Genomic DNA, 57671 nt, shown 5'->3' with positions numbered 1-57671 from the left:
CTTCAGGAACGACGGCTAGAGTAGGTGGCGGTGGCGGTGCACTTAGATTTATGATTTCTATATCTTCATCGATATAATCATCAAGATCAAGAGCCTCTACAATGACATCCTCTTTTTTATAGGATTTATACTCTAATATCAAATAGGTTGATAATAACATTAGGTTTAAACCAATAGCAAAATACAGACTACTATTTCTACTCACATTGACCTCTGGGTTTTTCTTGACTTCCATAACTTTGAGCTTTTTTATTAACTCTAAGTTACTCTGTAACAGACTAAAAAAAAATGACAATTATCATATTGGGCACCTCTAATGACAATATATTAAAGATCATTTAACTGGTTATCACTGCCATCTTCACTAATCGTCCAAAAGAAACCGATAAAGAAGAATTGATCTGCTGCTGGTTTTAAAGAGCGTCTTGCGAAATCACCATTGATATCTGGTGTATTTGCATATTGATATCCGTTGATATTTTTAAACCCTAAAGCATTGTTTACAGAAAGGTATAGAATCTTTTGTGGTGAGATTAAATATGCCCAATTAAGGCTAACACTATTAAAACTCTTTGTCATATCTCCTAAGAAATTCTCAGTATTTGGATTTGTAAACGGTCGTCCAGAGGCATACGTATAACTAAAACCTACTTGACTTTTCCAATCTTCAATCCAGTACTTAGCCACAGCAGAGAAGTTATGCGTGTTCGCAAAGTTAGGCTGTGCTTTAGTAGGGAAATTGCGGTAATCACGTTCTGTATCTAAATACGAATAGCTCAACCAATAATCTACATTTTTGATGCTCTTATTATCTCTCCAAAAAATGTCTAAACCTTGTGCAAAACCAGATCCAGAATTATCATAATTACTTTCAAAACTTTCAAAAGCGGTATCAAATTTCACTAAGTTATCATACTCTTTTCTGTAGAGTTCTGCACGAAATAAGCGTCCGTCGTTTACAAATTGATAGTTCATAATGTAGTGCTTTGTGCTTTGTGATTTTACATCTTGTTCAAACTTCAAAGCACTACTATTTGCATTTTGGTAGAAACTTCCGTAAGCCATTGATAACTGTCCATTTTTAGATGTTTTATAAGCAAATGATACTCTTGGCGCCACTTGAAACTCATCAGACAGCTCATATCTATCTACTCTTACTCCTACTTTTGCCGCGAATTTTTTACTAAATATGATATCTGACTCGACAAAAAGTGCAGAGTTATTACTATTAAAGCCATAGCTTACGGGTGAGACGATTTCCGAAGAAAAATGCTCATCAAACTTAGTTGTAAAATGCTCTACTCCAAAATACAATTTAAACCTGCTGTTGAATCGTTTTTTAAATTTCAATTTTACATGAGCAGAATTTTCAGTATCACTAATATCATTATCAATAAATGAGAAATCTGTCTTAGCAATAGTATAACTCAATCCTGTGTTTATGGACCAACCTTTACCCAAAATACCTTGATATGAGGTGTTCCCATAAAAGTTTCTATTATTGAGTTTGAATCTCACACCGTCGGGAGTATTAATATCTTCTTGTATTACATCGAAACTAGCCGTGTCAAAAGCTGCGTAGAACTTTAGGATTCCGTTATTAAACCTCTGCCGAAAGACCGCTTCACCTTGAGCACCTTGATAGGGTTTTTTCCACTCGTTACGATCTGGAAACAAGGCAACATAAGGTCCTAAATTAGTGTAAGACGCTTTAACACTCACTGATGTTTTATCCCATTTCTCGGTACGACCAAGACTAGCTCCAACGGTCATAATCCCAATTTCAGTTTTTTCTTGATCTGGCTCATCAACGGTATTTAATAATAGTACGCTAGAGAGTGCATTACCATACTCTGCAGAGTAACCACCTGTTGAAAATGTAATCCCATTGAACAGAAAAGGCGAGTAACGACCGCGTGTTGGAATATTATTTGGAACCGGAGAATAGGGAGTAAACACACGAATACCATCAATAAAAATTTGAGTTTCATCGGCATCTCCTCCTCTCACAAACAGTCTACCATCCTCTGCCACAGTAGATGTTCCAGGCAATGTTTGTAAGGCTCCAACAAAATCACCTAATGCACTTGCTGTTGTTACGACATCTAATGGTTTTAAAACCGAAACTTTGCTATTATCACTAGCCTCAAAAGTTCCTGCCGAAATGATAACGGCATCCAAATACTCCATATCCTCTTGCAATACAATTTTAACATCTTTAAAGGTTGACACATCTCTTATCATGGTCTTTGTTTCGTATGATAAAAACGAAATGATTAAGCGTTGTGTTCCCGTTTCTTGCGTAGTAAACTTAAAGTTTCCGTTCTCGTCTGTTGTAGCTCCGTCATAAGTGCCATCTAGGTAGACATTGGCTCCAAAAACGGCTAGATTTTTGGTGTCTATCACTTTTCCTTTAATAATGGTTTGTGCATATGTCATTGATGAGATGAAGATTGCGATAAGAGTGATTAATTTACTCATGGTTGATTATTTTAACTATTCGTTTCTTGTACTGAACTATTTTCAGTGTTAATTGATAGGTCAAAAATGAATAACAATCGCAACTAATAAAATTCTATATGACTCAATTGTCAAAAATCAATACCGAATTGCATATTTTTGAGAAATTCAATAATGTATGCTTACATTTTCAGAAAAAAAATTCAGCATTATTTACGGCTTCATTGTCCTTGCAGAATTAATTACAGAGTCTTCAGAAGATTTCGCATCCTTTCATTATGGTTTTAAACCCGCAATCGTAATATCCTTGTTAATTTTCTTTTGGATGCATAGTAAAACGCTCAATAAAAACTTGAGATTAATTACAACCGCTGCTTTATTATTTTCACTAGTTGGAGATGTCCTTCTCATGTTTGTAGAGTCTTCACCAACATACTTCTTATTTGGTTTGGTTGCTTTTCTAATAGCACATGTGATGTATGTCATCGCATTCTTAAAGCATAGAAACAAAACCTTAAATCCATTTGGTTTTATGATGCTTTTAATACTGTATGCTTTGGGCTTGTTTTATCTATTAAATGAAGGTTTACATGAGATGTTTATACCTGTAATAATTTATATGCTCGTTATTTTAAGCATGTCAACATCTGCTTTTTTGCGACAAGGAAATGCGCCAAGACTGAGTTATATATTGGTACTCTTGGGCGCCTTATTTTTCATGATTTCTGATAGTATATTGGCACTAAATAAATTTCATGAGCCACTAGCCTATTCAAATATAAGTATCATATTTACTTATGCTTTAGCTCAATATTTAATCATTATAGGACTTTTGAAATTAGCCAAAGCCTCAGGTTAAACCTGACTTCCTACAGACAAGGATGGGCAGAACCTCTTTTTGTGGCTACTGTGCGTCGTTAAAGTTTATAAAAGCTGTCGTGTAGAGCTTAAACGGAGTTTAGAAAAAAGCCTGCTCCAAGGAAAGCTCAAAACATCTACTTCTTATAAGGCCTAATAATAAGTCGTGCCGCTTTATCAAAATTAATATAGTTATACGTCCAATTAAAGAACACAATAACGCGGTTTCGAAAACCTACAAGTGATATTAAATGAATAAACATCCAAATAAACCAAGCAAAGAATCCTCCAAATTTATAGTGTTTTAAATCTACCACAGCTTTATTACGACCAATTGTTGCCATAGAGCCTTTATCGTTATAGACAAAAGGTTTTGGTGATTGCTTGTTAATAATTCGCATTATATTTTTTGCAAGAAGTTTACCTTGCTGAATTGCAGGCTGAGCGACTTGTGGGTGGCCATTAGGGTAATCTAATGTGCTCATAGAAGCGATATCGCCTAAAGCAAAAATAGTATCGTAGCCCTCAATTTGATTAAAGCGATTCACTACATATCGATTTGCTTTTTCTAACATGGACTCCGCTTTAAGTCCATGCACCAAAGAACCTGTGACTCCTGCCGCCCAAATTAAAGTTTCAGTCTGTAATTTTAAATCAGAATTAGTGGTTACCAGTTTTCCATCATAATCTTTCACAAACACATTCGTGTGCACACGAACACCTAACCTTTTTAGAAACCCCTCTGATTTCTTTGAAGCAGTAGCACTCATTGACGGCAGCACTCTATCTGTTCCTTCTAATAAATGAATTTGCATAATACTACTATCTAAGTCACGATAATCTCTTGGGAGAATATGATTTTTAAGTTCGGCTATTGCTCCTGCCAGTTCGACTCCTGTTGGACCTCCTCCAACAATAACAAAATTCAAATAGGCTTGGCGGTCTTTTATAGAGCTCGTAACAGCTGCTTTTTCAAAATTTTGGAGAATCAAACTTCTAATATTGAGCGCCTGAGGTATGCTTTTCATTGGCATGCTATTAGCTTCGATTGTTTTATTACCAAAATAATTAGTTTTAGTTCCAGTAGCGATAACTAAATAATCATATGTAAGCGTTCCAATACTTGTATTAATTTCATTTTTTTTTGCATTCACATTTTCTACTTCAGCAAGTCTAAAAAATGTATTGCTATTTTTTTTAATGATTTTTCTCAGCGGATATGCAATAGAGTCGGGTTCTAATCCTGAACTAGATACTTGGTATAATAATGGCTGAAACGTATGATAGTTATGCTTGTCCAAAAGAACGACCTGCACCTCTTTTTTCGCTAATGACTTTACTAAATTTACGCCGGCGAAACCACCACCTATTATTACAATTCTGGGGAACTTTGATTCAGGAATATTCATATAAAAAAGCGACTTAATAGGTCATGTCCAAAGATACAATTTATGCCAGTTAAAATCTTATTTTTGATTTAATGTTGAATGAAATGTAACATTTTAAATTTTAATACTACTTATAAGTAACTAACTAATCAAATTTGAATAAAGAACTCGAACATAGTTTTGTAGAATTACTTGAGAAACATCAGAACATTGTGCATAAAGTATGTAGATTATATACCAATAATCAAGATGCTCACAATGATTTGTTTCAAGAGATAACGATACAGTTATGGAAAGCATATCCAAAATTTCGAGGCGATGCGAAGTTTAGTACTTGGATGTATCGGGTAGGATTAAATACCGCAATTACACTATATCGAAAATCAAAGCGTACCATCAAAACGCAAGAGTTTGAAACTGTATCTTTTAAAATAAAATCTGTAGAATATGACGATACCGAAGAGCAGCAACTAAAATTATTATACGAAGCAGTACACCAATTAAATGATATTGAAAAAGCATTAGTACTATTGTATTTAGAAGATAAAAATTATAAAGAAATAAGTGAAACCCTAGGTATTAGCGAAGTTAATGCTCGTGTAAAAATGAATAGGGTGAAGAAAAAATTAAGAACAATATTAAATCCGTGATATTATGGATGAGTTAGACTTATTAAAAAAAGATTGGCAAGCCAACACAACGCAAGTTAATCAACAACTACTGGGTAAGGATATCTACCCCATGCTGCATAAAAAATCGTCATCGATTGTAAAAACGCTATTTTATATAAGCATCGCAGAGCTTCTATTTTGGCTTGTTGCTAATATTTATCCTTTGTTTGCTTCAGAAGATTACCGTGAAGAATTGGTTGCCATGTTTGGCAATGTTACTTTACTAATTGGGATCACCATCTTTAGCATTCTTGTCATACTTGTCTTTGTATATCTACTTTTTAAATCCTACAAGTCTATTTCTGTTACAGATAGTGCAAAAAAACTAATGGAAAATATTCTGAAGACTAGAAAAGTAATAAAGTATTATGTGATTTACAATCTCGTTATGGGGTTTTTATCACTATCAATTGGTTTATATTACACTATTAATTACAATCCAGAAGTAACTGAACAATTTGCTCAATATTCTAGTAAGCAAATGTTTATTGTAACTGTTGTCATGATGCTATTTATTGCTTTTTTCTTACTCGTATTTTGGTTGTTCTATCGTCTTATCTATGGCATTTTATTGAAACGACTTAACAGTAATTACGAGGAGCTTAAGAAGTTGGAAGTGTAATAATGAAACAGATAAAACTCCATATTGAAGATCACGAAAGCTGTTACAAAGTAAATTGTCTAGGTATAAAGAAAGCAGGTTCTAAAGACGAGCTAATACTAAGCTAAAATGGAAATTCTAGCGCGTATTTCATATGTCCCTATTGGTTGGCTTTATTTAAGGATAAGATATCGCAACAAAAAAACCATATTATACTTCAAGGAGAATACGAGAATAGTTGTTATGTTGCTGGCGCAAGGTTAATCTTGAAAACCTTTGAGATATTTCTTTTTTCTGCATTATTAATATTCTTGCTGGTAGTCATTGGACGTTCACTATATAATGCTTTTGCTTAAAACAATAAGACAATTACCAATCGCGTAACTCTCGATTAAGTCGCTCCTTTTCTTCTAGTTCATCTTGTGGAATCACCTTCAAAAATGACGGATGTTGCTCAATAGCATATTCAATTTTTTCTACAATAGAATCGATGGATTCATTGTCGTAATCAATCTCTAGAGGCTCTTTGATTTCAAAAGATTGATAGACATTTTTCTTCTTAACACGCAATCCTTTTTTATCAAATGACCGTCTAAACCCGTCTATTACAATAGGAACAACTATTGGTTTGTACTTCTTTATAATATGAGCTGTACCTTTACGAATAGGCTTAAAAGGCGTCGTAGTTCCTTGCGGAAATGTTATAACCCAACCGTCATCTAAAGCCTTTCCAATGCTAGAAATATCACTCATTTTAACCTGACGATTTACATTTTGACCTTCAGCTCGCCATGTACGCTCGATACTAATAGAACCAACATAAGCTAAAATCTTTGGTAATAAGCCAGATTTCATGGTTTCTTTAGCGGCAACGTAATAAATATTTAGTTTGGGATTCCAAAGATAACCTATATTTTTTATCGAATCTCCACGATCACTTAGACTCGCATTAAATACATGAAACATTGAAATTACATCTGCAAAATAGGTCTGGTGATTTGATATAAAAAGAACATTGTTATCGGGTAGATTTTTAATGATTTCAGAGCCCTCTATTTGAAGCTCATTAAACCCTCTAAACCTGCGGTGCGTAAGAGCTCCTAAAATTCTAATCAACCATTTCTTTACAAAAAGTATGTGCCCAAAAGGGTTTCTTTTAAATAATCCCATTAATTATTTTTGATTAGTAATCCAATTGAAATCATGCATTCATTCGTTTCAATTAGTTAAAAATTACTATTTAAATTTAATTTTCACTGCAAATAAAAATTACTAAAAATTTCAAAAGCAAAATTACAAAAAACTATATTTTATAGTACCATTTTTAACAAGTCTTTTAATTCACTCAGCATCATAGCTGTTGCTCCCCAAACGATATGACCGTTGAGTGTAAATGCAGGAACTTCTAATTCTTTATTCATTGAGGTCATCACATTTACGTCGCTCCTATTATCATCTAAAAAATGAGACAAAGAGACTTCTATCAAATCTTCAACCTCTTCATCTTGCTTTATAAACTGTGGTGTTTGTTGTGTTATTGCTATGTAAGGAGACACTGTGAAATTGCTTGGCGGAATGTACAGCTTAGTCAGCGCCTTCAGTACTTTCATATCTGTAATTGGCACACCAACCTCCTCATAAGTTTCACGTAACGCAGTATATTCTAAATCTGGATCGTCGTCTTCATATTTTCCTCCTGGAAAACCTACTTGAGAAGAATGTACGCCTTTATACGTCTTTCTTAAAATAAGTATAAGATATGTTTCTCCTGCGTCATTTGGATAAAATAATGCCATAACTCCTGCTTTTCTGGCATATTTCATCTTCTCCCTATTCTCATCTATAAGGTCTCTTCTAAAAGGTGGTGACATTTTAAATTGAGAGTCTTCTCCTGGAAGATTTAGATTTTTTATTTTTGAAGCAGATTTTATGAACGTTTCAAAATTCATTCCCTTATGAGGTTTTTTATAATGACAGTATTGTGTTTGGTGATTTTCAATTGTGAAGATAAACAATCTCAAAAGAAAACACCTACCCAAGCAATAGATTCTACGCAGATAAAAAAGGAATCTAAAGCATTAAAAACAGATACAATCCCTGAGGATAATCAAAAAGAATTCCTATTGAATAAGGACAATGCGATGGAATTCTTTTTAGAATATGACAAAAGACATAAAGAGAATAAAGTTCGCATTGTGACTGATTATGGCAACATAGACATCCTGCTGTTTAACGAAACAAAGTTTCACCGTTCTAACTTTATTTACCTAGCAAAAAAAGGCTATTTTAATGATACTCAATTTTACAGAGTGATAGAAAATTACATCATTCAAGGTGGTAGTACAGATAATAGAGAGGTGATGCGCAAGCGACGCTATATTGGCAAATACTTATTACCAACAGATACAAAACGTGGTTTTCATCATGATCGAGGTGTCATTTCTATGCCTAGTAGTGATATTGAAAATCCGTATAAACTGGCGTCACCCTATGAGTTTTTTATCATGCTAAGAGATGTGCATGAGCTGGATGGTGATTATACCATCTTCGGAAAAGTAACTAGCGGTTTAGATGTCGCTGATAAAATTGCAAATGTAGATACAGACGATTCAGACTGGCCTCTTAAAAATGTATACATACGACGTGTTGAGATTTTGGATTGATTTTTATCGCAAAGGTGCAGAGACACAAAGCTTACTCATATGGCGTACTTGTTTCTTATTTCGTACAATCAAATGATTTTTTTCTTCGGAAACACTTAATATCTTACTGTTTTCCTAAAAACCCTCCTCTTCAGCTTCGCTGAATTGTCCTCCCTTCAACCGAAGGAAGTAGCCAGATTTTGCTTATAATTTGACTTTGTCTTCTTTAAAAAGTCAAAAATAGCGATTGAGCCAGCTCCTCCCTTCTTTTGGAAGGGAGGACAGATTTACCGCAGATAAATCAGGAGGGTTTGATATCCAACAGTAAGAAACCCAAAAGCAAACACCTGATACCTGATAACTGATACCTAATACCTGATATTTGATATTTGATATTTGATATTTGATATTTGATAAATTAAGAATTCCAAAACAGCCCAGTTCATCATTTTTAACTACCTTGAAACTCACTAATGCAATACAAAAATATAATGATCTCAAAACCCCTAAAAGCTGCATTTATATTCAGTATCGTTCTGTTTTCTACGTGTAAGGACGATAAAAATTTCGAAGAAAAAATAGTTATGAACGATACCGATAATGTATTACTCCAAAAATGGAAAGGCCCATATCAAGGACTTCCTGCATTTGACAAAATGACTATTGCAGATGTTAAAGACGCTGTGGAAACGGGAATGGAACTCGGTCTTAAAGACATTGAAACCATTTTAAACAACGCAGAAGCAGCTACCTTTGAGAATACAATCGTGCCTTTAGAGGCTTCTGCAAATACACTTAATCATGTGTTTACCTATTACGGTATCTTAAGTAGCAATATGTCATCTCCAGAGTTTAGAAATATTCAAGGTGAATTGGCACCTAAATTATCAGACTACAACTCTAAAATATCCCAAAACGAAAAATTATTTCAACGTGTCCAAGCTGTTTATAATGCGTCTCAAAACAATCCTTTACCAGCAGATCAGCAACGTGTAGTTGATTTAACATACAAAGGATTTGAAATGAATGGCGCTAATCTAAACGCTGAACAAAAAACACGCTATGCAGCTATCAACAAAGAATTATCTTCTTTATACACTGATTTTTCTAACAACGTATTACACGACGAAGAAAACTACGTCACGTATTTGAATAAAAATCAGTTAGGTGGATTGTCTGAATCTTTTATTAAATCTGCGGCAAAAATAGCAATAGACAAAGGAGAAGATGGTACATATGCGATTACGAATTCGCGATCATCAATGGATCCTTTCTTAACCTATTCAACAGAAAGAAAACTGAGAAAAATCGTTTGGACCAACTACTACTCACGAGGTGATAATGCAGATGATTACGACAACAATGCCATTATTACAGCCATTTTAAAACTGCGTAAAGAACGCGTTGGCCTAATGGGTTATGACAACTATGCACAGTGGAGACTCCAAGATCGTATGGCTAAAACACCAGAGCGTGCCATGGATTTAATGATGGCTGTTTGGCCAGCTGCTATTGCTCGTGTGAACGAAGAAGTTGCAGATATGCAAACGGTTGCCAATACTAGTGGAGATAGGCTCAAAATTAAGCCCTGGGATTATCGTTATTATGCTGAAAAAGTACGTCAGAAAAAATATGATTTGGATAGCGACGAAGTGAAGCAATATTTACAATTAGATAAATTAACCGATGCTATGTTTTATGTGGCTGGTCGTCTGTTTAATTATAAATTCACACCAGTCGAAGAAGGGAAAGTACCTGTATTTCATGAAGATGTTACTGTTTGGGAAGTCACAGATAAAGATTCTGGAAAACATATTGGTCTTTGGTATTTAGACCCTTACGCTCGCGAAGGTAAGCGGTCTGGTGCTTGGGCAACAACGTATAGAAGTTACACGTCTTACAAAGGCGAAACTAATGTCTTAGCTTCTAACAATTCTAATTTTGTAAAGCCAGCTCCTGGAGAATCTGTTTTAGTATCCTGGGATGATGCGACAACATTTTTTCATGAATTTGGTCATGCACTACATTTCTTTTCTAGTAACGTGAAGTATCCAACTTTAAATAGTGGAGTAAGAGATTATACAGAGTTCCAATCACAATTATTAGAACGTTGGTTATCTACAGATGAAGTGATTAATCAGTTTTTAGTGCATCATGAAACTGGTGAGCCAATTCCGGCATCATTAGTAGAGAAAATCAAAAAAGCGTCAACATTTAATCAAGGTTTTGAGACTACAGAATATCTAGCATCTGCATTAATGGATATGAAATTACATTTAGCCGATCCAACAAATATCGATATTGACAAATTTGAACGTGAAACGTTAGCTGAATTAAACATGCCAAACGAATTACCAATGCGTCATAGAACACCACAATTTGGTCATGTGTTTTCTGGTGAAGGCTATGCTACTGCATATTACGGTTACATGTGGGCAGATGTCTTAACAAGTGATGCTTCCGAAGCGTTTAAAGAAGCTCCAGGTGGTTTTTACGACAAGGCGGTAGCAGATAAACTTGTGAAGTATTTATTTGCACCTAGAAACTCTATGGATCCTGCGGAAGCCTATCGCCTATTTAGAGGTCGTGATGCTCAGATTGAAGCGTTGATGATAGATCGCGGATTTCCTGTTCCTGTAAAATAAGTGTTCTGTGTTCTGTGCTCTGTGTTCTGTGCTCTGTGCTCTGTGCTCTATGCTCTATTAATTTAAAAAAACATGAGCATTATAATCACCCTTCTAATCCTGTCTTTTTTTTACTTATTAATTGTAAATCAGAGTACATTTCCGAAGTAAATAAAAAGGAAATAAGTACTCAATTTGATGCTATTCTTACCTTAGACTAACACTATGCAGAAGTGCCCACTCAAAGACTCATAAAAGCTCACGGGTTTGAAAAAGTATGGGCGGTTTTCGAAAGTAAAAGAGATCGTATTGGGTTGATTAATCAAGATAAAATTAAACAGCTTTACAAAAAATATAGCTATTTAGAATATAAAGAAGTTGGAACACGCAGGTCTTCAAATTTTTACATCTCAATTCAACATACTGATAATGATGTTGCGTTTCAATAAGAAATGCTTGTATATCGCGTGAATGTCAATTTCAACAAACGGCAACGTTTTAGAGCACAAGTGACTTATAACGATTAGGCACAAGCGGTTCTAAAAAAGGGTTTAATAGATTTATCCCAAAGAAAACAACTAAGACTTGAATTTAATCTACTCCCTTATAAAAAGGACTATAACGGTATGACTAAAAATCATTTTAAAATGGACAGAGAAGGCTTTATAAAAAGCGGGATTAATGAACCAAAACTATATGAGTAAAATTCATTTAGAATTGACTTTAGGTCTTTTTCTTTTACTAATTTAGCTGTAACTATCACAAAATAGGCGTTATAAATAAAACACAAGAATTCACTATTGATTTGGATAGACGCTAACATTAAGATCAAAATAAAATGTCATGATGCAAAAATACTTATTTCTTATACTAATTTGTTTTAGTTTAATTCCTGTACATGCTCAGTTGAGTGAACTTCAATCCCAAAAAATTGATAGTTTATTTAAATCATGGAATGATGCAAATCATCCTGGTGGCGCTATTGGGATTATGCAAAATGGGAAAATAATCTACTCAAAAGCATTTGGACTGGCGAGTATAGAATATCAAGTCCCTAACACAACCAAAACTATATTTAATACAGGTTCAGTCTCTAAGCAATTTACAGCTATGGGAATTGTATTACTCCATGAGAGAGGATTATTGTCAGTTGATGACGACATACGTAAATACCTACCCGATATGCCAGATTTTGGACACGTCATTACCATACGCCATATGCTGCATCACACAAGTGGTATGCGTAGTTTACACGCCATGCTTGGTTTGGCTGGTTGGCGAGATGATGACTCTAGAACAAATGAAGATTTATATCGATTTATGCTCAAACAGAAGGAATTAAATTTTATTCCAGGAGATGAATTTTTGTATTGCAATACAGGGTATATGCTCATGGTGAATATTATAGAAAGTGTCACTAAAGAAAAATTCCCCCAATGGATGATCTCTAATATTTTTAAACCTTTAGGAATGGTAAACACCTATGTCGAAGATAGGTATGACCGCATTGTTCCAAATAATGCCACTTCTTATTATGGTGCAAATAATGATTTTTTTAGAGCGGTAGAATATTGGGGATATGTTGGTTCTGGAAATGTACACTCCACTACAGGAGATCTATTGACTTGGCTACAGAACTTCAATACGCCTTCCACTAGTTGGAGTTCGGCTTTTGAAATGCTACAGACGACAGACCCACTTAACGATGGCAGCGAAAATGCGTATGCCTTTGGCGTTAGCACTGACGAGGTAAGAGGTCATAAAAGGATTCAACATGGAGGCGCTATTGGAGGTTTTAGGGCCTATTCAAGTACCTATCCCGAGGAGCAACTATGCATTGCTGTATTAACTAATTACTCCTCAACAAATCCATCAAGTATAGAGCGAAATATTGCTCATATTATTCTTAAAACCAAACCCAATGTAACTACCGAAATCACAAAACCAAAGATTCCAAATAATGATATTTCATATACGCTAGAGCAACTTACTGGCAAATATGAAATCCAATCGGGTGTTATTCTCAATATTAGTATTAAAAATGACTCATTACATGTGTTACAAGAATGGAATAAGTCTGAATACAATATGTACAACACGAATAATAACACCTATCAAATGCCAAAAGTCGATGCTATTCAATTGGTGTTTTCAGAATTAAAAGACAACGAAACTCAAGTACTCTCAATCTATCAAAACGGGAGTAAAACCGAGGCTAAAAGATATACTTTGGCAAATTTGGCTCGTATTAATATAGACGATTATATAGGGCGTTTTTATAGCCCAGAACTTGAAAGTACATTAGACATCATTCTAAAAGAAGATACATTAATCGGCCATCATGGAAGACATGGAGATTTCCCATTAGAAATTTTAGGTAAAGATGCCTTAAACATTGTGAATTTTGGATCAATAGATGTTGTTCGTGATACTAAAAATATAATTACAGGTATTAGAATATCTAATGGTAGAGCGAGAAACGTTTGGTTTTTAAAACAGAAGTAAAGCTAATTCAAGTTCATCATGAGCACCTAATTAAAAACACTATTAAATAAAAAAAACGCTATTCACTTTAACTTTAACACTCTTTTCATTTACCCATTCTTTTGGACAAATAACATCAGACTCAGAGTCTTCTAAAAACTTAAAATGGCTCATTGAAAACCCCAAAATTGAATCAGATTCTATTTTTACTGAAAAATCTGTCGCTATTTTTAAATGGCAAGCGCTTAATCATCCAAATTTAGAGATGCGAGTTAAAGGTATTAGCGAATTTATGGATAGATGTCCAAATGACAAATTCTTTAAGAGCATCACAATGATTTATAGTCTAAGTCAGTTTGACAATCAGATAAATACCAATCTAAATGAAAATGAATCTGCTTATTCTGCTCTATTAAGTGTGCTTAAATACTATAAAAATATCGTTGAGTTAGATTCTAGCTATAACAATTCTACTTTAGAAGAATATCTTGAATTATCAGAAAAGGAGTTTAGAAAAAAAATTAGACGCTTATAAATTCTTTGAATTAACGTTCTCTATTTAAAACATGAAATTAACTCTTCTCACTTTAATCGTATCAATTGTCATATTACAGTCATGCCAATCAAACCCCAAGGTTAATTTTACAGAAACATTACAAGATTGTTTAACCACAGAAGATATTAATCAATTAAACAAAGCTACTGCTCAATTTGAACGTAAACTTATGGAAACCTATAGTTCAAAAAACACTAACCAAAACTATTTAAGATTTCTGGAGGATTTCAGTGCCATGAACCTCAATCCAGATTTCATATTAGATTCTGATTCAAAAACCATTTTGGATGATTTGAAAGCCTCAGGAACTTTTGATAAAATTTGGATATCAAAATTGAAGAATTATAAGGAACGAAATACAGAAAGTTTGATCATTGAATTTAAACCTAAAAAACGAGTACTAATATTGATATTCCTAGAGTAGATTATCTGTGTATAAACCCAACAGGCAATTTCATAAAATGCCTCTCATTAAACAATACCATTCATAATAGCTTGAAGGACGTTATAGACACACAAATCAAAGGACCTAGCTTAAGTTACGGCCTGACTTCAAAATCTGTAGCGAATAGCATCACCGTTAAAGACCTAGAAAATAATTTAAACAAAGTTGTTATTGCTATGCTTTTCTATTATGAAATAGTCCATTTGACCAATCAAAATTTATAAATTAATGTCACTATGATTAAAACACTGCTACTCGTCATAATATTAACCATTTCATTACCAATAATTTCACAAAGTAAAACTGATAATCTCACACTTATAACAACTACCATTCAAAATTATTATAATGGCTATATAGAACGAGATATCGATAAACTCAATACAGCTTTTGATACCGAATATGAAACTATGAAAGTACCTGTTGATAACAAAAACAGTTCTAAAGGATACAAGAATGTTTACTTTAAGGATTTAATCCCAGAATGGGGAAACAGAGAAAAATTACCTGAGAGTGAGTTAAATAACTGTGCGCTTCATATCTTAAATATAGATATCGAAGCTGGCAACATCGCCACTGCTAAAATGAGTATGAAGGTTGGAGATGTCACGTATATTGATATTTTATCTCTACATAACATTAATGGAGCATGGAAAATAACGAATAAGATTTATTACGTCAAGTAATTAGACCTGTTCCTTTTTATACAAACTAGGTAAACTCACTTTAAACTTAACCGCAATAAGTCGTATTACAATCACAACTATTATCGCAATTATAAATATCAAGTTAGTATTTGCCATAAATAGACGAAGTGAAAAGTACGTTAGACCTCCGAGAATACACGCGGTCGCATAGACTTCTTTTCTAAAAATCACTGGAATCTCATTACATAAAATATCACGAATCACACCACCAAAGCAAGCTGTCATTGTTCCAAGTGCAATACAAATAATGGGATGTAAACCTGCAACTAATCCTTTTTCTATGCCAACAACCGTGTATAATCCAATCCCAATAGTATCAAACAAAAAGAGAGACGTTCTTAGGTAGTTGATTTTATTCCGAAGTAAAATTGCAAATACGGTTGAACCAAAAATCACATACACGTAGGTCATATTAGTCATCCATGACACAGGATTAATCCCAATCATAACATCACGTAACGTCCCACCTCCTACCGCAGTTACAAATGCAATAATGAGTACACCAAAAGGATCCATTTTTTTATCAAGAGCCACCAATACTCCCGAAATAGCAAAGGCAATAGTTCCTAAAATATCTATGACTTGAAAAAACATTACTATTTGAAATTTTGAAGTTAGCTATTTGAATTTGCAGTTACTTTTATAGAACTGTTCAATTCTAATATATTGCGTACAAAAGTATCATTTGTTTTAGGACTTATATAAATTTCATTGTATTTCCTGTATTTTATAATTAAACCGTTTCTAGCTGTAGCAGGTTTAAATCCAGACCAGAGGGTTTTACCTTTAATAATTTCTAAAATATCTTCTATTGGGATGGCACCTCGTATTGGTCCGCATTTGTATTTTAATTCGATTGGAGTCAGTTCGTAAGTTGTATCTAAATACATCCATAATAATAATCCAGCAACTGATAATATCAATAGACTACTTAAAAAAGAAGACCTATCTTCTAGTCCACTTTCAACAAAAATAACAATAGCAACACCAATAAAAATCATGGCGAATCCAAAGGTAATTATTTGAAATACTATATCTTTTCTACTTTGAAACTTCATAGAATTATTAGAGATTGTTTAAATAAATTCACCTTTCCGAAGAAACCTTAAAATGTCTTCGAGACAAAACTGCCTTGTGTGTAGTAATTGTAATCTTTTAAAATCGTATCCTGTTTTAATTATAGCACAAAAATAGGTCTAGCTTGTATAAATTCAATACTTTACGAATTTTTTAATTATGATACTTGATTTCTCGTTCCCAAATATATAAATCTACGCCATTAATTGATTTTATCTGCTTAATCCAATTATTTTGTTTATCAAATTCATACAAAATCCTAATTCGTTTAGTTCCTTCAGCATCAGAATAAATCAATTTAATAATATTATCTTCTTTGTTGTACATATATTCTAATAATTGATTGTATTCTGAGTATTTAGCACTAATTTTCGCCTTCTTTATTAGTCGTTTTCGATTGTCGTAATAATATTTAGTCGTATTTATAAGAGTGTCTCTTATTTTTTGAACTTCAACCAATAAACCATTTTCATACAGATTTATTACACTTGAATTTGGTTCAGATAATTTACCGTTATTTAGACTGCTATCGAAAGTTTGCGTTTCAATAATTTGGTTGTTTTCATTATAACTATACTTTTTATAAATTTTATTTACACCAACAACACCTTTGAGCTGTTCGTAACCACTTTCTGCTTTTACATTTTTATACGACCGATTTCTAAGATCTTCAATTCTTCTGCTTTTATCATCATATTTATAAATCTTACTGGTAGACTCTCCTTCCCCATTAAATCGTTTAATCTCGATTAAATTCGATATTGAATCATAACGATAAATCAAGTAGGAATATATCTTAGGCTCATCCGTAATATAGTTTAATTCAGTAATGATTTCTTTTTTTGAATTATAAGTGTAGTTTGAACTACTGAATCCTTCTTCACCATATTTCTCCTTAACCTGAACTAAATTCTTTTCATTGTCATACACATAAGTTTGGTTAATCATTGTATCATTATTCTTGTAATACCATGTTTCACTAATAGTATTACCTCTTATATTAAATATCCTGTTATAATTAATATAGTGAACCCAAGGCGTATTGTACCATAAATAAGAAAATCGATTCTTTGTCCATTTTGGACTTATAAACCCACTATGTCCATAATCTCCATCTGTAAATAAAAGTTTACCGTTTTGATGCGTACTATCCGTGAATACGACTTGTTCTCTAATAGATTTCACATTTCCGTAGATAGTATCATTAGGTTGGGCAAAAGAAGAAATAGTATAGAAAAATAGAGCTATTGTAATTTGAATTTTGATTAACATTCTAAGATTTTTAACTAAAGATATTATTTATGAGATGAATTTAAACTCAAGTTGAGCAAACTGGTAGTTAGAATTAGTTTTGAGTTAACTTGGCTTAGGCAATGAAATATATCTAAAACGTCTACGAGACAAAACTCCCTTGCGTATAATAATTATAATCTTTTAAGATGGTGTCCACAAATTCCATATCGCTACCATTAAAATCTTTAATCTCTACAACCTGTATAATTTTAGTCCGCAATTTCACTAAAGTCTCATAGTCTCGAGCAGCTTTTGCTCGCACAAATGTCTCTTTAATGATTCGAGCATCATTATCTGATAATTTAATCACATTAGGATAGGTTGGCACATAACTATCGTCTAATTCTTCAAGAATAGTATGACTAATATTCACATTATTTTTTAGAGTAATCACAGAAGTTCCCGCAGTCATATCTCCTAAACGCTGACTCTTTTTACTGGTTACAATGGCGATTAATGCAATAATACCAGACATCATATTTAAATCTATAATTCTAAAAAACCAACGTACTAGATAATCAGCTAAAGAGGCTTGATAGCCATCTATTTTTACGACTTTTATTTTCATAATACGCTTACCAATGGTTTGTCCGTCAAGAAAAGTTTCAAAAAGTAACGAGTAAAATACAACCGGTAAATAAAAAGATACTAGTATGGCAATTCTAGACCAATCATCCATACCATTCACAATATCATCAATATGAAATAAATTAAAGGTTATTTGATAGACGACCACCACATAGGCAATCTTTATAATAAAATCGATTATATATGCCAATATACGCTCACCAACACTTGCTGCGATGAAATTTATATTGACGTTTTGTGTCGTATTTATTTGTAACTCTACCATTAATTTCTTTAACTTTGAATGCGTATGAGAGAAGTGGCATTTATTAAACAAAATAAAGAAAAATGGCTCAATTTTGAAGAGGCTATTTTTGGGAAAACCCTAAAAAATCCTGATGAATTGGCATCACTTTATATTCAGTTAGTAAATGATTTGTCTTACGCCCAAACTTACTATCCCAAAAGTAAAACAATTCTTTATTTAAACAACCTAGCTGCTAAAGCTTTTCAAAAAATTTATAAAACAAAACGCGAAGACACCAACAGGTTCGTACATTTCTGGAAGATTGAAGTCCCTTTAATTGTATACGAATATAGACGTTATGTCCTTTATGCTTTCGTTATATTTTTAAGTTTTGTTGGTATAGGAGCCTTATCTGCCGCACATGACGATTCGTTTGTGAGATTAATTTTAGGCGACGAGTATGTCAATATGAGTCTTGAAAACATCGAAGCCGGAGATCCTGTAGCTGTTTATAAAAGTGGAAGTAATTGGGGAAGTTTCATTGGGATTACGCTTAACAACCTATACGTAGGTATTAAGTCATTTATTTACGGAATTTTTGGCGGATTAGGAACAGGGTTAGTAATGTTATACAATGGTATTATGATTGGAGCATTCCAATATTTTTTCTACCAAGAAGGCGTCCTTTGGGAAAGCGTTCGTGGCATTTGGATTCATGGCTCTATGGAAATTTTCGCCATCGTTATTGAAGGCGCAGCAGGTTTAATCTTAGGTGCTAGTATTCTGTTTCCTAAAACATATTCTAGAATGACCTCTTTTAAAATGGGTATGAAAAATGGTGTTAAAATTTTAATAAGCACCTTCCCTTTCACTATTGCCGCAGGGTTTCTAGAAGGTTATGTAACAAGATATTCAAACACGATGCCCAATTGGTTATCTGTTGGTATTATTTTAATAACCTTAAGTTTAATTTCATATTACTATTTAATTTACCCTTTTATATTGAACAAAAAACTAAAAAACCTACATGCAGTTATACAAATCTAGAGGCTTTGGCGAGTACTTTCAAGACACCTTTGCGTTTTTAAAACAAAACGGAAAACACCTGTTTAAGCACTTTTTTATTATCAACGGGATTTTCTTGTTGATCCTTATGGTGCTAGGCTATTTCTTTAGTAAATTTTATACCGATGTTATTTTTGGAGGATTACTAAATGGAAATAGTGCAGGTATAGACGAATACATGAACCAAAACTCTGGGGTATTTATAGTACTTATTTTAGTATTTATAATCGTTGGTTTATTGGCTGCAATGATTTCCTACTCCTATGTTCCTATTTATTTAAAACTATATAGCAAGCACGATGGCAAAAATTTCACAGCAACAGATATTATAAACACATACAAGGCTAATATTGGTAAAATATTCATCTTTTTACTCTGCGGAATACTAATCGTAATTCCATTGATGCTTGGCGTTGGTATTTTACTTTTTATTCTCGCCATTACCATAATAGGGATTTTTGCAATGCCTTTAGTTATAGGCGCTGTAAGTTTATTCTACCAAGGCGCACTAATGGAATATCTTGACGAAAAACGCGGTATTTGGGATAGTTTTGGATATTCTTGGAGGATGATGAGTTCAAAATTTTGGGCAGCTATAGCCTGTGTAGGTATCTTTTATTTAATAAGCTATGTGGCACAAAATGTCATTGCACTTATTCCTTATATTTTTGGTATGGTTAATCTGTTTACAGAAATAGAAACGAATACTGTACCAGAGCCCATGGCCATTCAAAAAACCATGACGGTAATGATGCTCGCTATTTTTCTATTAACATTCTTAGTGAGTAGTATTTTAAATGTCGTTGTACAACTCAATCAAGGTATCGTGTATTATAGTCTTAAAGAAGACAATGAAAATATCAATACCAAAAGTGATATTGATCTAATTGGATCTGGTGAGTAGAATATTCTTCTTACATATCGTCCTTCTTTTCTTCGGAATTTCCTTGCATACAAACACAGTAACTATCGATACAACTGCACCATTGCAAACCATGCAAGACTCAGTATATGTTGACACAGCACCTATTGATAAACGCGAATTTGACAACCTCAAAGACATCTATGAGGGCAATGAATTCATCTATGAGCGTACTGTAGACAATTCTGGAATATGGACACGATTTAAACAATGGCTATCAGATTTTTTTAAAAATTTATTTGATATCAATAGTGATGCTAAAGCTGCAGATATTACTGACATCATCTTAAAGATTTTTTATGTCGTTATTTTTCTATTGGTCGTATTCTTTATCGTGAAGGCTATTATTAACAAAGAAGGAAGTTGGATCTTCGGAAAATCTAGTGATAAGACTATTATTCCTGTTACAGATCTCGAGAATAATATCTACGAAACCGACTTTAAATCACTCATCGCAGAAGCCGAAAAAGAAGACAATTACAGACTTGCTATTCGGTACTACTACTTGTGGTTATTAAAGTCACTTTCTGAAGCAGAAGTCATAGACTATGATGTAGAAAAAACGAATAGTGATTACTATCTCGAAATAGAAAATAAAGACACAAAAGAAGAATTCTCATATACCTCCTACCTCTATAATTACATTTGGTATGGTGAGTTTGATATTGATAACGCTCAATTTGAAAAGGCTAAAAAAGCATTTACTCAATTTTTAAGAACCCTTTGGAAATGAGTAAGACACTAAAAATATACGTCGGACTTTTAATACTACTATTCGTTGGAATTATAGCGATAGAATTCTCAACACCTGCTCCTATTAATTGGCAAAAAACATATAATGAGACTCAAAAAATCCCATATGGAACATTTGTTTTTTATGAAGAGCTCACAAATTTGTTTCCAGAGAGTAAAGTACAAGAGATTAAAGTCACACCATATGAGTATTTTGACGACTATTATAATTGGGAAGATAGTACCTACTTAACCACTGGAACATATATTGTCGTTGATGAATATCCAGATTTAGACAATACATCTGCTCAAGAATTATTAGATTTCGCATCACATGGTAATGATATCTTTATATCGAGTAATTACTTTCCTGATCGTCTTTTGGACTCTTTAGGATTTGACACAAAAAATGAATTCACATTTAAAGGTAAAGCAGAATTCACATTTACAAACCCAGTTTTTAAAAGTGATTCCATTTCCGTAGAAAAAGGATTAAACAATATTTATTTCTCTAAAATTGACACGCTCAACACGACCGTTTTAGGACATCAAAAATTTGATGATGCGACCTATACCAATTTCATAGAAGTCCCTTGGGGAAGTGGTTATTTTTACTTGCATGTGCAACCTGTAGTGTTCACCAATTATCATTTGCTTAAAAAAGATAATCGCAAATATGCATCTAGCGTACTATCTTATCTTAGTGATGATACCCTCTATTTTGATTCTAGAAATAAATTTCGAAAAGAACTAGGAAGTTCACCAATGCGATTTGTTTTAAGTCGGCCAGCACTGCGTTGGGCTTGGTATATAGCATTACTTACGACGATACTGTTTATGATTTTTAATGCTAAGCGAAGACAGCGTATTGTAAACGTTAAAGAACCCTTAAAAAACACAACTGTTGATTTCACTAAAACAATTGGTAATTTATATTACGAAACAAAAGATCATGATAATTTAATAGAGAAAAAAATCACTTATTTTTTAGAATATATTAGACGTGTCTATTATTTAGACACTCAAATTCTCGATGATAAGTTTGTAAAGAATTTGTCTTTAAAATCTGGCAAAGACAAAGAATACATTAAAAAATTAATTAATCAGATTGTATATTTAAAAGCTAAGAGCAATTGTAATGAAGCCAATTTATTACAACTAAACAAGGCTATAGAAGATTTTTATACCACATAAATTATGGAACATTTAGACGACAACCAAAACGAAGATACAACACCAAATACCGACCAATTTGACGAGTCGTTATTAGGAGATTCTAAAGCTACAGAATCTATTGAGCCAAAGGAAAACCTAGAAAAAACCCCCAGTGATATCAGTTTTACAAACCGAATTGACTTGAGTGAACTTCAAGACGGTATTGCTTTAATAAAAGGTGAAATCAGCAAAGTAATTGTTGGCCAAAAAGGAATGATAGATATGCTCATTGCGTCTATTCTCGCGAATGGCCATTCGCTTATTGAAGGCGTTCCTGGAGTAGCAAAAACCATATCTGCTAAGCTATTAGCAAAATCACTAGACGTCGATTTTAGCAGGATTCAATTTACACCAGATTTGATGCCTAGTGATATTTTGGGAACCTCTGTCTTTAATATGAAAAACTCTGAGTTTGATTTTAAAAAAGGGCCTATTTTTTCTAATATGATTCTTATTGACGAAATCAACAGAGCACCAGCAAAAACACAAGCCGCTCTATTTGAGGTGATGGAAGAGCGACAAGTTACTATTGATGGTAATAGATATCAAATGGATTTACCTTTTATAGTTCTCGCTACTCAAAACCCAGTAGAGCAAGAAGGAACGTACCGCTTACCAGAAGCGCAATTAGACCGTTTCTTGTTTAAAATAGATATTGATTATCCCAATATAGAGGAAGAAGTAGAAATCTTAAATCGTGAACATAATTTACAGGGCAAGGGTAAAACCGATCAAGTTACTGCGCATTTAAGTGCTGCTAAAATCATTAAATTTCAAGGTTTAGTAGAGCAAATCAAAATAGAGTCACATCTCATTAAATACATTGCAGATATGATCGTCAACACACGTAACAATCCGTTTTTATACTTAGGAGCGTCACCAAGAGCCTCTATTGCTATATTAAAAGCCAGTAAAGCGTTCGCTGCTATGGATGGCAGAGACTTTGTAACACCAGAAGATATTAAGCGCTCAGCAATACCCGTATTGCAGCATCGTGTTATTGTAACACCAGAACGCGAAATGGAAGGCGTAACGACGAAGCAAATTATAAAGCAGATTATTGAAGCGGTTGAAATCCCTAGATAAATTTAGTAAAAAGTGATTAATCCTCAGTATTCATTAGGTTTAGCAGACTAAATTATTAGATAGATTGGATTAGAAATAACTAAACAAAAGAGTTTACAGCTTCAGTAACTGTTTCCGGTATATTTTTAATATTGGATCTATAAACAGATAAAATTGTATTAACAAAATGGATTTAACGCTACATTGCAAGCTATGTGATCATAAAATCATAGATTTTAAGATAGGCACGCTTTGCGGTTTAACGAATAGAAAACCTGATTTTCAAAATAAGTGTGGTGTTATTAAAATACAAGATAATTTCAAAGAGCAAATTGAAACTATCAATATAGAACATGACGCTATTTTAAAAACTAAGACAGATACTTACGGTCACTTAATAATGTATGCCTTACTTGCTTTTGCTTTAGTTTTAGCTGCGTTTTTATTAGGTAAATTCATTTTAGATAAAGGTTTTATCTCCACAATTCCATTAATTATTGTGACCCTTGGATTTAGTGTTTTAGGGGTTGCTTTGGCGCCTCTAAACGCCTACAATTCCAATCTAAAAAGAGCTAAGCGAAATAAAGAAACGCTAGACAAAATAGGTAATATGTATGGTTATAAATACAATATTGACATAACTCATTTAAAAGATAGTCTAGGTAATAAATCATACGCGACTGATTTAAAAATTAGAAAATCAAATAACTCACTTTAATAGCTCAAGAATAATTTGAAACGTATAAAACCATTTTTTCTCCAAAACAGATTTTTCTATGCGTGCATTGCCATTATGGTATTGTTTGTTTTGAGTTTTATTTTCCCAAGAGGTTTTGTGATTGTTAAATTACTCGTTTTGTTATTGGTAACGCTTACGCTTTTAGATACGATCATACTATTTGTAGCAAAAAAAGGAGTGAAAGGTGAGCGCATATTGCCAGAGAAGTTCTCTAATGGTGATGAAAACCCTGTGAATTTAGTAATCCATAACTACTACACATTTAATGTTAATACGACGATTATTGATGAAATCCCAGAGCAATTTCAAGTTAGAGATTTTAGTATTCTTCGGAAATTGGAAGCCTCAAGTACTTCTCGAATTGAATATAAATTACGTCCTGTAGAACGTGGTGAATATCACTTCGGAAAATTAAATATCTATGTCACTTCGGTCTTTGGTTTAATAGCACGTCGCTTTACTACAGATGATAATGCAATGGTACCAACCTATCCTAGTTTTATGCAATTGCGTAAGTACGATTTGATGGCTATAAGCAATAATTTACATCAATATGGAATTAAAAAAATACGTAAGATTGGTCACACTATGGAGTTTGAACAAATCAAAGACTATGTATTAGGTGATGATTTACGTACGATTAACTGGAAAGCAACCGCCAAGCGAAACCAATTGATGGTCAACCAGTTTCAAGACGAAAAATCACAACCTGTGTATTCGATTATTGATAAAGGGCGTGTCATGAAAATGCCTTTTAATGGATTAACACTCCTAGATTATGCCATCAATGCATCCTTAGTGATTTCTAATGTAGCCTTAAAAAAACAAGATAAAGCAGGAATTTTAGCCTTCTCAAAAAAAGTAGAAAACATTGTTGTCGCAGAGCGCCGTACATCTCAAATGAACCTCATTCTAGAAACCCTGTATAATGTAAGCACAGATTTCTATGAGAGCGATTACAGCAGGCTCTACGCAGACGTTAAACGAAATATCAACCAACGAAGTTTAATGCTCTTATACACTAATTTTGAAACCTTAGACAGCTTACATAGGCAACTCCCTTACCTAAAAGGAATTGCTAAAAGTCATTTACTAGTTGTCATCTTCTTTAAAAACACAGAGCTTAATACCATTATTACAGAAAAAGCCGTAACCGTACAGCAGGCCTATGACAAAGTCATTGCTGAAAAATTTGCTTTTGAAAAGCGTTTGATTGTCAATGAACTTCAAAAATATGGCATCCAGTCTATCTTAACGTCTCCTCAAGATTTAACTATTGATACTATAAATAAGTATTTAGAGATTAAGGCTCGAGGCTTGTTATAATTCTAAGTAGATTGGCTTGTAAATTCGGAAATCAAATATTAAATATAGACCTATTAAGACTCTCTCTTTTTCCACAATACTACTGTGCATAATAACCCTATTTTACAGGTAAATAAAACTGCTATTTATGTACTAAAAACATAGAAATTAATAAAAAATACGTTGTAATACCTCGCACACGTATAGAATGCACAAATTTTTTATCTTTAGTGTAAAACAACTCGTTACCGTAGTTATGACCCGTCCTGAAAAGGAGGCTATATAATTTAATAAAATCATATATAAAAACGAAAATAGTAATTAGATGTTTCAATGTACCTTTCAAATTGAAAATTAGGCACCAAAAAAGCGCTACGCAAGAATATGAATAAGACATTTTTAAAATGCATAATTAGAATTCTGAGCATTTTTAGACTGATTCCCCTTTACAAACCTTTATCATAAGTTTGCAAAAGGATATGTATATTGATGATTTAGTAGATCTACTTATTTTATATGTTATTTATATAGACTTACTCATTACATGGGTATAGACCTTTCCAAACGCAGTAGCTATATACAACCACAGTATATAAAAATAATTATAGATATGTAGATTCCTAAATTAGGAATAATTTACTTAACCTTTATCAGTATAATTATAACTAAAAACCTTATTTTTCAAAAAAAGCACATTCAATTAGAGAAGCTCAATTTGTTATGCTGTGTAGCAAAGATTCTCAAAAAAACATAATGTTCCCCATATGAAAGAAAATCCTTTAACTATGGAAATGCTGTTAGACCAACTTGTAGGGTTTGACATTATCCAAGTTGCGGCAATTCCAATGATTTTACTTGTTGTATTGGAATGGGTCCTCACAATTATTCAAAAAAAAGATTATTATGATGGCTTAGATACCTTATCAGCGACATGTATTGGCCTTGTTAATGTTAGTATCTCTGCTTTATTAAAAATAGGAATCTATGGGATAATTCTGTTTTTCTATAATATAGTTCCTTGGAGTATTCCAAGAGAATGGTGGGCCTATATTCTTTGTATTATATCTATTGATTTTTGTAGATATTGGTCGCATAGATTAACGCATGTTAATCGTTTTTGGTGGGCAACTCATGTTACACATCACAATTCTGAAAAATATAACTGGTCTGTGTCTTTTAGGTTGGGCTGGACACAACATATTAAAATCATCTTTTTTATTCCTATCGTTTTGATGGGATTTGACCCTGTCCTTTTTTTTATATGTCATCAAATTGAAGTACTCTATCAATTTTGGATTCATACTGAATATATTAGAAAATTACCTGCTCCAATAGAATATATATTTGTCACACCGTCTCATCACAGAGTTCATCATTCAAGAAACGAGAAGTACCTAGATAAAAACTTTGGATCGACATTTATCATCTGGGACCGAATATTTGGAACCTTTCAAGCAGAAGAGGAACAAGCAGTGTACGGCCTTACTAAACCTATCAATTCATATAATCCCATTACTTTGAATTTTCATGAATGGAAAGACATCTGCATAGATGTGACAAAAAGTCGCTCATTAAAAGAAGCTTACGCAATGATGTTTACAAGTCCGTCTAAATTAGAGATGGTTAAATCTGAATTTAATTCCATTCATTTAAAAGAATATGAACCATTAAATAAAACGAATGCCGATTTTATAAACAATAATAACCGAGAAAAAAAGGTATAATAATCGTCAACGATAAAGTTTTAAAGAAATAAAAACCATGTCAAACAACGTTTATAAACTGCAACTAGATCTGTGTGTATCTAAAAAATTCTTGTAGATTTTATAACTGAGTTTTATACTTTTAATAGCCCATCCAAAGACACACATCGCATCATAAGCATATATTATAAACAAATCATATTCAATGAAAATAAAACATATATCATTCGGACTTTTTTTGATTGTATTGGTTTCCTGTAACCAAAATACTAAATCGACTAATTTAGAACTAGAAACATACTCTGATATTAAAATTACTGGAGCTATGAAAAATGTAATGTGGAAAGGAGAGTTGGAAGGTATTATAAATCTTGATTCTATTACAAACCAAAAAGGTCTTTATGGTATTGGACCTGAGAGCTACTTGACAGGAGAAATTCTGATCAATGACGGACAAGCCTATGTATCAGAAGTATTAACAGATTCTACAATGAAAGTCGAAAAAAACTTTGATGTATCTGCACCGTTTTTCGTTTATGGAAATGTAACTGAATGGCACAAAATTGATTTACCTTCAGGTATTAAGTCAATACAAGACTTGGAAAAATTCATTGACGAGAAAACAATTGAATACAAACGGCCATTTGCGTTTAAATTAAAAGGAGACGTATCAAAAGCAATCATACATATCCAAAACTTACCGAAAGGAACTCACGTGTCCTCACCAGAAGAGGCGCACAAAGGGCAAACAAATTATAATTTAAAAAATGAAGAGGTCGTAATTATAGGTTTCTTTTCAACCGAACATAAAGGAGTTTTCACTCATCATGACTCTTTTTTACATCTACATCTAATTACAAAAGATGAACGTAAAATGGGTCATTTAGACATGGCTGAATTTAATGAAATGGAATTATACCTTCCGAAGAAATAAAAACTATAACCAGAAAACTATATAATTAATATCGCATTCTTTGTGTACTATAAATCCTTTTAGGCTTACTTCTAGTTCATTTTCTTTTGCTAACTTAGTCCTAGTTAACGCAACTAACAATTTACAAATACGTTAGTTGCGCAGTATAGAGAAACAAAATGATACATTTAATAACAGGAAATACAGGTTCAGGAAAAACAACATACTCAGCGGAATTAAAAAGTAAAACGAACGGAATTATTTTTTCAATTGACCAGTGGAATAAGTCACTATTTCTTGCCGACAAAAAACCAAACGACGGACTGCAATGGTTTCTTGAAAGAATTGATAGAGCAGAAAAAATAATAATGGAGTTAGTTCAACAATTGGAAAATTCAAAAACCGATTCCATTCTAGACTTAGGGTTATCAAAATTTGAGCATAGAGAAAAATTTAGAAAATTTTCTAAATCTAATGGTTACGACACAAAAATTCACTTTTTGGATATTTCAAAAGAAACTCGGCTTAAAAGAGTATTGAAAAGAAATAATGAAAAAGGAGCCACATTCGAATTTAAAGTAAGTCAAGAAAATTTTGACTTTATGGAAAGTTGGTTTGAAAAACCAACTGAAAAAGAAATTACTGATGGTATAATTATTACCGAGTAAATACAACTAACAAAGACGCGTATACCAAATTGCTTGATTCTACTTGGTTCCCAAAGCATCCTATGGATTACTCTCTCGCTAATTTCATTTAACTAATGCATTTCCAACTAACCATTATCAAACAGATTATACTATTTTTATAGGTAGACAAATAGAAATATATTTTATTACTAAATTTGATAAGCATTCATCTATAATTAAGAAGACAAAAAGTAAAGACACAAATAAAGACCAAGCTAAAGCTCCTAAACAAAAGAGGCTAAACAAATATGATTTCTATATTGTGAAAATGCAAACACTAACAATAGTATTAATTACTCGCTAATATAATATCATAATTTAAGGTTGTCTAAATTGTGATTTTTTAAGCTTTTCCTTAAACATAATTGCTGCACTTGTATAACCACCCTCTGTACCATCTACAAAGTGAATGTGTTTTTCTTCTCTATCTTCTATATAACAAGACATTATAGAAGCATGAGTGACATGCATACCATATATAATTGTTTTATTAAACTCTAAATCATCGAGGAAACTTTTCAAACTAGCTATTTGTTGATCTGTTCCAGAAATCACGGTATTTAGAAAACCATCTAGCATTATCGTATCTGACAATTGGACAACTCTATATTTATATAATCTACCTGCTTTAAAAAATTTAAAATAAAACGCTCCAATCTTAGTAACTAACCAACTACTTGCTAAATAAGTAAGTTGATATTTTCCGATTTTGGTATACATTTCTTTTCTAATTTTCGCCAAAGACGTATTTAGTTTCAATTTAATTGTAGAAATTGGATTACGTTTTTCTAAATCGCCAAAAATCAAATCTATTTCTTTCATAATGGCTCCATATACTTGGGCTTGTTGTTTTTCCATAGCACAATCTACCAGAAGACATATCACCTTTTTATCTATTTGATTAGGGTAAATTTCATCCCATCTGCATTCCATTCCTTCCAAATTAAGTTTTATATTTTGTTTAGCGCTTATCAAATTAGGTTTAAAACTGTCCTTAATTGTTCGTTCTGCATATTTCAATCCATTACCTAAAACTACAGGAGTAGTAAGATATTTATTATGTCTAATTTTAGTGATTTTTAATGTAACGTTGTCCTTATAAACTTTGCCGACCTCTAATTGCCCTACTCGTAAATTTAACTCCAAGGTTTTTTTAATATGCTGACTGTAATTATTCAAGGCCAATAAGACCGGCTTTAATACAGCAGTTGGGACAAGAAACGTAGAACCATCCCCTCCAAAAAAATAAGGAATTTTAATTGTTTTGTCTACAGTTTTCAAAGTGTTTAAAACTGTAATGATACTGCCTGTAGCACTCAGATTAACATCGTTATGTAAACCCTTAGAAACAGCATCTGTAGAATTCTCTATGTCTGTTATGACTATATACCAATTTTCAGGGACATTGTAAAATAAACTATCATTTTTTAAAAGTTCTGTAAGTGGTAAATTATTTTTAGAAATATCTTTGTAAAAATTTAAATCATTTTCCATAGTCACGACATATCTCTTATTTAATAAGTCTTTTTAAAGATAATACTTAAGCTCAAGATAAAACTAGTTCTTAAAAAGAATTATTAATTATTAAAAATAAATCTTCAGCTTAGCAATACATCATAATTAAATATTAGCTAATGAGTATCATTACCCTTCCAATTACCCATGTATTCTGAAAACAAATAATTAGTGGTTTTGCGAAGTCTGTAGACTTAATGTGTATATAATTAAGTCCTTATTACAAGACAACTCATAAAAATAAGCACTCCAAATAATTCTCGATATATAATTCGGTTTTCATGAGCTAAACCAATTACTTACCTGTCAGTAAATGTATTACACTTAATTCCCTCAATGCATATAAAACCTTAGCACATAAATAAGAAACATAAAAATTAATAATGTAAATTGAATCCTTAACGCATAACCGCCTGTAAATAATAGCGTCAAATAAAAAATTATATGACTTCTAAACAAAAAGAAATTCCAAAGAACTTAATTACTCCCGCTAATCATAAAGGAATTTTATTAGACCTAATTATTTACATCTCCGTAATGTTTCTCATACGAGAAATATATTTCCCGAGTATCAGTTTCATTATAAATGGTCTTTTTTGGTCGTTTTCAACTTTGGTCGTTGCCACTTGGAGGATGAGGGTTCGCAATGTTTCTTGGAAAGACTTAGGCCTTAGCAAACCTAAGAACATCAAAAAAATGTTGTTAGTCTCTATTGGAATTTTATTAGCAACAGTATCAGTAATACTACTTTTTCAAATTGTAAAAGACCAATTACCTTTTTCTTTAGAATCAAATAATTATTCTAAAAATTCTGTATCTAAATTTGGAAATCTAAAAGGGAATTGGTTACTTTTTTTGACAATCATACCAGCAGTTCTAGTTGAATCAATGTTAGAAGAATTATTAGATAGAGGATTCTTATTGAATTGGCTAGAAAAATTATTCTCAAAAACGTCTATAGCTACAGCTCTTGCTGTGCTTTTACAAGCAATAATTTTTGGTTTTAGACACTCACACAATTTATCAGAAAGATCAATAACAGTTGGACTTATTGGTTTAGTTATGGGAATAGGATACGTTAAATTTGGACGAAATTTATGGCCACTAATTATTGCTCATTGTATATTAAATACCATCTCTATGATAGATAGAGTGTAGTAATTTTTAAAAACAAAAGATAAATAACAATTGAAAAACTAAATAAAAGAATACGTTTCTAGTAGAATAGTAAATGGACTAAAAATTGAGGAAGTAATTGTTAAAAGCAATTACTTAAACTTATTCTATAAATAAGATACTGCCAAACACATCAGAATTAATATAGCCATCATCATTATTAATCCCGTGGGTCATTTTTGAGCCCATGAAATTCTCACGATTATTGTTTCCATCATTATCTCCATAAGCTATTGAAAACCCAATACTTTTTTTATTTAAAATTTTCACTGGCACGTTATCTGTAGAGTTTTCATCAAATTGATCATCAAAAAGTTTAATAGCCATCTCCCAGAGATGTCTATTTTCCTCTTGGAACCTCACAACTTCAATATGATTATCAAAAAAAATGGTTTCTTGTGATGCGCCTTTGTCAATTACATGACCTTCAGTAGACACGTGATAAGCAAAAGCTTGATGATTATACTGGTGAATCCCTCCAGATCTATCTTCATCAAGAAACACCTCTACATAATCGCCTTTCCAATAATTTTATTTTCCATTTGCGAGCGTGGGACTGAGGTGTTCATCTATAACTTCTACCAAAATATATAAAAACTGGCTATCCCAAGCTAATTTGAATCGTCCATGATAATCCGTAGAATCAACAGGTTCGCCCAACCACACATAATTCATACTATACCAATCTGCACTTTTCCAAATTGAATCTTTACTACAACCATCAATCGTTAATGGCACGAGCGTCATTTGCGCATTAAACGCACCATCTACATTAGATTGAGAGTTAGGTGTCTCTAAATTTAATTGACAATAATCGGGCGTATTGGAAGCTGTTTGCGTAGCAGTCTTATTTAAACAACTTACTAAAAATAAAATAAAAGTGATCATTGCAACCATTGTCATCAACTTCTTAGTCTTCACAAAGTTCTCCACAGTACGTTTAACTTCCATTTTTTCTACTAAAATAAAATAAAGTTATATAACTTAGAGTGATTGATGTTTTTTTCTACTCCTGTTAAAAGTAATAAGAGAATAATTATTAGTAAATAATTAGCCCTAAAAAAGAGGATATCATTTTTTTAGTGATATACCTCTTTTTTACAACTCATCTATAAAAAATTACAGTTGGGTTAGTCTCTTTTCGCAATTATCTAATTAAGTAAGATCTTTGAATCATCAATAACAAACAATCCTGCTAAACATAGCTTTAGTTAACCATTTAAAACAACCTATTATGAAATCAACAATTCACAAACTAATTAAGAATTACAGAACTCTTGTAAGTAAAACTTTAGTCTTATCTATCGTATTAATGCTAGTATCAACTTTAGGGTTTGCTCAAGAAGCAAAAGGACAAACTATAACTGTAACTATAGAAAACGCGAAAAGTGATGATGGTAAAATACTAGTATCACTAAACACAAAAGACAACTTTATGAAAGGTGCTGGAGTTCAAAATGCAGCATCCGAAATTAAAGACGGAACAGCAACTATTACTTTTGAAAACGTACAACCAGGAGAATATGCTGTTATGGTAATGCACGACGCAAACGGAAACAATAAATTAGATTTTGAAGCTAACGGTATGCCTAAAGAATCTTACGGAACATCAAATAACCCAAGAAGTTTTGGACCTCCAAACTATGACGATGCAAAATTTAATGTGGATAAAGAAGATTTAAAATTATCAATTAGATTCTAAAACAAATAGTATAAGTCAACAAATCAATTATTTAGTCAAAGAAAGAGCCTTGTTAAGAGGTTCTTTCTATTATCAATTAGTTACCAATACAACCTAAACATTAGATTAGGTGTAAAGCCTAATGAAAACTTATCAATCGTTTCGATATCTCCATTAAAATTGTTATTTCCGCGATATTCTCGACTAATAAAATTAGTTTTATTATAGACGTTTCGAATAGATAAACCCACTTTAGCTCTCAGCTTACTCGTTTTTGAAAACTTAAATTTATAGGTACTAGAAAAGTCAAGTCTATGATAATCTGGCAATCGTTTTGTATTTATACCGCTATTAAACTCCAAACCATCTTCTCCAGCTACCGACTCAGTATAAGGCTTTCCTGTTTGCCATCTCCAGCCAAGTGCTATTTGAAAATTAGACAATTTATAACTTAACGATGTTGAAAACGCGTGTCTTACATTAGATCTAGAGTTGAAATAATTATTACCGTTAAGAGCATCAAATTTACTTTTAGAATTATTAAATGAATAACTCACCCAAGTATTAAACCCATTAAACCGTTTTTTTAAAAACAAATCAACACCATATATATTTTGCTCACCTAAATTAAACCTACTGTTTTCAGGATTCAAAAAGCCTAACGACAGCGCTGTTATACGGTCTAATGTCTTGTAGTAATTATCGATATCAATAGTCCAACCATTAGTTGTGTATATAAATCCTGCGGAAACCTGCTTACTATTAATAATAGGAAATTCATTACCGTTTGCCAACCTCCAAACTCTGTTCTCTAATGATAAGTCACTAATAATAGTTTCATCAATTTCACTAATAATCTGATTTTTTATCTCTGCAGAAATTTGAAGTTTCACATTTTTAAAGAGATTTTTATAAAGTAATAATCGAGGTTCAAACCTAAATGCCTCTAATTCTTTAAAATAAGTGGCCCTTGCTCCTACCGTAATGTCAAATAGTTTCGGGTTTTTGTAGTCATAATTTCCATATACACTGTGAGTTTGTACTACGGTTTTATCTTCGTCGAGAATAAACGCCAAATTAGTAGTGTTTAAAAACGCATAACCAACATCTTTTAAAACATACTGATAGCCAAATGTAGCTCTGTTATTCGAGTTAATTTCCCAATCTATTTCCGAAGATATACCAGAATCAAAAATGACATTGCGCTTTTCAAAATCTGACGTTTGCTCACCACCTTCCGAAGTAATAAAATTATAATTGAGTTTATATTCTGAAAAATATGCAGCGGTATGTTGCTTTAAATTAGCACTCCATAATTTTGTCCAACCTAGACCATAACCAGAGTTTTTTATCGACATACGATCATTAAAGGTTTCTTTACTTTCAGTATCACTAACTGTATAATCTAATTGGTTATCAATAGAAATCGCACTAGCATAGAAGTTATTCTGTGCGTTAGGCTTATAGTTTAGTTTGATATTATAATCTAAAAAATCAAAACTATTATCAGGGTTATCTCCATTTTTAATCTTCGTGCTTTCAAATACTTTGTCTGCAAGTTTCTCAAAGGTATAAGATTGATATGTATTTGTATAGCTGGAGCGAACAGAAGCTTGAATAGCCAGTTTATCTTTGATAATAGGCGCTTCAATATAAGCATCACCATTAATACCATTAAAGCCTAATTGAGCTTTAAATTTGTTCTCAATTTTTGTTGTGGTAGTCATAGAAATCACACTTGATGCACGTTCACCATACCTAGGATGTGTTCCTTTATTTATAAAAGTGATATTTTTTGTTGCATTAGGATTAAATGGAGAAATCATACCGAAAAGATGTCCTTTATGGTACATATTAATACCATCCCAGACCAACCTATTTTGGTCCATTTTACCACCTCTAACTAAAAAACCAGAGGCTGTTTCATTTGGACTAACAACACCTGGTAATAACTGAATACTTTCTAAAACATCTGGCTCTGTAAGTCCAGGTAAAACCCCTAAACTAGAAGGAATTAGTTGATAGGACCCATTTTTATTTTTAGATATGCCTTTAGTGAGGTAGCTGGTGATAACAATTCTATCCAGCTTCTCGATATTTGTATTATTTTTTAATTTATACACTACAATATAGCGTTGCCCAATAATCTCAAAAGTGAGCTTGGTTTGAAGTTGAAGTTCAAACAATACCTGATTCAAGGTGCGTTGTTCTCGTTTTAGGGTAATTTTAAAATCATTTATAATGTCATCTTGATAAGAAAACCTCACGTCATATACATCTTCAATTTTATCAAAAGCATTATCTAAACTACGGCTATTCATATAAATGAAAAATTTGGCCTCTTCCTGTGAAAAGGCCAAAAGCGGTAGAATTAACAAAATTTTGATAATCAATTTCTTCACTTCGTGCTCAAATAGATGTTTCTTTTTTCTTTTTCAATATATCGTATTTGCAAAGATTTAAATACTGTTTTTAATGCAGTATCTAAATTGTTATGAGTAAAACTACCTGTATAAATTATGTTGTTATTAATATCCTTTGAATTGATCTCTATATCGTATTGTGCCTCTAAACTCTTTATTACATATTTTAAAGGGACACTTTCAAATGAACTTTCTCCATGAATCCAAGAAGGATTTAAATCAATAGTAGCCCATTTTTCTATCACATTACCATTTATTCGTCTTACAAACTTGGTAGGTAATAAAATGTATTCTTCTTCTTTCGTGGTAACACTTACTTTACCTTCAAAACAAGTGACTTCAAATAGATCACCTAAAGAATTCACATTAAATTGGGTGCCTAATACTTTGACATCTCCATTGTCTGTAACTACAGTAAAAGTGCTTCCTTTTTTCACTTTGAAGTAGGCTTCACCTATTAAATTTAATGTCCTATTATTTTTCCAATCATCTTCATTATAAGTCAAGATAGATTTAGAGTTTAAGATAACTTCAGAGCCGTCTAAAAGCACAATTGCTTTTTGTTCTCCAAAACTGGTCTCTATACTTACTATATCATCACCAAGAATAAAAAATAATCCAAATAACAAGATAACAGATGCAGCGATACCTAGTAACCAATTATTAGAATTTAAATTTCGCACCTTAGTGCTTTTGTTAGATATATGATTTTGAATTTTCACAAAAGAGGTATCTGTTGAGGATTCTAAGGCGTCATAGGTCTGAATTCCTTTTCTAAGTTTTAAAAAAGAATTGTAATCTGCTTTAGAAACCATAGTTTTTAACTTGTCGTCAGAGAGTTCTCCAGCTAACCACTTGGCTAAAAATGTATCTTTTTCGCTATGTAAATTTTGTTCTTCCATGATATTCTAATCCTAAGACAACTTTATTAAATAAAACCCTACCTCTAAAGGTGACTAATTTAAATATTACCAATTTTATCTCTCATTACTACTAAAGCTAAATGCATTCGCTTTTCTACTGCTTTAACTGAAATCTCTAAGTGCTCTGCAATCTCTTTGTATTTCTTTTTTTCTATTCTATTCAATAAAAAAACTTCTTTTTGCTTTTCTGGCAGACCATTTATTGTGCGCTCTAGTTTTTCCATAAATTCCTTTTCTAACATTATAAACTCTGGAGATTCATTCGTTGTATGATTCACTAAAGCCTCTTGATGTTTTTTAACGACCTTGTCGTGCTTTATTGTATTTAGAAAGGTATTTGTGGCAACTGTATATAAATAGCTCTTGACACTATTGTAGTCTACTTTGCTACAATTATCCCACAACTTAATAAAGGTCTCTTGTAAAAGATCGTCAGCCTTATCAATATTTTGAGTTTTAAAGAATAAAAAACGTCTTAAATCTTTTGAATACTGTTTGTAAATAGTTTCAAAAGTTTTAGTTTCACATATTTTCTGCAGATCTTTTCGCATGTGTTGGTTTGCATAATTATACATCAAAACTAAACAAAAACTAATTATAGAAAAAAGTAGGGTTTTTTTAAAGTGTGTTGTCTTAGTTCTGATTGATCACTAAAAAATTAAATCCAAATTTAAAAATTGAAAATATGAAAATTTTAAAATCAGCTTTTTTAAGCATCTTATTTGTCGCTTTTTGCTTGACCTCGTGTACAAACGATGAACCAGTAATAGAGCAACAGAGCATTGAGGAAAGTCTAGCAATCACTGCCTCTTTATCTCAACTGAGTCTACAGTTTAATAGTCAAGGCGATATAGAGACATCAGCAAATCCAGCAGGGAATATTGTATTCGATTTCTGTTTTGATTTTGTCTATCCATTAAATCTATCCTATAATACAGGAACAACAGTAACTGTAAATAGTCTTGAAGGTCTAGTTCAAATTCTAATCAATTCAAACCAAGATTTATTTATTAATGGTATCGCATTTCCTTTTAATGTTGAGGCTTTTGATGATGACTCAGATTCTATAGTAGTCGTGACCATCAATAATGAAGACGAGTTTATTAATCTTTTAGAAGATTGTGATTTTGATAATGAATTTGAATGTGAGTGTACTGAAGAGTACAACCCTGTATGTGTCGAAATAACAGCTCCAAATGGAGAAACATTCTTGATCACGTATCAAAATGCTTGTTATGCCGAATGTGACGGTTTTACCGAGGCTGATTTTTCTAACAACTGTGAAGGAGATTATAACTGGTCTGGAGGAAACGAGTGTTTTACATATAACTTCCCATTGACTATTACTACAGATAATGACGAGACAATAACTGTTAACTCGCAAGAAGAGCTAAACACTGCACTCTATAACTCATACTATTTTGATTTTGTATATTCATTTGACGTGACCTTAGCTGATGGAACATTACTTACAATTGGCAACGAAGAGGCCCTTATTGAGCTATTAGAAGGTTGTTTTGGAGATGATGATGATGATGATGATGATGATGATGATTGTGGTTGCGATGAAGAATTTGCCCCAGTATGTGTTCAAGTTATAGAAGATGGTGTGACAGTAGTTTCTGTATTCACTAATGCCTGTGTAGCGCTCTGCGAAGGATTCACTGAGGCAGACTTTGTAACATGTGAGGACAATAACAATCCTAACAATTGTAGTGAACAAGAAGTGCTTGCTTATTTAGTGCAATGCGAATGGTATATAAACACTAGTCTTTATGAAAATGTAGCTCCCGAATATATAGAATTTAATCAAGATGGCACATTAGAAGTTTATAATGAGGGAACTGATGTAACTGTCCAAGGCTCATGGGATTTAGCTTCCAATCCTAATGCAGGAGATGTATTTATGTTCTTTAATATTGGAGCGCCTTATGCAACGGTATCTCAATTAGATTGGACGGTAACTCAATGTAGCGAAGGATTTATTATACTTGAATCTGGTAATGAGTTTATTCAACTAGAACGCGACTGTGATAATAATAATAATCCGGGTGATTGCAGTGAGGAAGATGTTGCTGGTTTACTCGTAGAATGTCAATACTGGTCGGTAATCATAAATAATCAAGAATATGAATATGTATTTGGTAGCGATGGTACTGTGACTGTTAGTATAAATGACGACTCTATTGCGTCAGGAACATGGTCAACCTATACAAACGGAGTTGGTGATGCAGTAGTTAGTATTAATACAAACTCAGATAACTTCAATAGTGACTGGACATTCTTAAGTTGTTCAGATGACAATATTATTATTAGTAGTTCTGCAAATTGGATGTCTAATATAGAATCTGGTTGCCCATAAGAAAATAAAATTGATTTTTTTATAATTGAAAAGCCCTTCAGATATTATTTTTCTGAAGGGCTTTTTTTTATCTCTATTTTCCTTTAAATATTAGATGCTTTCACCTAACCAAGCTTTCATCATCCAAACTGTTTTCTCTTGTTCGGTAATAAAATCGCTCATCATTGAGTTTGTTCCTTCATCATTAGCTTCAGCAGAATCATCTAAAATTTGACGCTCTATCTTTAATAATTCATAAAGTGAACCCACGATGAGTTGTACTGCTTTTTCATCTTCGGAAATGTTCTTACCCACAGGCACTTTGGCTGCTTTAGAGTAATCTTCAAACGTATGCAAGGGTGTTACACCAAGTGTTAAAATACGTTCTGCAATTTCATCTACTTTAAGATTGGCATCTGTATACAATTCCTCAAACTTAGGATGTAAATCAAAAAACCTTTTTCCCCTAATATTCCAATGAATTCCTCTTAAATTTTGGTAATATATTTGAAAATTTGCTAAGAGCGAATTTAACTCATCAGCAATTTCTTTTGTCTTCTTGGTATCTAAACCTATACTATTAGTTGTCATAATCTTTGTGTTTTGTTCTACGAAGTTAATATTACTTTAGCTTAATATATCATAGTTTTCATGAATGGTTGTTATATCTTTATAGTCTAAATCAATAACAATGACAATCACACAATTAAAATACGTATTAGCTATTGCAGAACATAAGAATTTTACTAAAGCTGCAGAAAAATGTTTTGTTACACAACCTACTTTAAGTACTCAGATACAAAAATTAGAAGATGAGTTAGACGTTCAAATTTTTGATAGAGGTAAAAAACCCATAGAACTTACAGATGTGGGACGCAAAATTGTACAACAAGCAAAAAATATTGTTGACGAATCTGAACGTATACAAGATATCGTAGATCAACAAAAAGGATTTATAGGCGGCGAATTTAGAATTGGTATCATACCAACAGTTATGCCTACACTTTTGCCGATGTTTCTTAAAAACTTCATCAAAAAATATCCAAAAGTGCACCTTAAAATAGAAGAACTCACTACCGAAGAGATCATAACGCGTCTTATGGATGGTCACCTAGATGCTGCAATTGCAGCAACACCATTAGAAAATGACACTATAAAAGAACGTGTTCTCTATTATGAACCCTTTGTAGCTTATGTACCTAATGATCATAGATTAAAAGATAAGAAAAAAATTGACGTTACTGATTTAGACTTAAATGACATGCTCCTTCTAGAAGATGGACATTGCTTTAGAGACGGTGTCATAAACCTATGTAAAGTATTTAAAAGTAACGAAGATGATAAATTTCAATTAGAAAGCGGAAGTATTGAAACGCTAGTCAAATTATCTAATGAAGGCTTAGGCATGACGCTTCTACCTTATTTAAATACACTTGATCTAAATGAAAAAATGTCTGAAAAATTACGTCATTTTAAGGAGCCTTCTCCAGCGAGAGAAGTCAGCATTATCTATCATAAAAACGAGCTTAAAATGCAAATTATAGACGCGCTTCACAATGTGATATCTGGCGTTATTCGTGGTGCAATTGCGTTTCAAAATGTGGAGATCATTAGTCCATTGCCAAATAACATGAAACCTTAATTATTTAAGATTTACACATTTCAGAATACCTCAATTGCAGTTATCATATAATATTATAACTGCGATTTTTTATTGACTTCTTGGGACATAAAAAAAAGCGACATTTACGTCGCTTTTTTTTATGCTTTTAATAAGATTAAACATCGATCTAACTCCGGGTTTTGTAAAATTAAAGATTTAATATAAATCTTAAGCTCTTCAATTTCATAAGGTAATAATCGCTGAAGTGCTTTTTGTAATTCTTTACAAAACAATGTACTGTCAAAACTGACTTTACTGAGTACTGTTTTAGTGTACTCGAACATTGCTCTTGCCATTTTTTTTTAGTTTTTAGGTTAATTAAGAGTAGTCGTGTTATATAGGCTATGTTTTAATTATTACAATCTAAATGTAATGAAAAAAAAGATCGAATTGACTAAGAGTAATAATTTTAACAGCCAATGAAAAGTTAAAACCTATTATCACCATCCAAAATATTACCCAAACCACCTAAAATACTTCCTTCACCTTTACTATTGCCTCCTCTTGGTAATGAAGCTATTACACGACCAGCTAATCTACTAAATGGTAACGATTGTATATATACAACTCCTGGACCTTGCAATTTCGCGTAGAATAAACCTTCCCCTCCAAAAACGGTATTCTTGATACCTCCAATAAATTCAATATCATAATCTACATCTTGTGTAAAACCAATAAGACATCCAGTATCCACCCTCAATGTTTCCCCTAATGCTAATATTTTTCTTGCTGTGGTTCCACCTGCATGCACAAATGCCATACCATCACCTTCGAGCTTTTGCATGATAAAACCTTCACCTCCAAAAAGTCCACGACCTAATTTTTTAGAAAATTCAATGCCTATGCTTACGCCTTTTGCTGCGCATAGAAAAGCATCTTTCTGGCAAATGAATTTCCCATTATATTCTGTAAGATCAATTGGAATAATTTTTCCGGGATAGGGAGATGCAAATGAGACACTTCGTTTTCCTGTAAGATTATTATAAAAAGCAGTCATAAATAAGTTTTCTCCTGTGAGAATACGTTTTCCTGCTCCTAATATTTTTCCGAAGAAACCTGTATCTTTTTGAGAACCATCTCCAAATATAGTTTCCATTTTAATACCATCATCCATCATCATAAAGCTACCAGCTTCTGCAATGACACCTTCTTCAGGATCGAGTTCTATCTCGACATATTGCATTTCTTCTCCGTAAATTCTGTAGTCTATTTCGTGTGAGTTCATAATATTGTGTGTGTTGTTTAGATATCTGCTGTTAAGTTGTGCCCACTATATAAGTTGAAATACTTTTCTATTTGTTACAAATAAATAAAATATGAATATTTTTTTGCACTAAAAATTACAATTGCAACTATATACTGACAGTAAGAGTTACGCTTTTACTTTAAGTGTCCACTCAAAGTTAAAATCTGAAACTTGTAAACCTTCTTTATTAATACCTTTAGCATTTAACCAAACGGTTTGGCCTTCTCCAGTTTGTATCGCTTTTGTGATAGCTTCATCAACTTTTTGTCCTTCATCACAAGAAAAAGTAATTCTGCCAGTAGCCTTTTTTGTAAAGGAAGCATTGTTAGTGGCCACTAACATCGACACTCTTTTACCACTTTCTTTAGCTTTAGACATCACCAGAGCTCCTGTTGTTAACTCTGCAGCCATACCTTGAACTGCCCAAAACATAGAATTAAAAGGGTTTTGATTAATCCATCTGTGTTTTACAGATACGATACATGTAGTGTCACTTAAAGACTTTGTACGCACACCACAAAAATATGCAGCGGGTAGTTTAAATAATAAAAATGTATTGAGTTTACTTGGTGAAACGTTCATATATACTGGATATTTCAGCTAAAATATCGAAAATAATCGGAAATCCAATTTGTTAATATTGTGTTAAAATTAGGTACTATGCGTAACATAATACCTTTTTAAAGACATATATTTGTATAAGAAATTACTATATGCTTTTTCATCATGACAACTAATCATCAAAAAAACATCGCAACTTTTATTCATTTATCAACCTTTAGTAGGTTTATAATTCCGTTAGGAAATTATCTTGGGCCCATTATATTATGGATGGTAAACAAAGATAAATCTGAATTTATAGACACACACGGTAAACAAGCCATCAATTTTCAAATTAGCATTTTGTTGTATACATTAATTATGGGTACGCTTACTATACCGTTTTTTATTTTCAAATTCTTTAACGGTTTGGACTTTATAGATTTTCATGGGTTTCATGATTTTCACATCAATATAGGAGAACCCTCTCCACTACTTTATGTAACAGGTGGTTTAGGTTTTCTAGCCATTATTGGATTTATTCTAGAACTCGTATTTATAGTTATTGCTAGTTTAAAAGCTAGAAATGGTGAGTTGTATGAATACCCTTTAACTATTAATTTTATAAAATAAAATCATGCGAATTAATCACTCGCTATTTATATATAAAAATCAATCAATCAAAAAATGAACAGTTTATTTAAATTTAATCTCATCCTACTATGACACGAGCATTATCTAAGTTATTGTTGAACTATCAAATCGTCAAAAATGCACACTGCATAAGACCTTTGAAAAACATTAGAAAAACTTTATGAAAATAGAAAACACAAAAGCACAAATGCGGAAAGGTGTATTAGAATACTGCATTTTGTCAGTATTAAAAGATGATGATGCCTATGTCGCAGAAATCTTAAGCACACTTAAAGATGCAAAACTGCTTGTTGTAGAAGGGACTATCTATCCACTTCTCACAAGGCTAAAAAATGCTGGATTACTCAATTATCGTTGGGAAGAATCCACCTCTGGACCACCAAGAAAATATTATGGTCTTACAGAGACAGGTCAGTTATTTTTAAAAGAATTAACAACAACCTGGACCGAATTACAAAACGCAGTTAATATAGTAACAAGACAAAAAAACACGAAATAATGAATAAAACAGTCAACATAAATTTAGCAGGTATATTCTTCCATATTGATGAAGATGCATACTTAAAATTACAACGCTATCTTGAGGCTATAAAACGTTCATTTACAGACTCTCAAGGTCGTTCTGAAATTATTTCAGATATAGAAGCGCGTATTGCAGAACTTTTTACTGAACGTGTACAAAATACAAAACAAGTTATTGGAAATAAAGAGGTTGAAGACGTAATCACAATCATGGGACAACCTGAAGATTACCTTGTTGATGATGAAATTTTTGAAGATGAACCTCAGCAACAAACCTATTCTAGTAAGCGTAATGCAACATCAAAGAAACTATATAGAGATCCAGACAACTCTTATGTTGGAGGTGTTTCTTCTGGATTAGCTCATTATTTTGGTATTGATGCCCTTTGGATTCGTTTAATTTGGATATTACTCATATTTGGAGCAGGAACTGGAGTGTTACTTTATATATTACTTTGGATTTTTGTTCCTCAAGCAGTTACAACATCAGAAAAATTACAGATGAGGGGAGAGCAAGTAAATATCTCCAATATTGAAAAAAAAATCAAGGACGGATTTGATAGCGTCTCCAGCGCAGTTCAAAATGTAGATTTAAAAAAACATGGTGATAAAATCAAGGATAGCTTTGATCATGTGTCTGATTCTATTTCCGAAGGGGTAAAAAAAGCAGATCTACCTCGTCAAGGCGAGCGTATAAAATCAACATCCAGCTCATTTTTTGAAACCATTGGTAATATATTCATGTTCTTTATAAAAATTTTCGCAAAGTTTTTTGGGTTAATCTTAATGTTCGTAGGTGCGGTAACTATAATTTCATTGGTCATTAGTCTATTTAGTGTCAACTTAATGGATAATATTCATTTCCCAGGAGTTGATTTCTTTGATGTTACAGATGCCACAAGAATGCCTGTTTGGTTGATGTCTTTGATGCTGTTTCTTTTCTTCGGAATAATAGCATTTTTTATCTTCTATTTAGGACTTAAGATTTTAATTACTAATCTAAAATCTATTGGTAAAACTGCTAAATACACATTATTAGGTCTGTGGATAATCGCATTTATTACATTAGCTGTAACACTTGCTAGGTTTGGAATGAGCTACCAAGATGAAGGATCATATATAAAAACCGAAAAAATAGCTTCTCTTACTAAAAAGGATACTATCACAGTAAGAATGAACAAAAATGATTTATTAACCACAAAATACAATAGAAGTTACAGGTTTAGAACTGCCTATAACGAGAATGATGAAAAAGTATTATTCTCTCAAGGTGTGAGGTTGATTGTAAAAACGACAAGTGATAGTATTGCCAAAATACGAATAGAGCGCGCAGCTAAGGGCTACGATGTATCTGATGCGATGTCAAGAGCAGAAAAAATAGATTACACATATGAGGTTAAAGGAAAGACGATATTATTAAATAGTTATTTCACGCTTCCTTTAAATGAATCTAGAAAAGATCAAGAGGTAAATATCACATTGTATTTGCCAGAAGGCAGCATCCTTTATGCAGATGAAAACACATTTAATTATCATTACAATGGCTCATATTATGACGATATTTTGGATCAAGATATGGAAGAACGTCATCTTAAAATTATCACTAATGGAATTGAATGTTTAGATTGCCCAATCGAAGAACCGTTTAAAACTGAAGTTAATGTAGAAGAGGAAAATAGATTAGAAATTAACGAGGATGGCATCAAAGCAAAGTCAAATAACAGTAGTCTTCAAATTGATGACAAAGGCATAAAGGCAAAAACTGGCGAGGTCGAATACGAAATTGACGAGGATGGCATAAAAATCACAACAGATAATGACAATAATTAACAATTCATCGCAATTAATCAACGGTTCAAGTAATTAAAATTTAATTAACCAACTATTTTTCAAATATTTGAACCATCACAATCAATCAAAAAATGAAACAGTATTTATTTTTATTTTTCTTCGGAATAGGATTCAGTATCAATGCACAGACCTATTCCGAAGTTTATAAAACTTTAAAAGCTAATGATAGTTTAATATTTGAGCGCTCATTTAACAAGTGTGAATTACAATACCTAGATCAACTCATCTCTGATGATTTTGAATTTTACCATGATACTGCAGGTATCACCAATTCAAAAAAACTGTTTATTCAAACCATGAAAGACGGCGTCTGTAAATCTAACAGCGTCACAAAGCCAACTCGAGAATTAGTTGAGGAAAGCATAGAAGTCTTCCTATTAAAACACAATGGAAAAATTTATGGCGCCTTACAAAACGGGATTCATAAGTTTTTTGAAACAACCAACGGACATAAAGTTGTTGGTAGTACTGCAAAATTTTCTCACTTATGGCTTTTAGAAAACGACAAATGGTTTTTAAAGCGTGTCATAAGCTTTGATCATCAAATGAAATAATAATAATAATCATCAATAAAAAAAATCAATCATGACAACACTTACAAAATTCACAATCGGAATCTTATTAAGTTTATTATTTGTCTCTTGCAATTTTGACATCAACTTAGATTCGGGTGTTACAGGAAATGGTATTGTATCAACAGTAGAGAGAACTCTGGATGCAGACTTTAACCAAATAGAAGTTAGCAGAGGCATAGACGTATATCTCACACAAAGTGATACGCCATCTTTAAAGGTACAAGCAGATGAAAATTTACATGAAATTATCATTACCAAAATTGAAAATGACGTATTAAAAATCTATGCTGAAGACAACATTAGAAAATCTGAATCAAAAAAAATAATGGTAAACATTACAAATTTAAATTCTGTTAGCGCTACTAGCGGTAGCGATGTATTTTCTACAAATACAATTAAAGCAGAAACTATAAAACTAATCACGACGAGTGGAGCAGACATCGAGGTAGAGCTTGATGCACAATACACAATACTCGCGTCAACTAGTGGAAGCGATATTAAAGTAAAAGGTTCTACCAATACATTAAGCGCGTCTGCAACAAGTGGTAGTGACATAGATGCTGAAGGTCTTATTTCTCAAATATGTACAGCTGCTGTAACTAGTGGTGCCGATATTTCGGTATACGTTAAAGAAAAAATTACTGCTAGCGCAACGAGTGGCGGAGACATCAAGTATTATGGCAATCCTAAAAACACGAGTATCTCTGATGCTGTTTCTGGTAGTGTTAGAAAGCAGTAAATACATGTAAACAACCAGCAAATCCGACGTTATTTTAAAACCATTTCAAACTCAAATCAAGTTTGGGATGGTTTTTGTTTTATATTTGTTCTAATAATGAACTGGAATTGACTTTTGTTTTAAACTAAATTATTTTGCTATAATACTTAAACTAAATTATTTTTAAAAGCATAGCCTTCAGCTATCGTTTTAAAAATAATGATGTTAGATTGCAAAATTTAAGCTTTATAGATAAAAGAAAAAGCAAACACGAGTTCAACAAACAAATTATAATGAAAAACAGTACTTTAATTCTATTACTCGTTTTCGGTTTTGGCACATACAGTTTTGCCCAAGAGCTAGAAAAAATAAAAGGTGATAGAAATTTAACGATTGAACAAACTTACATCGATGGTTTTCAAACAATCGTTGTAGCAGAGGATTTTAATATTGAGTTATTTTATAGTAAAAAACCTTCTGTACAAATTGAAACAGATAGTAATCTCCACGAGTATATAAAAATTAATGTCATAGACAGTGTTCTCACGATCACAACCTCTCGTGAAATACGCGCTAGAAGCCTAAATATCAAAGTAAATTACAGTGACGCTTTCTCTAATATTGAAGTTAAAGATGATGCCGAAGTACGCTCATTAACATCCTTAGAATTAACTAATGCCTCTCTAAAAACGAGTGGTTCTGCAAGAGCATATCTTAACATTAAAGCCAATTCTTTTAGTTTTATAAGTACAGAAAAAGCCAAAGTAAAACTTAATGTTACTGCAACTAATGTTGCTTTAGAAATTAGTGATAATACTAAAATGGATGCACTCATAAATGCCACTGATGTGAAAATGGATTTATATCAACGATCTAGTGCAACTATAGAAGGAACTATCACGAACCTTAATCTTAGAGCAGATAATAACGCTCAATTAAACGGAAAGAATTTCACAACCAAAACTTGTACTATTCTTGCTGAAATGGATAGCAACGTTTATATAGACGTTATAGATGCTATTACAATTGACGCTTCTGGATCTAGTGAAATTTACCTCTTCGGAAATCCGAAAATCACACTTAATACCTTTATCGGAACAGTTAAACTACAAAAGAAAGAAAAGTAGAGTTTGCACATTTCCGAAGTGCATATAATAAAAAACCCGAAGCTTTGAAAGTTTCGGGTTTTTTATTATGGATGCTACCACGTTTAGTAAACTGGAGTAGATATCTCAAAATCAGAGTCCTTAGCTGCTAAGTAACGCTCTGCATCTAAGGCTGCCATACAACCCGTTCCTGCCGCTGTGACTGCTTGACGATACACATGATCTGCTGCATCACCAGATACAAATACACCCTCTACATTTGTTTTAGATGTTCCTGGTGTATTAATGATATAACCCGTCTTATCTAGTGTCAAGAAATTCTTAAAAATATCTGTATTTGGTTTGTGACCAATCGCTACAAAAAATCCAGTTACTGGAATTTCAAATGTCTCATTCGTTTTATTATTTATAGCTCTAACACCTGTTACTACTTGTCCGTCGCCTAAAACCTCATCAGTTTCTGTATTGAAAAGTATGTCGATGTTTTTAGTATTTTTTACTCTAGTTGCCATGATTTTAGAAGCTCTAAATTCATCTTTTCTAACCAACATGGTTACCTTCTTACAGAGCTTTGATAAATAATGTGCTTCTTCACAAGCACTATCTCCTGCTCCAACAATAACAACTTCTTGATTTCTATAAAAGAAGCCATCACAAACTGCGCAAGCAGAAACGCCTCCACCGAGTTTAAGATACTTTTGCTCTGAGTCTAAACCTAAATATTTAGCAGATGCTCCGGTTGAAATAATGATGGTTTGACAGTGAATTTCTTTAGTTTCATTAACCCAAACTTTATGAGTATCTCCAGAAAAATCAACTTTGGTCACCCAACCATCACGAATATCTGTACCAAAACGAGCTGCTTGGTTTTGTAACTCTATCATCATTGCTGGACCTGTGATACCATCTGGATATCCTGGGAAATTTTCTACATCATTGGTAGTCGTTAATTGACCCCCTGGTTGTGTGCCTTGATATAATACTGGCTCCATATTTGCTCTTGCAGCATATATAGCCGCTGTATAGCCTGCAGGACCAGAACCTATGATTAGACATTTTAATTTTTCTATTGTATCTGACATGTTATTTTAATTCAGTTTATTCTAAACAAAAGTAGGATTATTGATAGAATACTTACATTAAAAGTATTAAAAGTTATTATCACATCATAAGTAATTTATATCACAATAATTCATGTCATTATTTTTTTGTAAATTAATACAAGCATAAAAACTAACCTCATGAAAACACGTGTAACTTTTATTATCTTATTTGCGTTACTTTTCTCCTGTAAAGAGAACACAACTATAGTTAAAGAAGCTGTCGAAGTAGCAATCGTTGAGGAGCCTTCTCTTGAAGGTACTTGGGAAATGATTGGACTTTATAACTATAAAAACAATGAAGTCGTAGACTCGTTCAAAACCAGAGAAGGTAATCGGCAAATAAAAATGTACACTAAGAGTAAAGTTATGTGGAGTAAACTTGTACCTGCTGATTCTACGGAATATTTTGCATATGGAGCCTATTCACTTAATGATTCAATATTAAAAGAAACCTTAGACTATGGTTCTAAAACCATGAATCTTGTCATTGGTAAACGTAGAGATTATATTTTTAAAATTGTTTTAGAAAAAGATAAGTTCAGCCAAATTGAAATTGATGAAGATGGAGATAAGATTTATTCTGAAAACTACAAACGTGTAGATTAAAAAAATCAAACTAACAATTGATCTTTGATTATTAGATCAACTGTGTTTACCTTGAAGTATTAGACTATCCGATTATTATTTTAAGTTCTATTTAGATGTAACGAAAACAGGGTTTTTGAACAAAACCTTTCTTAAAAATCACTTACAGTTGTAGTCATACTATTGGGTTTTTTATATCTATGATTAATCAATTGCGTCAATCATTGTAGAGTATGAGCTAAGATCTAAACAGATTTAAAATTATTTTATTAGAGAAATAAAATACAATGGGAATCATATCAAAACATCATAAAATGATAAAAATATATTATAGTTCAAAGTCTAATGTAGGAAAGCAAACACTTGGTTACTTACAAGCTTCATTAAAAAATTTATTGGACATTGATATCACTAAGACGAATGTTACAGGTACGCAATGGAAAGAACTGGCGGAAAACTTAGGAGTAACAATTGGAGAACTTATAGATTGTGAGCATCCTGCATTTACGTCAAAGTATGATACAGAAACAAATCTTGATGAGCATGGCTGGATAAAAGTTTTAGATAACAATCCTGAGGTTTTAAATTACCCAATAGTTATTATAGGTAAGAATTTTTACCAAATAACTAATCCTTCGGAAATTGAAAAACTATTAGAACCGAACAGTAAAGGAATAGACGAAAAGAAAACGATATAAAGCACCCTTATATGTTAACTATATGGTAATTTTATAACTATTAATTACAAATTACCAATGAGAATGGTTAAGACTATATATATTGATAACGTAAAAATACATGGAATAATATCATCACTATCTGAGCAATTAGGTATTGATTATACTAATGATGGCGACGACTATTGTATAGATGTTGATGATGCGTTTGGTAAGGGTTATATTAGAGGTATTCAATTCTCTCATGGATTATCAGTTATTGAAGCTGGATTAACATCTAGCAAGAAAATAAGACCTTACTTAGAAAAGCTAGTGATCAAGGTGCAACTTCAACTCTTCAATTACAAAGCAGATATCAACTAATCTTATCACAACATGTTGAGCATTTGTATACAGAAACATTCAATAAAGAAGATTGTTATAACATTTCACAATCGCAAATTCAAAAAATTAGAATAATTACAAATCATATCATTGATAACCCGGGGTTAAACCATTCTCAGGATGAGCTTTGTTCTCAATTTTTCATTTCACAGTCAAAGTTACAGTTTGGATTTAAAGAAATTCATAAAACTACCGTCTCGAACTTTACAAGAAATGTAAGATTAGAAAAATCTGAAGAATTATTGTGTAACTCAGAATTAAATATCTCTGAAATTGTATATACTGTAGGGTTTACAAGTAGAAGTTATTTTAGTAAAATTTTTAAATTGAAGTATGGCTGTAACCCTACAGCGTATAAACAACGGCTTCAAACCCACACTCCCAAACAAAAATTTATTGCATAAAAAAAAGCCTCATAATAGAGGCTTTTTTTATTGGTATAGATCTAATTAATCTACTGCATCCTGCACATCATCTGCAACATCTTCTACTACATCTTCTACTTTGTCTCCTGTAGTTTCTCTACAACTAATAAATACTGTAGAAATTGTAAATAGAATAAGAAATACTCGTCCTAATTTTTTCATAATTGGTTGTTACTTAAGTTAATTGATACTCATTATTTTTTTACTATGCCTTTTAATAATGATAGAACAAACAACACTAAAAATACAAAAAATAAAATTTTTGCAATAGATGCTGCTCCACCTGCAATACCTCCAAATCCTAGTATTCCTGCAATTATCGCGATTATTATAAATGTGATTGTCCAACGTAACATATCTTTAAAGTTTTAAATTAACAAGTAACTTGACCATCAAATCACTAGGTAACAAATATCGCTTAATTTAATGTAACTAATTGCCTCATAAAAGGTTAACCTTAACTCTATTACTAATTTCGTGACACTTTCATCATGGCATAAAAATTATCACTAATGACAATACGCTTAAAAATTCTGGTATTATCATAAAAATCTTCCTTTATTGGATGTGATAGAAAATCATAGCGATCATGAGTTTTAATGAGACATCTCAAATCCTTTAATTTTAAATCAGGGCTTAACCAAGAGCGATAATCCTTCTTCTTTAAAATTAAAGGTTTTTGTTTACCAAAGTTTGGCACCTTTGAATACTCCAAACCAGAATTGGTTACTAACAGAGAACAGGTTAAAAACCCATCACTGATTCTATTGTAAATTCCAGCTATGCAAAATGGTTTATGATTGCTCAAGTGAACATGATGAGTACATAATTTTCCATTAATTAATTTAGATGTAAAGAAACCATTTACCACAATTAGACACCTTCTTTCGTTAAGGCATTCCGAATAAATCTCTTCATTCAAATGGTCATCATCAATATTGGTATTCAACGTATTCGTGAAATTTTGAAATGCATCCCAGCTATCATCATATGCCTCTGGGAGTAATCCCCAAATCGCAAAATTTAATTCAGGATATTTTACAGACGTTATTATAGGTAAATTTGATTCTTTTAGACCATTAACTATCGCTTTCGGTTTATATAAATTAGGGTATTCAAATTTCGCATTTAGTTCATTTTCAACATCTGATAACTCACACGTACTGGATAATTTATAAAACATTTTTTACTTTCAAGTAAGTAAAAATATGAGCAGCCCTTTAACTCAAATCATGTAAAAATGTCTTCAAATGAAAAAGACACCGTGAAGATGTCTTTTTACTATCAAAAAATGATTTTGATTATCTCAAATCTTCTAAAGATTTAATATTGGATAGTCCATTTATAATGGTGTTCTTTTGAATAGTTAATATTGATTTTGTTGATGCGGGTAAACTGGTCTCATTTAAAACTTCGTTATACTCTTCTATTGATGCTTTTTCTCCTCTAATTGCTTCTTCTAACATAGACTCTTCATTATCTCTAGAAAACAATGATTTCAAATCCATCCATGCTCTATGTACTGCACCGGTAACGCTTCCGCCTTTATCTATATCTTGGTTAAAAGCTTTAATCTCTGTCTTTAACTCATGACCAAAGTTATAACGTTCTTGTACTTTTTGATTAAAGTAAGATTTTAACGATGCGTGTTCTATGTTTTGAGCAGCTGTTTTGAAACCTTTCTCAGCATCATATGTTTTTTCTAATAAATCGTTTAATTTTTCTCCAACCTCTTTTGTGTAAGTGCTCATTTTCATATGTTTTAAATTGTACGATAATTTTCTTTAATGATGCTTATCGCTTAGCATCACAGCTTAATAGATTTAATTATAAACTTTACTACAAATTTATAATATCCCTAGAAGTTGTATTAATTGATATGCTCGAAGTTTTAACGCAAACCCATCGTTAATAAAAGTATTTTCAAATTCAAATTCAAAACCTGAGTGATTTATAATCACTCAAGTTTTGTATAACAAAGAAACATATTATACAGTCTTATTTACATAACAATTTAAATTACCGCTTATTTTTAGCTCAAAAGCACTCTATGTCTGTAGATATTAACACAAACAAAAAAACTCAGTAATTTAACCAATTACTGAGTTTTACCTAACCAACTTCATTAAGATTGAAGTGAGTACTACCAATAAAAAAGTATTTCACACAAAATACATTGCAGTGCTTTTTCACATTTTATTTTAACTTTTTCTTAAAAATTAATATTAAATTTGAAAATATATTTATCAACTAACATTTTTACAAGAAATAGCCATGTTTGAAATTGATATCATTACTTTGAACCAAAAAGATACTTTACGTCAAATACAAGATGTGTTAGGAGGAAAACTAATAGAGACATCAAATGAATTTAATCTTATTTTTGACAATGAACATGTCAAAGGAACAATTAAGTATATCCCATTTGATTGGGGAGTTAACTTATTAGATTTTGATATTGAGTTTTCAAAAGATGTTATTCTAAAAATTGAAGCGTCCGAATTTAATCCAATTCGTTTTATCTATACTCATAACGGTGATTTCAAACATAGATTTGGAATCAATAATGAAGAAAAATTGGTAGAGCAATTTCATTCGTTGATTTTTACTAATAAGAAAGGTGGATTTAACTATGTTCATTTTCCGAAGAATAAAAAATTAGAGGTAAATATTATTCAAATTGTTAGAAAAAAGTTTTTACAAAAAAGAACAACTAATGTCTCATTATTAAATGACCGATTATATGATGTTTTTGTAGATACGGACCATGACAATCGCTTCTCTCACTATGGTGCATTAAATTTGAGAATGTCTGACTACATAAAAAAACTAAAAAAGATAAAGTCTAAAGGGATGGTACGAATCCTAAAAATTGAGTCTATTGTTTATGATATGTTATCATTGCATATAGAGCAACATAATAAATTTTTAAGAGGCGTACAATTACCAGTATCACTGTCTAAAACAGAATTGAAAGGTATTAGAAAATTAGGGGACAAGATTATAAAAAACCCCTCATTTAGTTATTCGCTAGAGCAGTTATCAATTGAATCTGCTTTATCGCAAGCTAAATTACAAGACGGTTTTAGGTTTTTATATAATAGAACTGTCACAGAATATGTTAGACATATAAGGCTTGAAGCCGCTCGATAACTGATGAGAAGTGCTGACTTAAATGTTTCACAAGTTGTTTATAGTATTGGGTTTACAAGCAGAAGTTACTTTTCTAAAATTTTTAAAGAAAAGTACGGTATCACCCCAAACGAATATAGAAAGAGTGCTCTTAATAATTTGATTATAGAAGAATCTGCAGCGTAAAAACAGCCATTTTTAACTCGCAAATTTAAAAAAGCCATTTCAATCTTTTAGTTAATTAAAGAAAATAAAAAGTACCTCGAACAAAAGCTTGAGATTCAAACAAAAATGATATTAGCCTTACACTATATTATTTATTTAAAAAATAACTAAAACCCCTTTTTAAATATAAAAAAAGCACAGATTAAAATCTGTGCTTTGAATGTGAATAAATCATAAAGCTTTCACCTAATTATCTTTTTAAGTAACATAATTGCCCCATACTTATAAGCATACTTCCAAATAGTTTGCAGCCAAACAGAGGGTTTTAAATCTTCTTTAATTTCTCCTTTTACGCCTTTGAGCTCTTCAATAGCTATTTGTCTCTCAAGGCTCAATCTCTTAAGATCAAATTCAATCTCTTCAAATGTTTTATAATTTTTCATAATTATTTATCAAAAAACTTATTGGCCATTGAGCTTATAATTTTACTGTTTATATGACTTCTTAGTAGATAAACAATAAATGAAAGGAGTAAAAATATAGCTCCTATAATTAAATAACCTAAAGACATATTCCCCAAGTACTCTCCTATCGCTATAGCTCCTGCTACAGCCGTAAAGATTACAGAAAAAGCTATCAAACCTCCTACGACTGCAAATTTCGTTACTAAACTTAAAGTCAAAGTTAATTGTTGAAATACTTTTAACTTAAAGTATTCCTTCGAGGTTTTTACATACTTTTCTGCAGTATCAGTTGCCCTATCTGTAGTTTCGTTTAAGGATTCAAAAACGGTCATTTGTTATGAGGTTTTTTGTAAATTCTTATTTTTAGCTTTAAGAATAGCTAATTTTTTTTCTAAAGTACTAATGACATCATCTGCTTTATAACTAACATCTGATACTATTGTCTCCAACTGATTATCAAATGTATCTTTATGGTTAACTACGGTCGAAGTTACTCGGTCTTTCAAATCAGTAGCGGTATGAGCTAACCGGTCTTTTTGTAATTGCGCTTCATCAGCTATCTTTTGTCTAGTAATGATACCCTTATCTGGAGCAAATAAAATTCCTAATGTTGCTCCAATTACCGTTCCCGCTAAAATTCCTATAATTGTATTACTTTCTTTTCCCATGATATTAAATTTTTATTATTTTTTGATTCCACACAAATATCACAAAAAACTAAAACCTGGGTTAACGCTATAGATTTAAATATTGACTTAAATCGAAATGTATAACGGTCAATACTTTTTTCTAATGAGTTAAGCTAAACTCTTATAACACACTAACTTTATAAAAAAAAATGTCAAAAATAGAAACTACAAATCCGTACACTAATTTAAAGATTGAAAGCTATAATACGTTCTCCTCAGAAAAAGTGACTACGATCCTCGAAACTAGTAAAGACGTGTTCAATAGGTGGAAATTAGTCGAAGTAAAAGAAAGAGTAAAATTACTTGATAATGTGGCAGATGTATTATCTAAAAACATCAACACCTATAGTCAACTTATAACAGATGAAATAGGGAAACCTATTTCTGAAAGTAAAGCCGAAATAGAAAAATGTATTTACCTCTGTGATTTCTACAAGAAAAACGCAAACTTACTATTAGCAGACGAACTTATAGAAACAGAAGCAAATGAAAGCTTTATCAGTTATGATCCTCTAGGTGTAATATTAGCAATAATGCCTTGGAATTATCCGTTTTGGCAGGTTATGAGATTCGCCATTCCTGCGTTAACCTCTGGTAATACAGCTCTATTAAAACATGCTACAAATGTCACTGGTTGTGCTTTAATAATCCAAGATGTTTTTGAAAAAGCAAAATATCCAAAAGGTTGTTTTCAAACGCTTATTGTAGATCATGATCAAATTGAAAAAATTATTGAAAATGATATTATAAAGGCTGTATCACTCACAGGTAGTGAACAAGCCGGAAGAAAAATTGCAGCAATAGCTGGTAAAAATTTAAAAAAGACAGTATTAGAATTGGGAGGCAATAACGCTTGTATTATTCTAGAAGATGCAGACTTGAACAAACACATGACTACTATTATAAAGTCTAGGATGCAAAATACTGGTCAAAGCTGTATTGCCGCTAAACGTTTTATAGTAGTTGAAGCTATTTATGATGAGTTTCTCAAAATATTCACTTCAAAAATAAAAGAACTTAATTGTGGAGATCCCTCTAAAGAGAGCACAGATATCGGAGTTCTAGCAAGACAAGATCTTGCAGACACATTAGAAGACCAGGTTCAAAAATCTATCGAAAAAGGAGCAAATATTCACTTCGGAAATAAAAGAAATCAAACGTATTACCAACCTACCATTTTAACAAAAGTAGAACCAGGTATGCCTGTATTTGACGAGGAAACCTTTGGTCCAGTGGCCTCAATTATAAAAGTTAAAGATAAAAATGAAGCCTATGAAATGGCTTCAAATTCAAAATTAGGCCTTGGTACAATGATTTTTACTAAGGATAGTGAAGATGCTAAGAAACATGTATCAAATATAGAAGATGGGTCCTTCTTTATAAATGAATTAGTTAAATCAGATCCAAGGCTCCCATTTGGAGGAACTAAAGCTTCTGGTTACGGCAGAGAACTCTCTAGGGAAGGCTTATTAGAATTCGTAAATATAAAAACAGTTTACATTAATAAATAAAATTAAAAAAAATGAAATTCATAAAAAAAGAAGACGAAAAAAGTAGAGATTATCTTTTACAAAAGGATGACACGACAAAAACAATGTCAACATTTGTAATCGTAGTATTAATTGTACTTGTAATCGCAGTAGTAGCATCAGGAGTATACTTTATGAACAATTAATTTTAATATACTAGAACGTAAATATTCCTCATTTATCATAACCTTAGTATCAATACTCACATGAACTAACTCATTATGAAAACGACTATGTCGTAAATAATAATTAAACTATTAATTATTTCTCGTAAATAAAATCTAAGTTCAAGTTATAAGTGCAACACGAATATTTAAAATAGATGGGGCTAGCCCCATCTATTTTAGGCTCAATATTTATATTCGTTTTGAATGAAACATTATAAACAATTGACCTTGTCACAAAGGTATCAAATCTCTGCATTATTAGAGACAGGAATTACTATTACACAAATAGCAATAATTATTGGTGTCAATAAAAGTACAGTATCAAGAGAGTTAAAAAGAAACACGCCAAGTAGAGGAAGTACAGCTGGTAGTTATATTCCAGAACACGCTCAACAGAAGGCAATTAATAGACATTGTTTGAAACCCAAGCCTATAATCTTAACTGATGA

The 57671-nt window shown here is 32.1% G+C and carries 64 protein-coding genes and 1 pseudogene (1 of these 65 running past the window's edge); 39 read left to right on the top strand and 26 right to left on the bottom strand.

The features are described from left to right. Positions 1–235, bottom strand: the start of a protein-coding gene (locus H593_RS0111520; protein WP_028872585.1) for an energy transducer TonB. Its footprint begins 488 nt before the window's first position; 235 of the gene's 723 nt are visible here — the first part of the coding sequence; it begins with the start codon at positions 233–235; its stop codon lies off the left edge, out of view. 92 nt (positions 236–327) lie between these two features. Further along, positions 328–2481 carry a TonB-dependent receptor gene (locus H593_RS0111515; protein ID WP_028872584.1) on the bottom strand — a complete coding sequence of 718 codons (2154 nt, stop codon included), beginning with the start codon at positions 2479–2481 and terminating at the stop codon, positions 328–330. Positions 2482–2638: 157 nt separating this feature from the next. Here H593_RS0111515 and H593_RS0111510 point away from each other — a divergent pair, with 157 nt between their 5' ends. Beyond that, positions 2639–3319 carry a lysoplasmalogenase gene (locus H593_RS0111510; RefSeq protein ID WP_028872583.1) on the top strand — a complete coding sequence of 227 codons (681 nt, stop codon included), beginning with the start codon at positions 2639–2641 and terminating at the stop codon, positions 3317–3319. Positions 3320–3455: 136 nt separating this feature from the next. On the opposite strand, the gene H593_RS0111505 is transcribed toward H593_RS0111510, so the two are convergent. Continuing rightward, the gene (locus tag H593_RS0111505; RefSeq protein ID WP_028872582.1) at positions 3456–4727 is read right to left on the bottom strand and encodes an NAD(P)/FAD-dependent oxidoreductase; all 1272 of its coding nucleotides are present in this window, start codon (positions 4725–4727) and stop codon (positions 3456–3458) included. Between the two features lie 134 nt (positions 4728–4861). Here H593_RS0111505 and H593_RS0111500 point away from each other — a divergent pair, with 134 nt between their 5' ends. Continuing rightward, positions 4862–5356, top strand: coding sequence for an RNA polymerase sigma factor (locus H593_RS0111500; RefSeq protein ID WP_028872581.1), 495 nt, complete (start codon positions 4862–4864; stop codon positions 5354–5356). A gap of 4 nt (positions 5357–5360) precedes the next feature. Next, the gene (locus tag H593_RS0111495; RefSeq protein ID WP_028872580.1) at positions 5361–5999 is read left to right on the top strand and encodes a hypothetical protein; all 639 of its coding nucleotides are present in this window, start codon (positions 5361–5363) and stop codon (positions 5997–5999) included. 348 nt (positions 6000–6347) lie between these two features. Here H593_RS0111495 and H593_RS0111490 read toward each other — a convergent pair whose 3' ends face one another. Next, positions 6348–7148 (bottom strand): lysophospholipid acyltransferase family protein, encoded by an 801-nt coding sequence (locus tag H593_RS0111490; RefSeq protein WP_028872579.1) that lies wholly within the window; start codon positions 7146–7148, stop codon positions 6348–6350. Between the two features lie 140 nt (positions 7149–7288). Continuing rightward, complete coding sequence (locus H593_RS0111485; protein ID WP_028872578.1) at positions 7289–7927, bottom strand: NUDIX hydrolase; 639 nt, start codon at positions 7925–7927, stop codon at positions 7289–7291. Positions 7928–7933: 6 nt separating this feature from the next. Here H593_RS0111485 and H593_RS0111480 point away from each other — a divergent pair, with 6 nt between their 5' ends. The 7 genes from H593_RS0111480 (at position 7934) to H593_RS19110 (ending at position 15415) form a co-directional block, all read left to right on the top strand. Further along, positions 7934–8641, top strand: a complete 708-nt coding sequence (locus H593_RS0111480; protein ID WP_028872577.1) for a peptidylprolyl isomerase — start codon at positions 7934–7936, stop codon at positions 8639–8641. 452 nt (positions 8642–9093) lie between these two features. Then, entirely contained in the window at positions 9094–11265 is a 2172-nt protein-coding gene (locus tag H593_RS0111475) for a M3 family metallopeptidase (RefSeq protein ID WP_245585044.1), read from the top strand. A 212-nt stretch (positions 11266–11477) separates the two neighbouring features. After that, positions 11478–11693, top strand: coding sequence for a hypothetical protein (locus H593_RS0111470; protein ID WP_028872575.1), 216 nt, complete (start codon positions 11478–11480; stop codon positions 11691–11693). A 394-nt stretch (positions 11694–12087) separates the two neighbouring features. Continuing rightward, positions 12088–13749 carry a serine hydrolase domain-containing protein gene (locus H593_RS20110; protein ID WP_051229717.1) on the top strand — a complete coding sequence of 554 codons (1662 nt, stop codon included), beginning with the start codon at positions 12088–12090 and terminating at the stop codon, positions 13747–13749. A 244-nt stretch (positions 13750–13993) separates the two neighbouring features. Then, complete coding sequence (locus H593_RS0111450; RefSeq protein WP_028872573.1) at positions 13994–14263, top strand: hypothetical protein; 270 nt, start codon at positions 13994–13996, stop codon at positions 14261–14263. Positions 14264–14294: 31 nt separating this feature from the next. Beyond that, on the top strand, positions 14295–14708 hold the full coding sequence (locus tag H593_RS0111445; RefSeq protein ID WP_028872572.1) for a hypothetical protein: 414 nt from the start codon (positions 14295–14297) through the stop codon (positions 14706–14708). A 257-nt stretch (positions 14709–14965) separates the two neighbouring features. Beyond that, the gene (locus H593_RS19110) at positions 14966–15415 is read left to right on the top strand and encodes a nuclear transport factor 2 family protein (RefSeq protein WP_037052190.1); all 450 of its coding nucleotides are present in this window, start codon (positions 14966–14968) and stop codon (positions 15413–15415) included. Here H593_RS19110 and H593_RS0111435 read toward each other — a convergent pair whose 3' ends face one another. From H593_RS0111435 to H593_RS0111420, 4 genes are all read right to left on the bottom strand, one after another. Then, positions 15416–16030 carry a trimeric intracellular cation channel family protein gene (locus tag H593_RS0111435; RefSeq protein WP_028872571.1) on the bottom strand — a complete coding sequence of 205 codons (615 nt, stop codon included), beginning with the start codon at positions 16028–16030 and terminating at the stop codon, positions 15416–15418. A 20-nt stretch (positions 16031–16050) separates the two neighbouring features. Then, positions 16051–16494 (bottom strand): PH domain-containing protein, encoded by a 444-nt coding sequence (locus tag H593_RS0111430; protein ID WP_028872570.1) that lies wholly within the window; start codon positions 16492–16494, stop codon positions 16051–16053. 172 nt (positions 16495–16666) lie between these two features. Next, a complete protein-coding gene (locus tag H593_RS0111425; protein WP_028872569.1) occupies positions 16667–17785 on the bottom strand; it encodes a hypothetical protein in 1119 nt (372 codons plus the stop codon). Between the two features lie 121 nt (positions 17786–17906). Further along, a complete protein-coding gene (locus H593_RS0111420) occupies positions 17907–18659 on the bottom strand; it encodes an RDD family protein (RefSeq protein WP_028872568.1) in 753 nt (250 codons plus the stop codon). 24 nt (positions 18660–18683) lie between these two features. Here H593_RS0111420 and H593_RS0111415 point away from each other — a divergent pair, with 24 nt between their 5' ends. From H593_RS0111415 to H593_RS0111370, 10 genes are all read left to right on the top strand, one after another. Further along, positions 18684–19667, top strand: a complete 984-nt coding sequence (locus H593_RS0111415; protein ID WP_028872567.1) for a stage II sporulation protein M — start codon at positions 18684–18686, stop codon at positions 19665–19667. Further along, positions 19648–20589, top strand: a complete 942-nt coding sequence (locus H593_RS0111410; protein WP_028872566.1) for a hypothetical protein — start codon at positions 19648–19650, stop codon at positions 20587–20589. The genes H593_RS0111415 and H593_RS0111410 overlap by 20 nt, the downstream gene beginning before the upstream one ends. Then, a complete protein-coding gene (locus H593_RS0111405; protein WP_028872565.1) occupies positions 20582–21340 on the top strand; it encodes a hypothetical protein in 759 nt (252 codons plus the stop codon). Before H593_RS0111410 ends, H593_RS0111405 begins: the two co-directional genes overlap by 8 nt. After that, the gene (locus H593_RS0111400) at positions 21337–22533 is read left to right on the top strand and encodes a DUF4350 domain-containing protein (RefSeq protein ID WP_028872564.1); all 1197 of its coding nucleotides are present in this window, start codon (positions 21337–21339) and stop codon (positions 22531–22533) included. The genes H593_RS0111405 and H593_RS0111400 overlap by 4 nt, the downstream gene beginning before the upstream one ends. A gap of 3 nt (positions 22534–22536) precedes the next feature. Beyond that, on the top strand, positions 22537–23640 hold the full coding sequence (locus H593_RS0111395) for an AAA family ATPase (protein WP_084142317.1): 1104 nt from the start codon (positions 22537–22539) through the stop codon (positions 23638–23640). A 166-nt stretch (positions 23641–23806) separates the two neighbouring features. Beyond that, entirely contained in the window at positions 23807–24337 is a 531-nt protein-coding gene (locus tag H593_RS0111390; protein WP_028872562.1) for a hypothetical protein, read from the top strand. A 15-nt stretch (positions 24338–24352) separates the two neighbouring features. Further along, positions 24353–25684: a DUF58 domain-containing protein gene (locus H593_RS0111385; RefSeq protein WP_028872561.1), complete on the top strand. Its 1332-nt coding sequence runs from the start codon at positions 24353–24355 to the stop codon at positions 25682–25684. Positions 25685–26454: 770 nt separating this feature from the next. Further along, positions 26455–27387, top strand: coding sequence for a sterol desaturase family protein (locus H593_RS19105; protein WP_245585043.1), 933 nt, complete (start codon positions 26455–26457; stop codon positions 27385–27387). Positions 27388–27571: 184 nt separating this feature from the next. Further along, the gene (locus tag H593_RS0111375) at positions 27572–28300 is read left to right on the top strand and encodes an acetolactate decarboxylase (protein ID WP_147230875.1); all 729 of its coding nucleotides are present in this window, start codon (positions 27572–27574) and stop codon (positions 28298–28300) included. A gap of 158 nt (positions 28301–28458) precedes the next feature. Further along, positions 28459–28947, top strand: coding sequence for a P-loop nucleotide/nucleoside kinase family protein (locus H593_RS0111370; RefSeq protein WP_028872559.1), 489 nt, complete (start codon positions 28459–28461; stop codon positions 28945–28947). 339 nt (positions 28948–29286) lie between these two features. Here H593_RS0111370 and H593_RS0111365 read toward each other — a convergent pair whose 3' ends face one another. Then, entirely contained in the window at positions 29287–30462 is a 1176-nt protein-coding gene (locus H593_RS0111365; RefSeq protein WP_037052186.1) for a DUF3095 domain-containing protein, read from the bottom strand. Positions 30463–30927: 465 nt separating this feature from the next. Here H593_RS0111365 and H593_RS0111360 point away from each other — a divergent pair, with 465 nt between their 5' ends. After that, the gene (locus H593_RS0111360; protein ID WP_028872557.1) at positions 30928–31641 is read left to right on the top strand and encodes a CPBP family intramembrane glutamic endopeptidase; all 714 of its coding nucleotides are present in this window, start codon (positions 30928–30930) and stop codon (positions 31639–31641) included. 120 nt (positions 31642–31761) lie between these two features. Here H593_RS0111360 and H593_RS20105 read toward each other — a convergent pair. Further along, positions 31762–32406 (bottom strand): annotated as a pseudogene (locus tag H593_RS20105) (sugar-binding protein). Positions 32407–32893: 487 nt separating this feature from the next. Between H593_RS20105 and H593_RS0111345 the strand changes: the two are divergent. Then, entirely contained in the window at positions 32894–33361 is a 468-nt protein-coding gene (locus tag H593_RS0111345; protein WP_051229714.1) for a DUF2141 domain-containing protein, read from the top strand. Positions 33362–33441: 80 nt separating this feature from the next. On the opposite strand, the gene H593_RS0111340 is transcribed toward H593_RS0111345, so the two are convergent. From H593_RS0111340 to H593_RS0111330, 3 genes are all read right to left on the bottom strand, one after another. Beyond that, a complete protein-coding gene (locus H593_RS0111340; RefSeq protein ID WP_028872553.1) occupies positions 33442–35661 on the bottom strand; it encodes a TonB-dependent receptor domain-containing protein in 2220 nt (739 codons plus the stop codon). 77 nt (positions 35662–35738) lie between these two features. Beyond that, positions 35739–36665: a FecR family protein gene (locus tag H593_RS19095; RefSeq protein WP_051229713.1), complete on the bottom strand. Its 927-nt coding sequence runs from the start codon at positions 36663–36665 to the stop codon at positions 35739–35741. A 59-nt stretch (positions 36666–36724) separates the two neighbouring features. Further along, positions 36725–37237 (bottom strand): RNA polymerase sigma factor, encoded by a 513-nt coding sequence (locus H593_RS0111330; protein WP_028872552.1) that lies wholly within the window; start codon positions 37235–37237, stop codon positions 36725–36727. A 134-nt stretch (positions 37238–37371) separates the two neighbouring features. Here H593_RS0111330 and H593_RS0111325 point away from each other — a divergent pair, with 134 nt between their 5' ends. Further along, the gene (locus H593_RS0111325; protein WP_157588837.1) at positions 37372–39048 is read left to right on the top strand and encodes a hypothetical protein; all 1677 of its coding nucleotides are present in this window, start codon (positions 37372–37374) and stop codon (positions 39046–39048) included. Positions 39049–39138: 90 nt separating this feature from the next. Here H593_RS0111325 and H593_RS0111320 read toward each other — a convergent pair whose 3' ends face one another. Next, positions 39139–39618, bottom strand: a complete 480-nt coding sequence (locus tag H593_RS0111320) for a Dps family protein (protein ID WP_028872550.1) — start codon at positions 39616–39618, stop codon at positions 39139–39141. A 100-nt stretch (positions 39619–39718) separates the two neighbouring features. On the opposite strand from H593_RS0111320, the gene H593_RS0111315 reads away from it, so the two are divergent. Then, positions 39719–40669: a LysR family transcriptional regulator gene (locus H593_RS0111315; RefSeq protein ID WP_028872549.1), complete on the top strand. Its 951-nt coding sequence runs from the start codon at positions 39719–39721 to the stop codon at positions 40667–40669. Positions 40670–40788: 119 nt separating this feature from the next. On the opposite strand, the gene H593_RS19090 is transcribed toward H593_RS0111315, so the two are convergent. The 3 genes from H593_RS19090 to H593_RS0111305 all read right to left on the bottom strand — a co-directional run bounded on the left by H593_RS19090 (position 40789) and on the right by H593_RS0111305 (position 42518). Further along, a complete protein-coding gene (locus tag H593_RS19090; protein ID WP_037052181.1) occupies positions 40789–40986 on the bottom strand; it encodes a hypothetical protein in 198 nt (65 codons plus the stop codon). 131 nt (positions 40987–41117) lie between these two features. Next, positions 41118–41915: a TIGR00266 family protein gene (locus tag H593_RS0111310; protein ID WP_028872548.1), complete on the bottom strand. Its 798-nt coding sequence runs from the start codon at positions 41913–41915 to the stop codon at positions 41118–41120. 147 nt (positions 41916–42062) lie between these two features. Then, positions 42063–42518, bottom strand: coding sequence for a DUF4442 domain-containing protein (locus H593_RS0111305; protein WP_028872547.1), 456 nt, complete (start codon positions 42516–42518; stop codon positions 42063–42065). 144 nt (positions 42519–42662) lie between these two features. Between H593_RS0111305 and H593_RS0111300 the strand changes: the two genes are divergently transcribed. From H593_RS0111300 to H593_RS0111275, 6 genes are all read left to right on the top strand, one after another. Next, entirely contained in the window at positions 42663–43109 is a 447-nt protein-coding gene (locus H593_RS0111300) for a DUF4870 domain-containing protein (protein ID WP_028872546.1), read from the top strand. A 181-nt stretch (positions 43110–43290) separates the two neighbouring features. Beyond that, the gene (locus H593_RS0111295; RefSeq protein ID WP_028872545.1) at positions 43291–43629 is read left to right on the top strand and encodes a PadR family transcriptional regulator; all 339 of its coding nucleotides are present in this window, start codon (positions 43291–43293) and stop codon (positions 43627–43629) included. Next, positions 43629–45482 (top strand): PspC domain-containing protein, encoded by a 1854-nt coding sequence (locus tag H593_RS0111290; RefSeq protein ID WP_028872544.1) that lies wholly within the window; start codon positions 43629–43631, stop codon positions 45480–45482. The genes H593_RS0111295 and H593_RS0111290 overlap by 1 nt, the downstream gene beginning before the upstream one ends. Positions 45483–45574: 92 nt before the next feature. After that, complete coding sequence (locus H593_RS0111285) at positions 45575–46057, top strand: nuclear transport factor 2 family protein (RefSeq protein ID WP_028872543.1); 483 nt, start codon at positions 45575–45577, stop codon at positions 46055–46057. A gap of 31 nt (positions 46058–46088) precedes the next feature. Further along, positions 46089–46817, top strand: coding sequence for a head GIN domain-containing protein (locus tag H593_RS0111280; protein WP_028872542.1), 729 nt, complete (start codon positions 46089–46091; stop codon positions 46815–46817). Positions 46818–47089: 272 nt separating this feature from the next. Beyond that, positions 47090–47923, top strand: a complete 834-nt coding sequence (locus tag H593_RS0111275) for a GIN domain-containing protein (protein ID WP_037052216.1) — start codon at positions 47090–47092, stop codon at positions 47921–47923. A gap of 83 nt (positions 47924–48006) precedes the next feature. On the opposite strand, the gene trxB is transcribed toward H593_RS0111275, so the two are convergent. Further along, entirely contained in the window at positions 48007–48984 is a 978-nt protein-coding gene (trxB, locus tag H593_RS0111270; protein WP_028872540.1) for a thioredoxin-disulfide reductase, read from the bottom strand. A 159-nt stretch (positions 48985–49143) separates the two neighbouring features. Here trxB and H593_RS0111265 point away from each other — a divergent pair, with 159 nt between their 5' ends. From H593_RS0111265 to H593_RS19085, 4 genes are all read left to right on the top strand, one after another. Beyond that, positions 49144–49611, top strand: a complete 468-nt coding sequence (locus tag H593_RS0111265) for a hypothetical protein (protein ID WP_028872539.1) — start codon at positions 49144–49146, stop codon at positions 49609–49611. 293 nt (positions 49612–49904) lie between these two features. Then, a complete protein-coding gene (locus H593_RS0111260; protein WP_157588835.1) occupies positions 49905–50288 on the top strand; it encodes an arsenate reductase family protein in 384 nt (127 codons plus the stop codon). Positions 50289–50351: 63 nt separating this feature from the next. Next, the gene (locus H593_RS0111255) at positions 50352–50630 is read left to right on the top strand and encodes a hypothetical protein (RefSeq protein ID WP_028872537.1); all 279 of its coding nucleotides are present in this window, start codon (positions 50352–50354) and stop codon (positions 50628–50630) included. 23 nt (positions 50631–50653) lie between these two features. Further along, the gene (locus tag H593_RS19085; protein WP_051229712.1) at positions 50654–51055 is read left to right on the top strand and encodes a helix-turn-helix domain-containing protein; all 402 of its coding nucleotides are present in this window, start codon (positions 50654–50656) and stop codon (positions 51053–51055) included. A gap of 45 nt (positions 51056–51100) precedes the next feature. On the opposite strand, the gene H593_RS21010 is transcribed toward H593_RS19085, so the two are convergent. The 4 genes from H593_RS21010 to H593_RS0111230 form a co-directional block, all read right to left on the bottom strand. Continuing rightward, positions 51101–51238, bottom strand: coding sequence for a hypothetical protein (locus H593_RS21010; RefSeq protein ID WP_169338366.1), 138 nt, complete (start codon positions 51236–51238; stop codon positions 51101–51103). A 32-nt stretch (positions 51239–51270) separates the two neighbouring features. Continuing rightward, on the bottom strand, positions 51271–51432 hold the full coding sequence (locus H593_RS20510) for a DUF1328 family protein (RefSeq protein ID WP_084142313.1): 162 nt from the start codon (positions 51430–51432) through the stop codon (positions 51271–51273). Positions 51433–51545: 113 nt separating this feature from the next. Next, a complete protein-coding gene (locus H593_RS0111235; RefSeq protein WP_028872536.1) occupies positions 51546–52259 on the bottom strand; it encodes an SOS response-associated peptidase family protein in 714 nt (237 codons plus the stop codon). A 118-nt stretch (positions 52260–52377) separates the two neighbouring features. Continuing rightward, on the bottom strand, positions 52378–52827 hold the full coding sequence (locus H593_RS0111230; protein ID WP_028872535.1) for a ferritin-like domain-containing protein: 450 nt from the start codon (positions 52825–52827) through the stop codon (positions 52378–52380). Between the two features lie 523 nt (positions 52828–53350). Here H593_RS0111230 and H593_RS19080 point away from each other — a divergent pair. Further along, positions 53351–54229: a helix-turn-helix transcriptional regulator gene (locus H593_RS19080; protein WP_245585042.1), complete on the top strand. Its 879-nt coding sequence runs from the start codon at positions 53351–53353 to the stop codon at positions 54227–54229. Between the two features lie 3 nt (positions 54230–54232). Continuing rightward, on the top strand, positions 54233–54394 hold the full coding sequence (locus H593_RS21275) for a helix-turn-helix domain-containing protein (RefSeq protein WP_245585041.1): 162 nt from the start codon (positions 54233–54235) through the stop codon (positions 54392–54394). Between the two features lie 221 nt (positions 54395–54615). On the opposite strand, the gene H593_RS0111220 is transcribed toward H593_RS21275, so the two are convergent. Genes H593_RS0111220 through H593_RS0111210 form a run of 3 tightly spaced genes read right to left on the bottom strand, consistent with a single transcriptional unit; the run spans position 54616 to position 55505 of the window. Beyond that, complete coding sequence (locus H593_RS0111220; RefSeq protein ID WP_028872534.1) at positions 54616–54816, bottom strand: hypothetical protein; 201 nt, start codon at positions 54814–54816, stop codon at positions 54616–54618. A gap of 2 nt (positions 54817–54818) precedes the next feature. After that, positions 54819–55169: a hypothetical protein gene (locus H593_RS0111215; protein ID WP_028872533.1), complete on the bottom strand. Its 351-nt coding sequence runs from the start codon at positions 55167–55169 to the stop codon at positions 54819–54821. Positions 55170–55172: 3 nt separating this feature from the next. Next, entirely contained in the window at positions 55173–55505 is a 333-nt protein-coding gene (locus H593_RS0111210) for a YtxH domain-containing protein (protein WP_028872532.1), read from the bottom strand. 170 nt (positions 55506–55675) lie between these two features. Here H593_RS0111210 and H593_RS0111205 point away from each other — a divergent pair, with 170 nt between their 5' ends. From H593_RS0111205 to H593_RS19075, 3 genes are all read left to right on the top strand, one after another. Continuing rightward, on the top strand, positions 55676–57037 hold the full coding sequence (locus tag H593_RS0111205; protein WP_028872531.1) for an NAD-dependent succinate-semialdehyde dehydrogenase: 1362 nt from the start codon (positions 55676–55678) through the stop codon (positions 57035–57037). An 11-nt stretch (positions 57038–57048) separates the two neighbouring features. Further along, complete coding sequence (locus H593_RS21005; RefSeq protein ID WP_169338365.1) at positions 57049–57201, top strand: hypothetical protein; 153 nt, start codon at positions 57049–57051, stop codon at positions 57199–57201. Between the two features lie 225 nt (positions 57202–57426). Continuing rightward, a partial coding sequence (locus H593_RS19075; protein ID WP_028873090.1) for a helix-turn-helix domain-containing protein occupies positions 57427–57671 on the top strand: 245 nt, incomplete at its 3' end.

Origin of the sequence: Psychroserpens burtonensis DSM 12212, from assembly GCF_000425305.1 — a bacterium.
In the GTDB taxonomy this organism is placed as follows: Bacteria; Bacteroidota; Bacteroidia; order Flavobacteriales; family Flavobacteriaceae; genus Psychroserpens; species Psychroserpens burtonensis.
The sequence above is the reverse complement of the archived record's forward strand: the minus strand, read 5'-3'. Positions and strand labels throughout refer to the sequence as shown.

Coding starts and splice junctions, on each gene's coding strand:
- H593_RS0111205 (WP_028872531.1), top strand. CDS start 55,676: ATGTCAAAAATAGAAACTACAAATCCGTACACTAATTTAAAGATTGAA.
- H593_RS0111450 (WP_028872573.1), top strand. CDS start 13,994: ATGCGAGTTAAAGGTATTAGCGAATTTATGGATAGATGTCCAAATGAC.
- H593_RS0111290 (WP_028872544.1), top strand. CDS start 43,629: ATGAATAAAACAGTCAACATAAATTTAGCAGGTATATTCTTCCATATT.
- H593_RS21275 (WP_245585041.1), top strand. CDS start 54,233: ATGAGAAGTGCTGACTTAAATGTTTCACAAGTTGTTTATAGTATTGGG.
- H593_RS0111430 (WP_028872570.1), bottom strand. CDS start 16,494: ATGAAGTTTCAAAGTAGAAAAGATATAGTATTTCAAATAATTACCTTT.
- H593_RS0111280 (WP_028872542.1), top strand. CDS start 46,089: ATGACAACACTTACAAAATTCACAATCGGAATCTTATTAAGTTTATTA.
- H593_RS0111365 (WP_037052186.1), bottom strand. CDS start 30,462: ATGGAAAATGATTTAAATTTTTACAAAGATATTTCTAAAAATAATTTA.
- H593_RS0111235 (WP_028872536.1), bottom strand. CDS start 52,259: ATGTTTTATAAATTATCCAGTACGTGTGAGTTATCAGATGTTGAAAAT.
- H593_RS21005 (WP_169338365.1), top strand. CDS start 57,049: ATGAAATTCATAAAAAAAGAAGACGAAAAAAGTAGAGATTATCTTTTA.
- H593_RS0111370 (WP_028872559.1), top strand. CDS start 28,459: ATGATACATTTAATAACAGGAAATACAGGTTCAGGAAAAACAACATAC.
- H593_RS0111420 (WP_028872568.1), bottom strand. CDS start 18,659: ATGGTAGAGTTACAAATAAATACGACACAAAACGTCAATATAAATTTC.
- H593_RS21010 (WP_169338366.1), bottom strand. CDS start 51,238: ATGAAAAAATTAGGACGAGTATTTCTTATTCTATTTACAATTTCTACA.
- H593_RS0111480 (WP_028872577.1), top strand. CDS start 7,934: ATGAGGTTTTTTATAATGACAGTATTGTGTTTGGTGATTTTCAATTGT.
- H593_RS0111400 (WP_028872564.1), top strand. CDS start 21,337: ATGAGTAAGACACTAAAAATATACGTCGGACTTTTAATACTACTATTC.
- H593_RS0111425 (WP_028872569.1), bottom strand. CDS start 17,785: ATGTTAATCAAAATTCAAATTACAATAGCTCTATTTTTCTATACTATT.
- H593_RS0111255 (WP_028872537.1), top strand. CDS start 50,352: ATGGTTAAGACTATATATATTGATAACGTAAAAATACATGGAATAATA.
- H593_RS0111445 (WP_028872572.1), top strand. CDS start 14,295: ATGAAATTAACTCTTCTCACTTTAATCGTATCAATTGTCATATTACAG.
- H593_RS19080 (WP_245585042.1), top strand. CDS start 53,351: ATGTTTGAAATTGATATCATTACTTTGAACCAAAAAGATACTTTACGT.
- H593_RS0111330 (WP_028872552.1), bottom strand. CDS start 37,237: ATGCGAAAAGATCTGCAGAAAATATGTGAAACTAAAACTTTTGAAACT.
- H593_RS0111220 (WP_028872534.1), bottom strand. CDS start 54,816: ATGAAAAATTATAAAACATTTGAAGAGATTGAATTTGATCTTAAGAGA.
- H593_RS0111375 (WP_147230875.1), top strand. CDS start 27,572: ATGAAAATAAAACATATATCATTCGGACTTTTTTTGATTGTATTGGTT.
- H593_RS0111320 (WP_028872550.1), bottom strand. CDS start 39,618: ATGACAACTAATAGTATAGGTTTAGATACCAAGAAGACAAAAGAAATT.
- H593_RS19090 (WP_037052181.1), bottom strand. CDS start 40,986: ATGGCAAGAGCAATGTTCGAGTACACTAAAACAGTACTCAGTAAAGTC.
- H593_RS0111230 (WP_028872535.1), bottom strand. CDS start 52,827: ATGAGCACTTACACAAAAGAGGTTGGAGAAAAATTAAACGATTTATTA.
- H593_RS0111340 (WP_028872553.1), bottom strand. CDS start 35,661: ATGAATAGCCGTAGTTTAGATAATGCTTTTGATAAAATTGAAGATGTA.
- H593_RS0111515 (WP_028872584.1), bottom strand. CDS start 2,481: ATGAGTAAATTAATCACTCTTATCGCAATCTTCATCTCATCAATGACA.
- H593_RS0111475 (WP_245585044.1), top strand. CDS start 9,094: ATGCAATACAAAAATATAATGATCTCAAAACCCCTAAAAGCTGCATTT.
- H593_RS19110 (WP_037052190.1), top strand. CDS start 14,966: ATGATTAAAACACTGCTACTCGTCATAATATTAACCATTTCATTACCA.
- H593_RS20510 (WP_084142313.1), bottom strand. CDS start 51,432: ATGTTACGTTGGACAATCACATTTATAATAATCGCGATAATTGCAGGA.
- H593_RS0111305 (WP_028872547.1), bottom strand. CDS start 42,518: ATGAACGTTTCACCAAGTAAACTCAATACATTTTTATTATTTAAACTA.
- H593_RS0111345 (WP_051229714.1), top strand. CDS start 32,894: ATGAAATCAACAATTCACAAACTAATTAAGAATTACAGAACTCTTGTA.
- H593_RS0111495 (WP_028872580.1), top strand. CDS start 5,361: ATGGATGAGTTAGACTTATTAAAAAAAGATTGGCAAGCCAACACAACG.
- H593_RS0111275 (WP_037052216.1), top strand. CDS start 47,090: ATGAAAAACAGTACTTTAATTCTATTACTCGTTTTCGGTTTTGGCACA.
- H593_RS0111300 (WP_028872546.1), top strand. CDS start 42,663: ATGACAACTAATCATCAAAAAAACATCGCAACTTTTATTCATTTATCA.
- H593_RS0111390 (WP_028872562.1), top strand. CDS start 23,807: ATGGATTTAACGCTACATTGCAAGCTATGTGATCATAAAATCATAGAT.
- H593_RS0111325 (WP_157588837.1), top strand. CDS start 37,372: ATGAAAATTTTAAAATCAGCTTTTTTAAGCATCTTATTTGTCGCTTTT.
- H593_RS0111490 (WP_028872579.1), bottom strand. CDS start 7,148: ATGGGATTATTTAAAAGAAACCCTTTTGGGCACATACTTTTTGTAAAG.
- H593_RS0111505 (WP_028872582.1), bottom strand. CDS start 4,727: ATGAATATTCCTGAATCAAAGTTCCCCAGAATTGTAATAATAGGTGGT.
- H593_RS0111435 (WP_028872571.1), bottom strand. CDS start 16,030: ATGTTTTTTCAAGTCATAGATATTTTAGGAACTATTGCCTTTGCTATT.
- H593_RS0111285 (WP_028872543.1), top strand. CDS start 45,575: ATGAAACAGTATTTATTTTTATTTTTCTTCGGAATAGGATTCAGTATC.
- H593_RS19095 (WP_051229713.1), bottom strand. CDS start 36,665: ATGGAAGAACAAAATTTACATAGCGAAAAAGATACATTTTTAGCCAAG.
- trxB (WP_028872540.1), bottom strand. CDS start 48,984: ATGTCAGATACAATAGAAAAATTAAAATGTCTAATCATAGGTTCTGGT.
- H593_RS0111510 (WP_028872583.1), top strand. CDS start 2,639: ATGCTTACATTTTCAGAAAAAAAATTCAGCATTATTTACGGCTTCATT.
- H593_RS0111315 (WP_028872549.1), top strand. CDS start 39,719: ATGACAATCACACAATTAAAATACGTATTAGCTATTGCAGAACATAAG.
- H593_RS0111215 (WP_028872533.1), bottom strand. CDS start 55,169: ATGACCGTTTTTGAATCCTTAAACGAAACTACAGATAGGGCAACTGAT.
- H593_RS0111360 (WP_028872557.1), top strand. CDS start 30,928: ATGACTTCTAAACAAAAAGAAATTCCAAAGAACTTAATTACTCCCGCT.
- H593_RS0111265 (WP_028872539.1), top strand. CDS start 49,144: ATGAAAACACGTGTAACTTTTATTATCTTATTTGCGTTACTTTTCTCC.
- H593_RS0111395 (WP_084142317.1), top strand. CDS start 22,537: ATGGAACATTTAGACGACAACCAAAACGAAGATACAACACCAAATACC.
- H593_RS20110 (WP_051229717.1), top strand. CDS start 12,088: ATGATGCAAAAATACTTATTTCTTATACTAATTTGTTTTAGTTTAATT.
- H593_RS0111260 (WP_157588835.1), top strand. CDS start 49,905: ATGATAAAAATATATTATAGTTCAAAGTCTAATGTAGGAAAGCAAACA.
- H593_RS0111485 (WP_028872578.1), bottom strand. CDS start 7,927: ATGAATTTTGAAACGTTCATAAAATCTGCTTCAAAAATAAAAAATCTA.
- H593_RS0111295 (WP_028872545.1), top strand. CDS start 43,291: ATGAAAATAGAAAACACAAAAGCACAAATGCGGAAAGGTGTATTAGAA.
- H593_RS0111310 (WP_028872548.1), bottom strand. CDS start 41,915: ATGAACTCACACGAAATAGACTACAGAATTTACGGAGAAGAAATGCAA.
- H593_RS19105 (WP_245585043.1), top strand. CDS start 26,455: ATGCTGTTAGACCAACTTGTAGGGTTTGACATTATCCAAGTTGCGGCA.
- H593_RS0111410 (WP_028872566.1), top strand. CDS start 19,648: ATGCAGTTATACAAATCTAGAGGCTTTGGCGAGTACTTTCAAGACACC.
- H593_RS0111210 (WP_028872532.1), bottom strand. CDS start 55,505: ATGGGAAAAGAAAGTAATACAATTATAGGAATTTTAGCGGGAACGGTA.
- H593_RS0111415 (WP_028872567.1), top strand. CDS start 18,684: ATGAGAGAAGTGGCATTTATTAAACAAAATAAAGAAAAATGGCTCAAT.